The organism is Arthrobacter sp. TMN-49 (assembly GCF_054511095.1).
The window spans coordinates 56,149-113,357 of record NZ_JBTNDH010000004.1 but is presented as its reverse complement, the minus strand read 5'-3'; the positions used below and the strand labels follow the sequence as shown (position 1 = coordinate 113,357).

The window sequence follows — 57,209 nt, the reverse complement described above, 5'->3', positions numbered from 1 at the left end:
CCTAACCGGGCACGTCTTGAAAGCCGTCGAGTTCTCTGCACCTGGCGATTCGATGCTCGGAACATTACTGGAAGGCTCTCTCAATGAGGCCTATGAACTGCTCGAGGCCTACCATGGCCAACGAACCTGGGATCCTTTGAGCTCTAGGCGTTCGGCCATCGAACCACACGAGCAGGACGAGTTTCGTGACCCTGTAGATGCGGTTATCGATGGACTGCGGGAGTACGGCGCCAAGAATAGGCTTGCACGGCCCGACCTGCCTGAACGATGGTGGTCACTGGATCGAGTTCTCTTCAAACGACTCGCCTTACACCTGGTAGCACTTGACACTTCCCGGTCGCCCGACGAAAAGATCTCATGGTTGCTGGAGCGAGCGGCACTCTATGAGTATGACCTCAAACACGAGGTTTACGGAGTCCTTAAAGTGGCGGCAGAAACAGCCACTAGCGATGCTCGTGACAGCTTACTGAAGGCGGCGCAGGCCGGGCCGGCCCTCTCCGAAGCCCTTCCAGATTTCGATCGGCACTTTGACTACTCGACTTACAACTTACTTGTGTGGTTGACCCAGGTAGCTCCAGAGTGGGCAGAAGCTGTCGCAGCGAAAGAAGAGGTGCAGTCCGCCAATACTGACTTTGCCCCACGGGACAACCCTGACTTCGATATGTGGTCGTCAAGCGGAACCTGGGGAGGAAAGCTACCGATGGAACCCGAAGCGTTCATTGCATCTATTGAAGACGACGTTTCGGCTGCTATGGACGACCTGCTTTCCAAGGATTACTCGGAACGGAAGTTCGGCGAACCTGAATGGAGGGACGCTCTTTCCCTTGTGAATCAGGTTGTTGAGTCACGTCCGGAAATTGGTGAAAGTATCTGGTCATTCATTGATGGACGGGTGGAACTTGGGGCCCAGACAAAAGATCTTCGCGGAGCAGTCATCGAAGGCTGGGCAAAAGCTCCTGCGGATGGGATTGGAGACTCCATCGTTGCCCGAGTTGCGACACAGATACCAAGTATTGAATCGGCGCGGTCAATCAGCCGCTTCCTTTTGGAGCAGGCGCGCAAGCGAATCGAAAGTGTTGAAGTTCCAGCTAATGTCGCAATGCGGCGCATGGCTCTCGATCTCTGGACAGCTCATGGACAGTCGTTCACTCACTATGCTGAATTCGACCCCAATTCGTCCGCAGCACTCTATCTCAATTGCTGGCCAGGCGATCTCGCCCAATACTGGTTGGTCGAAGTAGATCGACGGTGGCGAAAGGATCGTGACAACTGGTCCGGCCTTAGCCTAGAAGAACACGAAGCACTGAACCAGCTACTCGACGGGCCGCCGCACGCACTCCACGCGACGCAACCTGCATTGGCCAGCCAATTGTTCTTCTTATTTGGGGCGGACCCTGTCTTTGCGACCGAACGTGTGATCCCACTATTTGGCGAAGAAGAAACAGCCGCGCTGGTTTGGAACTCCTACCTATACGGCCCTCGATACAACGACAAGATGCTAGAAGCTGGCATGTTAGACGCCACGATCGAGGAGTGGAAGCGGCTAAGCGAATTGAGCGGCGGTACACACCAGAATCAATTTTTCTCCCTAGTCACTTCAATCATATCTTTTGCCGGTATTACCCCGGAGTCGAGGCAAAAAATGCTCGATGAAAGCGTGCTTGCCGCCGGTGGTGAGTTTGAAGCGGAGTTTGCCCAGGCTGTTGTACGTTTCATCCGCGCGGATGCAAAAGTCGGCTCCAAATTGTGGAACACGTGGCTTCGCGACCACCTAAGTGCGCGCATGAATGGAGTACCACGAACCCTAGCCAATGAGGTCTTTATTTGTTGGGTGGAAATCGTTCCATATCTCGGCGACGAGATTCCAGAGGCGACTAAGCTGCTTGCCAATAGAGGCATCGGCCTTGGTTTACGGCCCGTCCAACGGGACATTCCAGAAAGCGCACTGTCTGCTCACGCTGAAATTCTCGCACTGCACTATGCAGAACGAATACGAAACTCGGCACCGAGTCACTACGTTGTCACTCACCAAGTGAAGAAACTGATAGGTATTCTGCGGAGCAAACTTGGCGATGACGGAGTGGAAGTCCTCATTCAAGCGGCAACTGAGAGAGGAATCATCAGCAGTAGCGGTGAGTGAGGGTCCGACCAAGATTTGGTTGACACCTGGTCAGAGCAATGGCGCCTCCGCGTTTCTTGAGTTCAGAACACGTTCTGAGTTAGAGTTAGTGCATGAGCACACTAACCCCATCCCGAACGACTTTTCAGTCATCTGAGCTGAGTCGTGCATCTGCCGATGTGTTTGCAGCTGCGGTGGATCACCCCGTTCGGGTCACCCGCCGTGACGGTGAGGCGCTGGTGCTGATGTCGGAGAGTGCAGATCAGGCCCGCGCCTCGCTGTTGGAACTTGCCGCTCAGCTTGTTGCCGTGTCGACGAGCACGGATGGAAGCCTGGCATCTCGCATGAGCGACCGCTTCCCGTGGATGCTTGCTCTGGCCCAAGCTGACCAGGAAGCCTGCGCGAACGATATTTTGACTGCCGCTCGGGCCTCCTTCGCAACGAACCAGCCTCACTTGGCCATTGCGGAACTCACGTCGTGGCGTGAAACTGCGACTGCAATCGCGGCGGGTCTTGGCCAGGAGCCTGTGGAATGGCTCGATGACTCTGAAACTGTCGAGCGCCCCTAGAGCATGGCAAAATCCGAAAAGGTTGAGCGGCCGACCAAGAGGAGCGAATACGAGCTTCGGTTCGCATCTGTTCAGGCGAAGCGTGGCTGGACCGATCTGAAAGCTACGACCAGGAACTCCTTGGCTGATGCTTGGGACTTTCTGACCAGAACGCCTCAGTCCACAACACCCGCCAACTACCGCCTACGAGGTGATCTGGGTGTTGTGACCCGAGATGGTTCCACCCATGAGCGATGGCAGCACAAACCAACCCTCAAGGGTGACGCGCGCATCTGGTTCTACGTTAAGGATCACGTGGTCTATCTCGAGCAGGTCCATACGAGTCACCCCAATGAGACTAAATAGCGCCGGCGGCAGTATGAGTGCGGCGCCGCCGACGAGTTTGATGTCGCCATGTATGCCACGGGCGGCCAGCCTGTTGGCGAGTTCATGGAGGAGGGCCAGGATCTGTTCGCCGGTGAGTTCTCCGGCGCTCATGCTGTGGCCAAACTGCGTTCACGGATGAAGACGTTCAAAGCAGCGAGCTCGTGCGGTGTTTCAGACTGGGTGAGTTGCTTCATGGGTTCGCGGATGCTCCGGTAGGACTCGGCCGGCATCCATGCCTCTTTGAGGGGTTGGATGCGTCTGGTCCAAGTTGGAGTTGGTTGGTCGAGGCGGTGTGCGGTGTAGTTGGTGATTCCCGCCAGAGCGGCAGACCATTGTGGATCTTTGAGCTGTGGGCTGCGTTGGAGGAGTGGCCGGCCGGCTTTTAGGGACGCGCTGGCGTAGTCGGCGAGCATCTTGATGGCGAATTCAAAGTCCTTCCGGGCAAGGAGGTCCGTGAAGGTAGCTGCGTAGTCGCGCCGTTCCGGATCATGGTCGCTGCCGCGGGGGATAGGGGTGTTGGTGGATAGAGATAGACCCAGCGAAGCTAGGACTGCCATGGTTTTCCCAAGTTCGGCGCGCTCGTGGCCAGATTCAAGATCAATGAGGAATTTCCGTGAGACGCCGGCCGCGTCAGCCAACGCCTGTTGCGTCCATCCTTGTTCCATCCGTTGGGCGCGGATCAATGCTCCGGCCGCGGCGGGTGTGTCGATGTTGCTATGAAATGTTATGGCGTCATCCCTTCCGCAATCCATCATGTCACCGAACGGTGACAATGTTGCTCGTTGACAATGTCAACACGTTTCCTGTCGGACTGCCGGACTGCGTCGTACTTCCGCAGGAACTCGCTACTTCCCTTTGTTTACGCGGGCTAAAGTCTTGTTCGAATCCCACCTTGGGCACGCTTGACCCCCTGTTTACAGGGAGTTTCGTGTTTAAGCGTTCCCACCGAGTTCCCAGACTGTTCCCCTGAGGGGCAATGTTGTGCAGCATCCTGGGTCCCCGACGCTGCTTTAGCTGTAGGCCATTTCAGCCGGTGTGGACATTGCTACCCTGAGCGGAAAGCAGACGACGCCGGTGCCGCGTGAACTGAGCATCGAGGATATTCAGGCGACGATAGCCGACTTCCGCCACGCCGCCGCCTCGGACATAGCTGCCGGTGCCGACGGTGTGGAGATTCGCGGTACAAACGGGTACCTGCTGCACCAGTTCCTTTCCCCGGACGCGAACCATCGTACCGATGCCTATGGTGGATCGATCGAGAACCGCTCCCGCTTTGTCACTGAGGCTGCCCGTGCTGTGGCGCAGGAGATCGACGCCGACCGTTTCGGCATCCGCCAGTCCCCGTCAATGCCGTTGGGTGGGATCTATGAAGGAGAGGTTGCCGATGTCCGGGCGCAGTATCGTCACCTGGCCGGTGAGTTGGCTGGTCTGAATTTGGCCTATCTGCACCTGCACCATGTGGATGACGTTGAGGTGTTGCAGTCCTTCCGTGCGCTATGGCCGACGGCGGTGCTGGTGGTCCGCTATGGCCGCACCCGCGAGCAGATGGCCGCTGACATCGACGCCGGCTTTGCCGATATTGCTCCTGTGGGTCGGATGGCACTGGCCAACCCCGACGTCGTCGAGCTTCTGCGTGCCCGGACACCGATGAACGAGTTGGACCCTGTCACGATCTATGGTGGCGGCGAATCCAGATACACCGATTACCCCGTCTTGGCGAACGCCTAATATCCCTCGAACCCCAAGAAGTAGGAATATCCATGCCCTCACTTAAGGGAGCACTTGTCTTGGTCACCGGAGCCAGTGGTGGCATCGGCACTCATTTTGTGCATCAAGCCCTTGCCCGTGGCGCGGCCAGGGTCTATGCCTCCGCTCGCAACCCTCGTGCTTGGGATGACGAGCGGATTGTGCCGCTGACCTTGGACGTCACCGATTCGGCGTCGATTCAGGCCGCGGTTGAGGGGGCAGGGGACGTGACGGTGTTGACCAGCAACGCCGGAGCCTCCACGCCCACGCCCGGGATTCTGAGCCACACGGACGACGAAATCCGGGCCAACGTTGAAACGAACTTTCTTGGCCCGCGCATTCGCACCGATCCTCTCGGGCAAGACCGGAGCTGTAATCATCGATATCCACTCGGCGCTGAGCTGGTATGTCGTGGCTGGGATATACAGTGCCACGAAGGCGGCCCTGTGGTCGGCAACGAACTCCCCGCGCTTGGAGCTAGCGCTGGCCGGCGTTCACGTGGTGGGAGTCCACGGTGCCAGCGGCCCTTCGAATCGTCGGCCGCTGAATTGTCCGCACCGCTGCCCTTCGCGGAGACGCCAACCCAAACCTGACAATCGGCCTCGAGCAGTTGCAACGCTTGGCCGGCTGCAGACGCGACGAAGCCGTGACTGCGGTACGTCACAGCTCGGCAATGATGAGTTTCTTCATGTCGAGCATCCGAGCAAAGGCCCCCGGGTGCTGCATGAGCTCGCCCATATTCTGCGGCACGATTTGCCAGCTCACGCCGTAGCGGTCCACCAACCAGCCACATTGTTCGGCCTCGGGCACGCTGGAAAGTGCCTCCCACAACCGATCGATCTCGTCCTGATCTGCGCAGGAAATTTCCAGTGACAGCCCTGGTGTAAACGTGAAATCGTGATCCGTGCCGCCATCCATGCCGGAGAACCACTGTCCGGCAAGTTGGAATTCGGCGAACATGATGCCGTTTGCTTCGTCCGGGTGGGGCATGACCATGCCCGTGCCTGAATCCGGGAGAAGCCCAGTGTAGAGATCGATTGCCTGCCGTGCCTGGGCGACGGGTCCGGTGAAGAGGAACTGTGGAATCACCAGCGGCCGCCGGTCTCCCGCTGGGTCGCTCAACATCAGCTGCCAGTTCACCCCGAAGCGGTCCTCGACCCAGCCGTAGAGCTTGCTGAACGGATATTCGCCTAACTCCATGCGCACCTGGCCGCCTTCTGCGAAGGCATCCCAAATGCTCTGGATGCGGGCGCGTGCCTCATCCTCGCCACCGTCGAACAGGAGCGGATCCATGTTCAGGATGAACGAGATGGCAGGTGTTGGGCGGAACTCATTTCCGGCATTGATAAGGCGGATCTGGTAACCGCTGACCGTCACATCCACGACGAGCGCTTGCCCAGCAAAATCACGTTGGAAGTCCAGCAAGCCTTCTGTCGGATAGTTCACGGTTGTCTCGGCTGACGTCTGCGGAAGCACCGCAGAGTAGAACTCTCCGACCTCCAACGCGTTGCCTTGACACCATACGTTGGGCACGATTCGTTGCATGATTCCTCCTCGAAGTGACTCATTTCAGCATGCCACGGCCGTCCATGGCCTTCAATAGAGATGCGGTCCGTAATGCGCACGAGATCCCTTTGTTTGCAAGGGCTATAGTTTGGTTCGAATCCCACCTTGGGCACGATGTCTGCCTTCGCGACCATCACCGCGTTCTCCACCCCACCCTTGGAAGCAGGATCTTCTGGCTGGCACGTCAACACGGTCAAGAATTCTTCATAGTAACCACAGACCAGGCTCAGGAGTCGAGGGCCGGTGCACGCGGACGTTCCGGGCCGGTTATTTCGAATTCAATTCAGCCAGTGTGGTCTTGGTCGTTCGCTCACACCCGGTGAACCCCAGTGCAAGGAGCTTCTCATGCACGACGTCGCCGCGGATCTTCCCGCAGGACTGCTCGACCCAGGAGACCATCTGCGGCAGGAACGGTTCGGTCATCCGGCCCCGCTGCCGGGCCACCGGCGCCTGCGCGCCTTACTGACGGGCCTCCGCGGACTCGCGAAGACAGATCAACAATTTAGGTCTCCAATTTATTGGCAGTAGCCGCCAGCGTAGCGGAATGCCATTGCACCGATGGGAGCAGGCGCCAGCATCACGCACTTGCCCCGCGCGTTTGCAACGGCCGCTTGGGCTGAAATCGGGACCGCCGAGATGGAACAGGCCGCGAGGCCGATCGGAAGACCCTCTGCGATTTTCCGCAGACCGTGAGGACGCCACCAGTGTCTGGAGCGAGGCTGGTATCGGATCTGTTGAAGCGTACGACAGGGAACGACTGTTCGGGCTGAACTGCGGATCAGTAACAATCGGGTAATCGGACGCGGCTGAGGGTGAAACGCTTTGGATAAGGCGTCCACTTTCGACCGAGTAACTCGACGCTACATTGCAGTGCTATCGACTTGTTAGCTTCTGTACGTCTGGATTGAGACCGCGGAGGCGCGGCAGTAGTAGCTGGCGCTGCCGTACTCCATATCGGCCTTGGAACGTTTTGCGGTCCCGCTTGTTGTGTTCGAATGGATATCCTCGCAGTCACCAATCATCCTTTGCTCGGAATACCCCTCGATCCGAGGTTTATGACGAAATGTGTTGTCCACTTGACTAGTTTCGTGAAATAGCCTTGGCGATCACATGACGGCTTGCCATACTCCAACGTGTGATTGATTTTTATTCAATCACAGGTATTTTCACTCAAAAACTTGCATAGGGGAGTTTCATGAAACGACGTTTACTAGCAGCAGGATTGGCGTTGGGCCTGGCCGGAACTGCCGCGGTGGCTGTTCCAATGGCCGTAGCAGCACCATCCCCGGCCCTCGACACGACTCAGAGCCAGCATCACGGCCACTCCCACGGCAAGTCCTCCCGTCCGTTCCCCGGGGCGGTAAATAGCGCCGAGGCGCTGGCGAAGGGAAATACCTTCCTGGCCAAAGGCGCCGCAGTATCCGGCATTCCGGTTGAAAAACTAAAAGCCGAACTGAAAGAAGATGATTCCCTGTGGCTGAACAAGGTCGGTTCCCCCTTGTACGTCGAGCCGGCAGCCTCCTCCGAAGAACTCGCCCAGGCCCAGGCCCAGCTCCAGGCCCCCGCCGCAGCCGCCCCGGATCCAGCACAGGCCTTCAACCTCAGCTCCAGCCCGGGCTCAGCCCGGATCATTTTCATCGACTTTGACGGCGCCCAGACCACAGGAACACAGTGGAACACAGACTACGGGCAACAAATCATCCAATCCCAGCCCTACGACTCCGACGGTGACCCAGCAACCTTCAGCGTCACTGAACGCCAACAGATCGTAGATACCTGGCAGCGGGTTGTTGAAGACTATTCCGCATTCAACGTCAACGTCACGACCATCGACCCAGGGACAGCGGCGCTGAACCGGACCACTGCGGCGGACCTCAACTTCGGATCGCACCTGGTGGTGTCGCCCTCCAACCATACCGGCCAAGCGATCGGCGGCATAGCTTACGTCGGCACCTTCGATGCGGCGAACAACGGCTACAACCAGCCCGCCTTTGTGTTCACCACCGGGGTCGGCAACACCGGAAAGAACATCGCCGAAGCCGGATCACACGAAGTCGGCCACAACCTCGGGCTCAGCCACGACGGAACCTCAGCCACAAACTACTACACGGGCCACGCAGCGTGGGCTCCCATCATGGGAGTCGGTTACAACCGCCCCGTATCGCAGTGGAGCAAAGGCGAGTACGCGGGCGCAAACCAGAAGCAAGACGACTACGCAGTCATGCAGCAAAACGGCATAGCACTGAAGCCCTCAACACACGGGACATCCCGGGCAACCGCTACTGCACTAACTCCCCAAGGACCGGCCGTTGCCGGAACCATCACCACCCCCGCAGACGCCGCGTACTACAAAGTCACCCTCATCGCAGGCAGCCACAAAATCTCAGCCACACCTGCCGCCGTCGGAGCCAACCTCGACATCAAAATCTCCGTCCTAAATTCCGCAGGTGCCCTGATCGCATCCGCCGATCCCGCAACCCAATACCTCACCTCGTCAAACGCATCAGGACTCGACGCCGAAATCACCCGCAACTATACAGCAGGCACCTACTACATCAAGCTCGAAGGAACCGGACTCGGAAACCCACTCACCACCGGCTACACCGACTACGGCAGCATCGGAAACTTCTCAGTTACGGCTTCCTAAGAACCTGAAACAAGCCTGAGGGCAGAACCGAGGGACGATTCGACAGGGCCTGCCGAATCGTCCCTCGAAACAACACAGCCAAAGCACCGCAGGCTCTTCCGTCAACCTTCCTGATCCACCTACCCGCCTCGCGCCATATGGAGTATCTGGGGTTGAGCAGGAACTGAACAGCCGTTGGCGCTAAGCCATTTCTTTCGCTGGGCTTTGAAGGGGTAAACACCGGTAAAGTAGTTCACCTGCAAGGTGCTCCTGAAACTGTGTAGAAAATGCTGTGTAGTAACTACATTTTCCCACGTCAGAGGCACCTTTCAGACTTTAATGACGCAACTCCGGCACATCGTCATGACATCTCGAGGCTAATGAAGTCGCTGAGTCAATGATATTGGCGAGGTCGAGGGGGCGGCTCCACATGGGCCAGTGCCCTGTGGGGAGGTCGATGATGTCGAGGTGTTCGAGGTTCGCGACTTCGGCAAACATGGGGTGGCCTGCTCGGACCAGCTCCATCACCTGTTCGCTCGAGATCGAGCAGCACACCAGGGTGGTCGGGACGTTGCGGCGAGCCTCGTTCGTGAGACCGACGGGTTGACGAAGCACTGGGCCGGGCTCAGGGACGGCAAGGGCCCGAAAACGCTCGAGGACTTCTGCGCTCAGGCCTTCGAGGCTCGCCTGCTGCGCGAGCATATCGAACGACGGCAGCGGTAACTCATTCAACTCATCCGGGAAGTCGGGGGCGAAGACATTCCCCGCCGCCACAGGGCCGGAGTCGACCCACACCACCCGGTGGACAAGCTCAGGGTGCCGGTCAAGGACGAGGCTGACGGGGGCGTTAGCCCCACTGTGGGCGACGAGAATCGCCGGCTGATTTCCGTGTTGGGAAATGACGCCTAGGATCGCTTCTGCCTGGTCGTCGAGAGTCTTCGTCGCACGTTCAGAATCGTCCGTGTCAAGACCAGGCAGCGTCATTGCGATTGCACGAGAGTGGTCGGTTTTCAGGTGTTCAAGGACTTCATCCCACGCCCAAGCGCCCAGCCAGTGGCCGGCGATGAGAATGATGGTCGGATTGTTCGTAGTAGTTGTCATGTCACAACTCTCGCAGGCCCTACGGACAAAAGTGTGTCACTATTTATGTCATGAATTTGTCGGGATCTGAACTGTGAAGCGAGCCGAACGGCTCCATGCTCTATCCGAGATGTTGCGCCGCAGTGGCGCGCGGGGGGTCTCCGCCGAACGGTTGGCGAGAGAGTTCGAGGTATCCGTGCGCACGGTCAAGAGAGACCTCAATGCGTTAGAGAACAGCGGTGCGCCACTATGGTCGCGCCCAGGTCCGGGCGGTGGCTACGGATTGGCCGTCGGCGCGTCCCTGCCGCCTGTCAGCCTGTCCCCAGCGCAGGCCGTGGCGCTCATGGCAGCCGTGTCCGCTGCACCCGATGCCCCCTACGCCGATCTGGCAGCAGCAGGTATCCAGAAGATCCTGGACGTCCTCGATCCCAGAACCCGAGCAAGAGCCGACGAGCTGGCCCACCGCGTCTGGGTCAACGCGCTTCCCTCCTCTTCGCGCGCAATCAGGTCGGCACTGGAGGAAGCGATGGTCGAGCAGCGAGTAGTCCGTATTCGCTACACTTCGAGAGACGGCACTACGACCACCCGCGACGTCGAACCTGTGCTGTTCGCCTCCACGAACGGCCAGTGGCACCTAGTTGGGTGGTGCCGACTGCGCAACGCAATGCGATGGTTTACCGTGTCGCGCATCGAGCGGGCCAACGTAACCAAGACGGCCTGTAGTGGCCACACTATCCACGAGGTTGGAGTACCCCCGGCGAACGCTAGACCGGTGCACGGTCGGGGCGAGTGAATCACTGAAGTAAGGTGTTCGGTCAATTTCAATAGCGACCACTCCATGCCGGAAACGGTCGTTTAGGGAACACGCGGCCCTAATCGTCACTTGACGCCCTCACAGGACTGAACTTACGACGATTAGACATGAAACAGATTCTCCTAAATTCTGTCTCAGTTCACCATACGGGCGCAAGGCTCGATCCGAGAAGAGTCTGCTAATTAGCAGGCAGATACGACGTCGATAGGGGAGTGTGGGCGACGCAGCTAAAGAAACGTCTTCTCACTGCGCAGGCGACGTCGACTAAGTATCCTTACGCCCGTCCAGTTTGAGGTTTTGAGGCAAATAACCATTATGCCAGATGGGCCCTCGTTGGACTGGATGTGGGGGAGTGGGAAGAGCAAGCTTCAAGGCTTCAGTGCAAGTGCGACCCTAGGTGCATGGACCGGCAAGTATTTCACGGAATGGCCGAGTGTGTAGGGGCAAATCATAACCCCTACACACTCGACCGAGTCAGCCCTAACCCCAGAAGATGTCTTCGGCATGGCCATCCTCGGAGAACAGGTGCACCTCGATGATTTTGCCGTCACGGATTGAGAGTAGGTCGATGCCACCCATATCCATTGAGCCCCGAGTGTGTTTGCCAGTAAATCGAACCGGAACTGCAACAAGCCCACCGTTGACCATCGACGCGCCAATGACGGCGAGCTGGAAACTACCTTCGCTGACTTCCATCATGCCGCCCAGCAACGCGCCAACACCCTCGATGCCGGTGTGGTCACCGGAAAACCTGTTGGCTCCAGGTTGGTGCCAAACCACCTGGGAATCCAACAGGACCATGGCCGCCGGTACGTCTCCACGTCCAAGAGCGTCAAAGTACATGGCAGCAATGGCCGCCGGGGTCAGATCCATCATTGTTTTCTCCCTCGTTAATTTGCGAACATTTCTATGATTACATTTGGTAACCTGTTACCTCAACGTAACTAAAGGAGATTGTCAATGACGAGCCCAGAATGGAACGTTATGGTTGCCACTTGTCCGTCAAGGACGTCGTTGGCGCGGATCGCGAATAAGTGGACAGCAATGGTCGTCATCTCTCTCAGCGGGGGCCCGCTTCGTTTTGGGCACATTCGACAAGCAATCCAAGGGATTAGCGGGAAGGTCTTGACTGACACATTGCGTGACCTTCAGCGTGATGGCATTGTGTCGCGAACGGCCTTCGATGAAATGCCCCCGCGGGTGGAGTATGCGCTGACTGAACTGGGGCGAACTCTGCAGGAGCCACTGACCGCCCTGGGTAGATGGGCCGAGGCTCACATTGAGGAGGTTGAGTGTTCTCGCAACTCCTATGATGCCGACCGACAACTGCCGAATTCGTCTCTTTGAGATGAATTCGGCAGCAGCAACTAGAATTGCAGGTAGCGAAATCCCGCTCGCCAGCGATTGCTGTACGCGCCGTGGCCTGAGGGCGCGATCTTCCCTTCGAAAGAGTTAACACTGGTGGTGCTTGAAACTGCCTCAGTGTCCTAGCGGGCGTCTCCAATTGCCCCTTAGGGTTTCGTGGCGGCGCATTTCCAAAACGACAGTCCCGCCGAACATCCCCGAGCTAGCTGATGCGACCACTCGCGAGAAGTGAATCTGCACAGTATGGGAACGCCATTCCCCAACCTAGGACGCAACGTTACAAGGCTCACTTGCACCGTGGTGGTAACGAGCGCTGAACCTAGATCTGAACCGCTAACGTCAGGCCCGCGACGGACTCGTGGTCGAACTTTGCTAGCTACATCGACGCACTGGCGACTCACTCACGTTCTGATCGTCGCGGCATCCGTTGGTGGACTGTTTAGTTCGCTATGGCCTGGAGGATTTCCTCTGCTGCCCGGCGGCCGGAGCGGATCGCGCCGTCCATATAGCCATTCCAGATTGAGGAGGTCTCCGCGCCCGTCCAGTGGATGCGGTCCACCGGAGCAGCGAGGGCCTTTCCGTACTGCGTCCAGGCGCCAGCGCCAAGCCGTCCGCCGTAGCAGCCACGGGTGAATTCCTCAGCCGTCCAATCCTGCTCAACGATGTCGAATGGCTCCGCTGCCTTCGCTCCGAAGTACTTCACCAGGGTCTCGACCACGAGCCCGAGGCGTTCGTCTTGGTTCATTGAACTGGCGGTGCGGGCATGGGAGCCCTCAAGGAAGCCGACTAACACGCCGCAGGATCCGTCATTCGGACTGTTGTCCAAGACGACGTTGAAAGCGTCGTCGAAACTCCACACACTGCCGCTGAGTCCGTCTTCGCGCCAGAATGGTGTGTCGTATCCGATCTGGAACTTGATGACGGCCCCGGCTGGCATTTGTTGGGTGAGCCCATCGCGTAGCGGGGGAAGGGGTGGGAAATAACGGATCCGACCGGCTAATGTTTGCGGTATAGCAACGATGACGTGCTGTGCTGTGATGCTTCCGCCCTCATACTCGACGACGACGCCGGTCCGGTTCTGGCGGATGGTCCGGACCACGCTATTGAGTCGTACCGCGTCTCCCAGCGCCGTGGCCATCCGCTCAGAGATGAGGTGAGTTCCGCCGAGGACTCGACGCTCTTGGGCACCTCCGGTGGTGCTCATCAGTGAATCCAAGCTGGTCCCGGATTTGACGTAGAAAAGAAAGTGCAGGAGTGAAAGTTCGGGAGACTCGGCAGAGAACAGCGCCGGAACAAGGATGCGGAAAAACCGTCGAGCGAGGCTGTCTTCGGTGTGGGAGACAAGCCAAGAGTCAAGCGTCTGGCGATCCAAGTCCTCGGCACCCTCGGTTTCCCATGGTTCGCCAACCGCCACCATTGAAGCCAAGGCTTCCAGCTGGTCCCAGAGCCGGCCAACCTCCACGGCCGCCTCGGGCGGAAGCCCAAACGTCCTGTCCGAGTGGCGAACAATGTTGCCGTCGAACACAGTCAGGGCTTCGCCCTGGTCGAAGCTGCGGAACGTCTCAAGTCCCAGGTCCTCGATGAGCTCAAGGGTTACATTCTGCGTAGGGCCGACCCATTGGCCGCCCATCTCCACAGGAACTCCGTTGCTAAGAAAGCCCCCCATGTTTCGACCCGCTACCCGGTTACGGGCCTCAAGTACGATCGTTGTCTTGCCTGCCGCTACCAACTTTCGAGCCGCGCTGAGGCCGGCTAGACCCCCACCCACCACAAGTGCGTCTACATCAAACATCCCAAGATCCTCCAAGAACTAACTCAGTCATGAAACTAAAGATGAGGGCACGATCGGCCTCTCCGTTGTGAAACTTATCCAGTTGATGTGTTTGCTCTGAGACTGGGGCCGTACAGATACAGCACCAGCCTCAGAGCAAAGACATTGGATCGATCAGACTACCGGTACGAACGCGGCCTGACCCTGCATAGCCGAGGATCCCAAGTCGCCCTTGGGCAAAGCAGTCCCTGCCTCGACGGCCTGCGCCCAGTCTTTCGTGGTGGCAACGGCGGCAAAGTTGGAATGCAGGAGCACCAGCAAGGTCTCGTGCAGCTGCTGTGCCCCGACCTGTCCCGCCTCGTTCGCCAAGTGGATCGCGCCACTGGCATCGGAAAGTACCTCAACTGCGAAGCCTAGCGGTTCGGCAGCTGCTGCGGTGGCCAGGTCGCAGTTGTTGGTCATGTAACCGACTAGGGAGATGGAGTCGATCTCGTTTGCCCGTAGCCAGGCCTCGAAATCGGTGCCGGCAAAAAAACGCTGGCGTAACTCTTGACGAGGTGCTTCCAGGAATCCTTGCGGCGGGAGGCAATCGCCGGGTGCAGTTGCCATCCCTCGGAATCCTCGGCGAAGACCGGGGCCCCGGCCGGGTACTGGTGTTGGACCACGGCAATGGGCATCCCCTGCTTTTCGGCAAGGTCAATGGCCTTGGTGATGTTCGCTAGGGACTCGTTGCGGTCCGGGTACTGGATCTCTAGCGGTCCCCCTTCTGCAAAGTACTCGTTTTGCACGTCAATGATGACGAGTGCGCGGCGCAATCCGGCCATGGTGGGCTCCCATTCGTTGTTATTTGCTTGGTTATCCCAGCGTGACAGCGTCCAAGAGTGTAGCGTGAGTGTCGTATATGCACATCTTCGATGGAAATGGGCCAACATGAAAATTGCCATCCACGCATTTAGTGGAATGACCATGTTCCATCTGGCGACCCCGCTGCTCGTGTTCGGTGAGGTTGCTCGGCTGGGCCTCGCTGACGACTGGGAGGTGAAAGTGTTTACCGAGGACGGACTGCCGGTGCGCAGCGCTGAAGGCTACGTGATTAGCGAGGTGTTCGGGTCGAAGGTTACCGACGACGCTGACCTGGTGGTGTTCCCGACGTGGTTGTCACAGCTTCCAGATCCTTCCGAGGACTTGCTTAGGCTCGTTCGGCGGTCGCATATGCGTGGAGCCACGATTGCGGGCCTGTGCCTGGGCGCATATCCAGTGGCGCGCAGCGGCGTCCTCGATGGCCGCACTGCCGTGACGCACTGGGATGCAGCCCAGGCCGTGGCGGTCAAGGCGCATGCTGTGGAGTTCAACGACTCCGCACTCTATATCGACCACGGTGACGTGCTCACCTCGGCCGGCACAGCGTCCGCCTTGGATGCTTGCCTGCACATTGTGCGAACACGTCTAGGTTCGGTGGCCGCGGCGGCCGTGGCGCGTCACATCGTCATCGCCCCGCACCGTGAAGGCGATCAGGCACAGTACATTGCCCGGCCACTTCAGGATCCTGACCTTGATGGACCCCTGGGTCGAACCATTCAGTGGGCGCTAGCGAACCTGGACCAGGACCTCGAGGTGGAGGCCATGGCGGCACACGCCACCATGAGCAAGCGAAACTTCACGCGCAGGTTCAAGGACGTTGCCGGCCTGTCCCCGGCGCGCTGGGTGCTCGGTCGTCGGCTCGATGATGCTCGCCAATTACTGGAGACCACAAACTGGAGTATCGCCCGGATTGCCGATTCTTGCGGCTTCGGCAGCGCAGTGACCTTCCGTCAGAATTTCATCGCTGCCTACTCCACGACCCCGACGTCGTACCGGACCCGCTTCGCGAGCCGATAGGCTCCGGTCATCCGGCGGGAGACTTGTCCTGCTTGCGTGCATAGGAGCGATTTGCCCGCTGCCTGGCGCCGCAGCGTTCGGAGCACCACTGCCTCCTTGCGTGCGTTCGAACCATGAACCGATCACACGGTGCCGATGCGCAGCGCGCGATGCGATGTGCATCCGGGCCGGTCAACAACGCGGCGGCGTCCTCGGCGATTTGCGCCATGGCGTGATCGACGAGTTGGGTTGTTGGGTGGTTGGGAACCCGGAGCAGCCCTTCGTTGGGGTCGTATTGCAGCAACGCCGCGCTGGGCACTGCGGTGAGGGCACGGTTGATGCCGGACAATGACCCAGCGTTCGGTGCAATGCCTTCGGTGCGCGACTCCAGTACCCTGCGGAGGTTGTCTCTCAGGTCCGTGAGCTGAAGTTGGCAATAGGCCAGCAAGCCTGCGCCTTGGGGTGCGAGGTCGTGGCTGATGAGCCATGCGGTGGCGTTTTCCGGGGTGTTGAGCTCATCGACCCGCTGCCCACCCGGGAGCGTGACGATGCTGTTGGCCAACGCCAGGCACGGATGCTCGGCGGTGCCTGGAGCGGGAGGTATAGGGACCTTTGTCATAGTACTCACGGTATCAGTTGCGCTTTGGCGTGATAAACCTCTACAGTTGAATTATCACGTCAAAAACAACTTTATCCCGTGATAAGTGAGGTAGTTCATGAGCAAGCCAAGTCTTTCCGGCACCGCCCCCTTTGTAATGTCGGTACTCGACAATGCGCTCACCGGAGTCGGTGTTTCAGCCCAGGAGTCCTACGATGAAGTCATCTCGTTGGCGCAGCTCGCTGACCGGCGAGGTTACCAGCGGTTCTGGATGTCCGAACATCATGCCATGCCCGGCGCGTCGATCCCATCGCCACAGCTCATGATGGCCAGGCTCACCGGCGAGACCGCCCGCATCAGGCTAGGTGCGGGCGGGATCATGCTGCCCAACCATGTGCCCCTGGTGATCGCGGAGCAGATCGGCATGCTCGAGGCGCTGGCCCCGGGACGGATCGATCTCGGCCTGGGGCGGGCACCGGGCACTGATGGAGCAACCGCTGCGGCCCTGCGCCGTCACCACGCGGCAAACGATGAATTTCCCGAGCAAGTCGCAGATCTGCTCGGGTTCTTAGGAAATAGTTTCCCTGAAGATCACCCCTACAAAGGAGTGCCCGCCGTGCCGGGTCCCTGGCAGGCCGAGCAAAACCGGGTTCCGCAACCGGAGGTTGGCGCTGATATCTGGATTCTGGGGTCATCGACCTACTCTGCACAACTGGCCGCCCGACTTGGCCGGCCGTACGCTTTCGCGCTGCAGTTTGGCAGTGCCGACATCCTCAATGCCATGCGGATCTACCGCGAGAACTTCCGCCCTTCGAGCTTCCTGGAGGAACCATACAGCTTGGTGAGCGTGGGGGTTGTTGCCGACGAGAACCGAGTCGAGGCGCGGCGCCAGTCGGCTTCCGCCGCCATGGCAATGCTGAGAATGTTCCAGCGCAAGTCCTTCGCACTGCTGCCTCCCGAGGAAGTGGAAGCCTTCCAGGGCACCGCCCAGGAGCGGCAGGTTATTGAGGAATACACCGATCGGGCACTTCATGGAACCGCCGCCGAGGTGGCAGAGGGCTTGGAGGAGCTCCACGGACAAACTGGTGTCGACGAGGTGATGCTAGTTGTTCAGGGATATTCGCGCCGTGCCCAAGCGCGCACAGTGGAACTGATCGCAGACCATTACAGCATGCCGACCAACTAACGGGGATTCGCCGAATCGGGTGTCTGGCGGGAGAGCAAGACCCGGCGTATGACCGGGGCGATCCAGAGGCCATTAAGCATGAGAACCAGCACGCAGAGCAGTTTGACGCGCGTGGGCGTGCTAGCCAGATCTGGTTGGATAAAGGCACCCGAAGCCAAGAGCAAGGCCAGCCCGACCCAAATCAAGGGGCTTTGCTGCCGCCTCAAGGAGCCCCGGTTCGTGGATCTTGCGCTTTCCCACAAGACATAGGAAACCGATCCAGTCAATCACCAGAATGGTCACGAATGAAAAAACAAGGGCTAGGATGTGCACGGCCAGCCGATCCGGTGCGTTACCGGTCCGAAGTCGCCGTGGTGACCCACCAAAATCGAGGCTATCCACCCGGATGCGCAAAGACCACTGAGCAGGATAAGCCGGATGAGGTCCTCTCGTTGCTGCTCGCGGGGGAGCGTAGCCGTGGCGGGTTGTACCGCAGGCACCGAAGAACAGGCTCGTCGAGGTCCTGGCGCTAAAGTAGTGGCGAGCGTTCCGGGCCCGGTCTACTGGTAGCCACGGGTACCACGGTTTGGACTTCGTTCATGGGTGGTCTTTGGGAAAGTAGCGAGTAGAACGTTTGATGGGTGCCAGACAGTGTGCCGGGGGGCCGGGTGGCGCTTCGGGTCCAGATGGGCCCCGGGTCACCGGACGGGCGCGCCCCGGTCGGAGCGCCGGATCCGGATCCGGCGCTCCGCGATGTTCATAGCCTTGGTGGCCACGGCGCCGTAGGCGATGCCGACCAGCAACGAGGCAGCAACGGCCAGCGCCTTGGAGGTCTGGTCGAGCAGCGGATAGACCATCCAGTGCGAGACGTAGATGAACAGGGTGGCCCCGGCCAACACTGCGGTGAACCGATGAAGGATCCGAGGTACGGGGAGGGCAGGAATCCAGATCAGCGCCAGCAGGCCGACCAACAACGTGGCGTTGCGGAAGGAATTTTCGAACAGGCCCGGGACCGCCAACAGGGCCACCGCCGACACCGTGGCACGGTGCCACCACCTCCGGGATGCTGCGGCCGCCCAGCCCAGGGCGAAAATCCAGAGCACCGGCCCCTGACCCGGAAACGGCAGGTTCACGATCCCGAAGCGCACCGATAAATCCAGGCCCGCGATGGCGAGCGGGAACGACCAAGGCCACCGGCGGCAGGCCCGGTCAACGGCTGGAATCGCCAGCAGCGCGGCAAGGCCCAACAGGATGTAGACCAGCACCTCCACGAACCAGAAGCGCGCATAGCTGGTCCAGCCCGGCGGCCCCAGGATCGCGTTGAGCAGGAATACATTCGGCCAGCCAAGGGTGTCGCTCACGGCGAACGCGATCCAGATGACCACGAGGCTCGGGGCGATGATGCGCGCTACAGTGCGCAGGTGCCTGCGCAGCCGGGCCCGGCGCGTGCCCGCAAGCTGGAAGCGCGCAAAATTGTAGCCCGCCAGCCCCATCAGCACGTGTGCGGTGCCCTGCCACGAAAAGAGACCGACGTGGGTGGACACGATGAAGATGATTGCCACCGCGCGCAGCACGATGCCGGTTTCCAGCGGGGGCGCCAGTCGGCGCAACACCTGGACGGGCCAGCGCGCCACGGAGCCTGAACGGGTTTCCGCCGGTTTCCGGGCCAAGAACGTCAATTCACTGACCGGCATCAGGTGCCATCCGCCGGGTAGCTTTCCCAGGATCTGTTCCAGGCGAACCGAGGCGGCAACGTAGGACAGCGAATCACCGCCCAGGGACACGAAGGTGTCGTTCTCGCCGATGTCCTCACGCTCGAGAGCCTGGGCGAAGGCCATCCTGACCGTGTCCTCCACGCCGCCGGCATCCAACGCGGCATGGTCGCCAGCGTCGACGGAGGTCGATGCCCGCTCGGCTCCCAGCGCCAGTACCGCAGGATAATCCGGTTTTCCGTTGTCCAGTCGAGGAACCTGCCCCACGCGCACAAGCCTCACCGAACCTCGGGGTAACCCGAGATCCTGCTCCAGCGCCTTGCCCAGCAGGGGCAGGTCACCATCACCCTCAACGGCGGCCACGATCCCTTCGTCGGTGCCGGCGGCGGCGGCAGCCGGGACGCCCAGTTCGGACAGCAGTCGTTCCACCTGGCCGAGGTCCAGGCGCAGGCCGAGGACCTTCACGAAACGGCTTCGCCGACCCACGATCTCGTACAGTCCCTCGGAGGTACGCCGGGCAAGATCCCCTGTGTGCAATTCGCCCACGACGCGACCGAGTTCCAGGTCCGCTGGTGCTTCGGCATAGCCGAGCATCACGTTGGGCCCCGAGTAGACCAGCTCCGCTTCGTCCAGTCCGGGGACCGGTTCCAGCCGGAAGCTGCCGCCGGGGATCGGCACCCCGATGGACCCGGGATTCGCGGCGGCAAGGTCCGGAGGCAGATAGGCCATCCGTGCGGTCGCCTCGGTTTGCCCATACATGACGAAGAGGTCCCAGCCGCGTCGCTGGCCCAGATGGGTGTACGCCCGCACCCTTGCCGGGTCGAGCCGGCCGCCAGCCTGGGTGATGTAGCGCAGGTTTGGCAGGTCCATCTCGGCGAACCCGACGCGATCAAGCAAGTCAAAAGTGTATGGCACGGCGGCAAACGACGTCACCTTCCGTGCCCGGAGAAGCTCCCAGAAGCACGGGTCCACCACGGAGGTGTCGGTCAGTGCGATTGAGGCCCCGGCCGCGAGATGGCTGTTGACCACCGACAACCCGTAACAATACGACAGCGGCAACGTCGTGGCAGCGGTGTCCTCAGGACGCAAGTCCAGGTACTCGGCAATTGCCTCCGCGTTGGCCTGCAGCCCCTCGGCGGAGAGTCGCACAAGTTTTGGCGAACCGGTGGATCCCGAGGTACTCAGGAGCAGGGCAAGCTCGGGATGCAGCCGATGGCGGGTCCCTTCGCGGCGTATCTCAAACCCACGGCCGTTCCCCGCGGACCTGACGACAACGTCAGGGTCGTAGGCGGCTATCAGCGCCTCGGCGGCCTCGCCCTTGCCCGGGGGTAGGATGAGCAGCGGATGCCCGGCTGCCAGGGCGGCCAAGTAGACCACCACCGAGGACAGGGTGTTCTCGGCCTCGAGTGCAACGAGCCGGCGCACGGTCCCCAAGGAGCGGGCTACGCTGTCAACGCGATCGGCGAGATCCCGGTAGCTCAGCGTGCGGCCATCGACGTGTATAGCGGCACGGTCTCCGAAGCGCGCCAATTCGGCGGCGAAGTAGACGGCGCAGAGTTCTGGCTGGAGTGTCATCGACCAAGAGACTAGTAGGCTTGGCTAACCTAATTCAAATGGATTATTTCACTAGCGCTACAGTCGCGTCTATTTTCGGGCCTATCGGCATTTTTTGATCGGACTTTAGTCGCGAATCCTGTTAATCATGACGGGTCAACCTCTTGACCTTCCCCCATGATGGAAGGTGCAGACTCGGGTACAGAACCAACTCACGGGGAAGTTGCGGGCCCTGTGTGGACACGCTGCAACGAGACTTTCGGAGGGAGTATATCTGAAGCAACAACTGATTTCGATTTGGCCGTCATCGGCTCCGGTGGCGGGGCGTTCGCGGCGGCGATCCGGGCGGCCAACTTCGGTAAACGGGTGCTTATGGTTGAGCGTTCCACCGTCGGCGCGACGTGCGTGAATACCGGTTGCGTTCCGTCCAAGGCGATGCTGGCCGCTGCCGAGGCCCGCCACATCGCCTTGGATTCGAGCCGGTTCCCGGGTTGTTGGCGCTAGGTGCGTGGGTCAGTAGTCGGGAACGGCAATGACCTGGTTGGTCCTTAAAACGCCGGTGGATGAGCCGGGATTCCGTGCCGGTGCTGGGATAATTGGGGGTATGGATACTTCTTCTTCCCAGCCGTCCGATGGTCTTTTTGATGCTGGGCTGATCGAGCGGGTGGAGGCCCCGGCAGATGGCCGGATCGATCTGAACGGTGGGCAGCGGAAGCGGTTCAAGGATTTTGAACCCGATGCGGTGATGTTGGTGCCGCCGTCTTTGGAGGAGTGGCTGCCTGAGGGGCATCTGGCCCGGTTCATTGCCGAGTTGGTGGAGAACGAACTGGATTTGGATCGGTTCTATAAGTCGTATGTGAAGGCGAAGGGTCAGCCTCCGTATGATCCGCGGTTGATGTTGCGGGTCCTGCTCTACGGGTACTGCACCGGGGTCCGTTCCTCCCGTGCGATTGAGCGGGCCTGTACCGACATGGTCTCGTTCAGGTGGTTGTCGGCGCAGCAGGCCCCGGACTTCCGCTCCATCGGACGCTTCCGCGAACGCCACCTGGCCGCTTTCGCGAACGTGTTTTTGCAGGCGCTGGAACTGTGCCAGGCCGCGGGGATGGTGAAGCTGGGGAAGGTTGCCCTGGACGGGACGAAGGTACGGGCCAACGCTTCCAAACACAAGGCGATGTCCTACGCCCGCATGACCGAGAAGCAGAAGGTTTTGGCCCAGGAAATCAGTGAGCTGATGGAGGAAGCCAAGACCATCGATGCCAATGAAGACGCGAAGTTCGGGCCGGGCAAGCGCGGGGATGAGCTGCCGGTGGAACTGGCCAACCGACAGGCGCGGGCTGCAGCGATGGCCATCGCCCGGGCCTCCATCGAGGCCGAAGCTGCGGCGAAGGCACGCACCGAAGCCGAGTCGAAAGCAGCCAACCGCGGGAACGATGATGATGACATCACCACTGCCGGGAACAAGGCCGCTGCAGAGGCGGTGCCCAAGCCCACGGCGCAACGGAACTTCACCGATCCAGATGCGCGGATCATGAAGCGCGCCGACGGCTCGTTTTCCTACAACTACAACGGCCAAGCCGCCGTTGACGCATACCGGCAGGTCATTGTCGCCGCGGAGATGAGCCAGGGCGCCAACGACTACGGGCAACTGGCCCCGATGGTCGCCCAAACCCGCCAGAACCTGGGGCAAATGCCCAAACAGTGGTTGGCAGATACCGGGTACTGCTCGAAAGCGAACCTCGAACACACCCGGGACATGGAACTAGAACATGGCACGGAGTTCTTCATTTCCACCGGGCGTATGAAGCACTCGGCCCCGATCCCTGAATCGCCGCGGGGCCGGATCCCGGCCAACACGACCGTGGTGGGGCGGATGGCCCGAAAACTGAAAACCAAGCCCGGGAAGAAAGCCTACGCCCGACGCAAAGTCATCGTGGAACCAGTCTTCGGACAGATCCACACCCGGCAAGGCAAGCATTTGCTGCTCCGCGGACTGGAGAAAGCACAGCTTGAGTGGAAACTGCTCGCTGCCTGCCACAACCTCATGAAACTACGCAGCTACCGGGCAGAACCGGCAACATAACGGCAAGGGCGTGGCGGGTCCCGCGCTGCAGCAGGCCCCACACCGCCCCGGGAGGATCCATAACGGGGATCCAAGCCCTTTTCATCACTCCCGGCCGGCAGTTGGACCAAAACGCTCAAATCCAACAAAAATTCCCGCCGACACCAACCCACCCTTCAAAACGCTACTGACCCACACACCTAGTGGCCGAGTATGACGTCGAGTCGTGGTTCACATTCACACTCAGAGATGGCGGCCATATTAGCGACGGCACGCCGTTGGCTAAGGTTGCCGAACTCTATGACCCCCATACCCACGTGGCAGCCACCGGTGTGAACTGTGTGCCCTTGGACTTAGTCTCACCCTCTTTGGAGGCATTGCGCCTAACAACCCGTAAGCCACTGATAGCGTATCCAAATTCGGGCGAATGCTATGACCCGGTCGGCACGACGTGGGGTCCGGCCCCGTGCAGTAGACGGCGTGGAGGATTCCATTGGCGAACAGGCCCCAAACTTTGCTGAACGGGCGGCCTCCTGGCGCGACAGTGGTGCCCAACTCGTTGGAGGCTGTTGCCGAACGACACCGCCTGATATTGCTGCGGTGGCAGGCCTGTCAGAGAATCGTTAGGGATTTTTCTGAACTCACCGTGGTGCCTCATCTAATGTGCTCGCGAAAGTGTCATGCTGCGTGGGGTGATTGGGAGTAGGTCTTGGCGCCGGCCAGCCGGATGATTCGTTGCTGGATCTCGTTGATCCGATTCGTCAGCCCGGCCAGGTCAAGGCTGGCGTAGAGTTCGTCCAGGTGGTGGCGTTGGGGTTCGAGCCAGCACAGGCGAACGTCAAATACGCACAACGCTGATCGTCTTTGCAGGAGGGGGAGCTCCGGTTGCTCCCTCCTGCTTCTCCAACCAACTTCAAGGAAGCGACAACTGTGATTGACATCTTCTCTCCCAAGTTCGCCACGAGTGTGTGGGCCCGTCAATCCGCGGAACTCACTGCAGACATACCCTTCACCGAAGCGCAGGTACGAGTTGCACTATTGGCCTACACACAGCGTCCTGAAGAGCTTAAAGCTTTGAACCGCCATTCCGAGGCGGTCTCTGCCATCAACGGAATGCGCACCCCGCAAGCACGGCCTGAATTTCTTGTCCAGGAACACGACACATCACTCTCCGACTACGCGGCAAGAGTCGACGCTCTCGTCGGGAGTGACGAGTGGAGTGTCGCCTACTTCGGCCTCTTCGCCGCAAGTACAACGATGTGGGACACCGCGAAGGGGTTCGCCGATGGACTCGCCCTTACGCTGGGGCACCGTCCCGGCGGGCGCGTCGACATAGACTGTTTCGTCGGCCGCTACTCGTCGACCCACACCGGCGTGCATGTCGACTACGCGCATAACTTCGCGTTCACGCTCCGTGACGGGAAAACGATGTTCACTTGGCCCGGTGACCGCAGCGACCTGCAGGGGCTGAAGTCACCGGACTACGACGAACACAAGGCCTCGGGTACCGCGCTGGCCAACAACTCGGACCGTGTCGCGTACTTCCCTCAGGAGTATATGCACGTTGCGGAGAGTAAGGATGACGTCTCCATCAACGTCAACGTAGCCTTCTGGGATGCAGGCAATGACTCGAAGACGAATGCCGACTACCTCCGGTCGTTCCTTCGCACCCCCTCGCGCACCCGACACGATGTGCGCTCCTCTGGTGCGGTGGCACTCGGCGCTGATGATGACTTCCTTCTCAGCACGACGCGATCCCTTCTCGACGACGGTACCCTGCGGCGGCGGATGGCAATCGCGCAGCTCATCTCCGACACCAGTTCGCGTCTGGGTGTGGGGCGCCCGTTGATAGACGTCGCCGAGGTTGAGGAGCGTGTAACACTTACAGGCATCAGTACACTGCAATGGATCCCGATGCATGGCTTGGATGAGGTACTCGTTGCGGCCAATGGCCACGTTGCGGCCTTTCCGTATTCCCGTGACGTCGACGATTTTCTGACCCGGCTGGCGGACGGGGAGACCATCGATATAGCGAGGTTACAGGGACGGAGTAAGGCTGAGTCGGACAACGAACTCCTCAGGGTCATTATGTCGCTTGCACGATGGGGTGCGCTCTGAGTCGCAAAGAGCAGTCGACTGCCGTTGTTGGGGTGGGTGCCGCCCTGTTCTTCGGTAGTTTCGGGGACGAAGCAGCTCAGATTGTGTTCGCGCTGCGCCTTGCTGACGGCTCATCGGCCGCGGCGGTGCAGGTATCTGCACTGCTGGCTGCAGGGTTGATCGGTGGGATCGTTGCCGGGGCTCTCGCGCCACGAGCAGTGGTTCTGCTCGGCACCCGACGGCTAATTGCTCTTGTCTTCTTCGCCGAGGCCGGACTTATCGCTTGCGCTTCGTTCGCCAACACACTGCCTTGGTACCTGGGGATATCCGCGGCTCTGGGATGTCTCGGTTCTGTGCTCTGGTCTGCGGTCATGATCGCACTGCCGGCACTCGATCTCCCCGGAGCGAGCATTGAGATAGGTAACCGGGTCGTGCAGACCGTACGTAACCTAGGCTACGTCGTCGGGCCGCTCCTTGGCAGCGCGCTCTTCGCATGGTCGTCTGGGGTCCAGGGGCTTTTGGTCCTGGCGTTGGCAATGCTTGCTGCAGCCATCGGAGCAGCCCTCATATTGCCGTCGCTCATGGGTTCATCAGTAGGCAAGGTTTCTTCGCCAAATACGCGCAAGAGTGCAGACGTGGTGGGGCTTTTGCAGACTCAGGGCGTCCTTCGAGCGCTCATGCCACTTATCGTCACGGTGCTCGTCACATCAGCGCTGAACGTGCTGTTGATAGTCCGAATCCGCTCCGAACTTGGCTACAGTGCGGGCGTCTACGGCATCGTGGTTGCAGCGCTCAGCGTCGGACTCGTTGCCGGACCCGCATTGTTCGCCGGTTTCGCCGGTCGACTTGGCCCAGCGGCGGGGGCCTCCGTTGCCGCCGCGTCGATCGGCCTCGGAGTCATCGCCATTGGTACTGCGAACACACCCTGGCAACTCGGCTTAGCAGCAGCCCTGATCGGTATCGCCAACGGCGTACAAAACACGCTGATGTCCACATTCATTATGCAGCGCGTCGATGCCGAACACCGACCGTTCCGGATGCCCGCCTATGTCCTCATCTTGCAGTGCACCGTGTTCGCAGGGTTCATCGGTGCGGCGTTTATTGACGTGGCAGCCGCGGGAAGTGCATTGGTCGCGGCTGGCGTCACCGCAATCATCGTCGTATTGATCAAGGCTTAGCCAACCGCCCCAGCAAACAAAAAAATATCAAGGAAGGTATTCCCACGTGACAACCACTGGAACAAGCCGCTTCGAAAGCGCTGAAATCGACCTCACTACAATCGAGCTGGTCAGCAGTATCCCGAGGCAATGGTGTCCTCCATGTGTGCCATGGTCACAACCGACTTTGCTCGCTTGCGTAGAAAACTCGTCGACGATGGGTATCTCAACTGCATTGATAGCGTTTACCAACGAACCTGACTGTGACAACCCAGCCTCACCCACTTAGCCGTTCTTGCTGCGATTGTTCTCTGGAAGACCGTCCACCTCGACCGCACCATCACCACCTTGGATCAAGTAGGCAACACTGCCAACCCCGACCCATTGCGGTTTCTATCACCCTTGGGATGGGAACACATCAACCTCACCGGCGATTACCCCTAGCCACGCACCAGCAAGATAAAACCAGGCAAATACAGGCCACTAAGGCGCTCGATAAAACCTCAACGTCGGATATTCAACTTTTTATCAAGCCACCCCTATTCGGAGACTAGATCAAGCCTGGACGTGGCGTAATGGGACACAAGGGTTTGCCGGGTCATGTTAATGAGAGAGCGGAGGCGATCGGGTTCCGCGATCGAGGGGAGAAGGAAAAACCACATTTCGGCGACCCGCTGAATCAGATCCGTGCGACTCGTGAGCGTGTCGGAGACCATTTGTACTCCGATGAATGATGCCACTACGTACCGTGCCAGATCCTGCACATTGACCCCTGACCGGATATCACCCTCCTTGACGGCCGCGCGAAACAATCTTTGGAGTACGTCCATCACCTCCAGATAGGGTCCGGTGACGCGTGGAGCGAACGGTGACTCTTCCATTCTCAGTCGGTGGGCAGCACCGGCAATCGGGTCTTCGACGAGCTGCCGTGCGATCACAGCCGAAAGTTCCACGACAGCCCCTGCACTGCTGGGTGAATCCGCCCTTGCCGCTTCGGCTGCGAATCCGAAAGTCCGTGTGTACTCCGCGACTACCGCATGAGCAAGGTCGGCCTTTGTCCGGAAATGGAACTGCATGGCACCCTTCGTCACGCCGGCCTCATGAATGATGTCCGACGTCGTTGCCCTCGCGTAGCCTTCGCGGTTAAACACAACGCCCCCGGCACGAATGAGTGCCTTCCTTGTCGACTGCGCCCGCATCTGGACCATCGTCCGGCCCCTTTTCCTGGTCAGGTCAACCCGTTCCTACTCTGACTAAAAAGTATACGTGGATTGTTTTCATTGACCCGCGGACGGAGCCCCCACAGGCTTGACTCGCGCCGCACTATGCGTCGCTGCCGCCTGAAACCTGCCATTGCACCCGTGAGGACCCACATGAAGAACCCGATTTTTACCCGCTCCGGAATAGGCACCTGCTTTGGAGGCATGCTCCTCATCGGCGGCCTCGAAGCACTATACGGCCCGTCACTGATCCGACTCATCGTCCGCTTCGATACGTCACCCGCCATGGCGGGTCTCATTGTCAGCGCCCACTTCGCCGCGGGACTGCTGGGCGTTCTCATCAGTCAGTGGTCCCACTCCAGGATCGGCAACAGGGTTCTTCTCTCTGCCGGATATTTGCTCCTCATCGCCGGCAGCCTGGCATTCGCTTGGGCGCCTTCTCTCACTTTGGCTGTCACCGCCTCGGCCATCGCTGGTCTTGGTTTCGGGGCTTTGGACTACGCATTCAGCCATTTGTTCGCCGTCGCTTTTAGCCCCCATTCAGGAAGAATGCTCAACCTCTTGCATGGATTCTTCGGGGTAGGTGCAATCGTGGCCCCGCTGGCCGTAGTCCTCCTTGGCCCTGAGAACTACCCGGCGTACTTCACCGCCTTCGCTGCACTGGCCCTGGTAACAACACTTGGCCTGCGGGGCATACGCTCCCACCCGACTCAAGGTGCGACCACTAACCCGGGGACCGAACCGGTACCGCGGCCCGCAGTCGCCGCGATTCATCCACGTACGCCAATGTTCGCAGCCGCCTTTGCCGCCATGATCGCGGTATTCGTTCTTCACGTCGCTGTCGGCAGCGGAATCGGGACCTGGGAAGCGGCCTATCTCAACCTCCGGGGACACATCATTGATCAGGCGGCCGTCGCTACCTCGCTGTTCTGGTTCAGCATGACCATAAGCCGCTTCGTGCTCGCCGCCGTCATCAAACGCCTTCAGCCCGGAACAGTTGTCACTCTCAGCTGCCTCCTGATGACCACCGGCGCTCTGACCGCTCTCGTTCCGGGCGCGGCTGTTCTAGGCTTCACCATGGTGGGGTTCGCCATCGGTCCGGTTTTCCCGACCGCCTTGGCCTGGGCTACACAAATCTATGGTGGCCGCTCTTGGACAAGCGGGTTCCTGATCGCAATCTCGATGGTCGGTGGGATCATATTTCCACCGGCCCTGGGGTTCACCGTCACGATCGATGCGGCGCCGGGACTATTCCCGATCGGCCTCTCAGTTCTCTCGATCCTTTGCGTGGCGGCTTGTGTCAGCCTCACATGGATGAGGCGCAAAAGCGTCCGAATGAACGCACATCTTGCGCTCACGCAACGCTAAAGCCCGGGCGGTCGTTGCGGGGGAGTTGATGTCCTATTTTCGGAACCTTGAGCGGGTTATAAAAGGGCAAACTAAGAAGTGGCGAGCTGATGAATCAAGGGAAAGCCATATGGGACAACTGGTACTACTGGAATGCAGCACGACGTTCTTGGAGGGTTCAGCAGCAGCGGCACCTAGATGTTCTGGCGTAAACCTTGCTCGGCGTCTTGCAAGTGGTGTTCGACCTCATGAAGGACGAAGGATGCAAAGGATTCCACTGTAAATGCCTTGCCGTCACCGCGGAATCCTGAACGATTCCAGCTGCTGACCGGAACGTCTTCAAACGTACGAGCAGCAAGTTCCAACTGACGATCAAGATCCGTGGAGATGGCAAGCCTGTCAGCGTTCAAGTAGTTGTTGAAAACGGCTTGTTCGTCTTGATCCCAGTTTGAAAAAACAGGCGCGATTTCCCGCAGCATCAGCTCTACTCGCTCACATGCGAGCCTGCACATGTCGCGGGCGTGAGCCGCATACTCGAGTGGCGACCAAACCTGAGGTAGGGGACGCTGCGGGGCGCTTGGATTACTGAGTACTTCACGCCAAGCGAGGGCTGTACGCCGAAGGCGGCTCCCGGTCTCCAGACAGGAATGAGGTGAATAGCCGCATTCGGTGCAGCCTTCTTCGGTTACATTTGACCAGTCTTTTGTCTCTTTAGGAATCTCATTCAGAACGATCATGGGCTGAGATTAGCGCGGGCCCCCTGCGTGTCAGGGTTGGGTAAGGCCAGCGCGCCGGAAGCCGCTGATGTGGAACAAGCGTTCCTCGCTGAGGTCCCACGTGCCATGATCCTCGAGAGCCAACCGACGCTGGGATTTACAAAGTGCGTGGGCTGGATTCTGAATATCGAAGGCACGGCCACCGGCGAGGTAGCGCCCCTTCTCCACTAGATTGGTGACACGAGCTGGGTTCCACCGACAAAAATCAGTAAGCACCCCGTATCGTTGACGCCCGGATGCGGCGGTGCTGTCACGTTCATGAGCGGCGGCCCGGCCCAAGATGTCAGGGGTTGCGAACGATCGTCAGCTGTCCGACATAGACTGGGCTCATGAGTGAACACCTTGCCGGGCCCGACGTCAGGACAGCATGGAGCGGCGCCTCCTTTGCCGCCGTCGAACATACAGTCGAATGGGTGGACACAGACGCGGCAGGGCACCAACATAACTCCGCCATCATGCGCTGGGTCGAATCAGCAGAGGCCAAACTCTTCCGCAAACTGGAGCTACCGGACTACTTTCCGTCGGCGCCGCGCGTTCACCAGTCGATCAACTTCCGGGCCAGGCTCTGGTTCGGCCAACGCATCACCACCACGCTGTGGGTGCACGCGGTCGGCACCACGTCCATGACGTTCCGCTTCAAGGTCATCGCCCAGCCGCTGGGGGAGTACGACGGCGGTCTGGCTGCCGATGGCACACTCGTCACCGCCTACGTCCCCCAGGGAGCAGCGGCCTCCGCGCCCTGGCCCGAACATTTTCGTGCAGTTATTGAGCCAGCGTCATGACGGACACCGCACATCCGCCGATCCGGCACCAACAACTCATCGTCACGATCTTTGGTTTGTACAGCCGCGACACGGGACACGCCCTGCCGGTCTCGGTCCTGATCGACATGCTCGGTGACCTTGGCTACGACGCCCCCGGGGTACGCTCGGCCGTCTCACGTTTGAAAGCCAAGGGAATCCTGAAAAGCGTCAAGGCGAACAACGTCGCCAAGTATGAGGTCTCCGGCACCGTCTCTGAGATCTTTCGCGAAGGCGACGAGCTGATCTTTACCCCGACGGGTACCCGCGCGGGACCCGACGGTACCCCGTCGACCCAGACGTGGGTGCTGGCCATCTTCTCCGTCCCCGAATCCATGCGCAACCGACGCCACCAGCTCCGGACGGTGCTGGCAGGATTTGGTTTCGGATCTATGGCCTCCGGGGTGTGGATTGCACCCTTCTCTGCCTTGGAACGGACCAAGAAGCGCCTTGCGGCTCTGGAGCTTGACCAGTTTGTCGACTTTTTCCACGGTGACCACGTGGCCGGTGGTGACATGCGCGCCAAAGTGGCCCAATGGTGGGACCTGGCTGTCCTGGATGAACAATTCTCGGAGTTCCTGAGCCTGTACGGCGATGCCGCAGCACACTGGACGGAGCGGCTCGGCGACGATCCCATCGCGGCACTTGCAGACTCAAACGTTGACCTGTGCAGGGACGCGTTCCGCTACTACCTGCCCATGCTGACCATTTGGCGGCGTTTCCCTTACCAGGATCCCAACTTGGCGCCGGAATACTTGCCAAAGGACTGGCGGGGACCGGCCGCGCGGGCGGCATTCCTTGAGGTTCACCGCCTGATTGCGCCGCTGGCCGCCGCCCACGCCCAGCGGCTGATGGCCTAAGCACTACTGGATGACAGCAACACCCTGAATCTCAATCAGGGCTTCCTTCTGCCATAACCGGGTGACACCAATCCCTGCCATTGCAGGGTATTCCGAGCCCGCCATGTCACGCCAGGCCTTGCCGATCTCACGCCCGTTGGCCATGTAGTCATCCACATCCGTGAGGTAAATGGTGACGCTGACAAGGTCCTGCGGCTGACCGCCGGCCTCCCTGAGTGTGGTCAAGACATTGCTGAACGCCTGCTTGAACTGCGCCACAATGCCGCCTTGAACAATCCTCATCTCCTGATCCAGCGCCGTTTGCCCCCCGAGGTAGACGGTGTTTCCTGCAAGGATTCCGTGGGCGTAGCCGGAGGGCTTGGGCAGTGAGGCGGGGTTGACGGTGATGTTCGGCATCGTGATTCCTTCGGTTGGGGCGGGCGAAAAAGAAATTCGTGCAAAAGCTGTGACTGAAGTCTCCTGCGGTGCTACATTGAGTATATGTGACGGTCGTAAGAAAGTCGACATATTATGACTTGAAAGGAACCTCTCCATGAAACTTGCCACGCTACGCACTGGTGAGCACAGCACGACGGCGGCACTAGCGTTGGGCTTTGACGGGTACCTCCCACTGCCCGCAAGAAACGTCGGGGAGTTGTTGGCCGCCCCGCAGTGGCGGGCCCAGGTTGCGGCAGCCGTTGCGGCCGGCGGCAATGCTGCCATCCCTGCCCACGAGGCTGAACTGGCGGCGCTGCTGCCGACGGCCGGCAAGGTTATTTGCTGTGGTCTGAACTATGCCGACCACATCCAGGAGATGGGCCGTGAACTCCCCGCGTTCCCCACGCTCTTCGCCAAGTACGCTGACACGTTGATAGGCGCCACCGACCCCCTTGAGGTGCACGGCAGTACCAAAGTCGACTGGGAAGCCGAGCTCGCCGTCGTCGTCGGGGCGCCGTTGACCCGGGCAGGAGAAGACGAAGCAGCAGCGGCCATTGCCGGCTACACCGTGGCCAACGATGTCTCCATGCGTGACTGGCAAAACCGCACCATGCAGTGGTTCCAGGGCAAGGCATTCGACGCCACCACACCCCTGGGCCCGGTCCTGGTTACCGCGGACGAATTCGCCCCCGATCATGGCTTTGAGGTGCGCTGCGAGGTGAACGGGGAGCTAGTGCAGCAGGGCAATACCAGCACGCTCGTGTTCGGCCCGGCTCGGCTGCTTTCCTACATTTCACAATTCACCACCTTGCGCCCCGGCGACGTGGTGCTGACCGGCACGCCCGGGGGAGTGGGCATGGGCATGAACCCCCCACGCTTCCTCAAGGACGGCGACATCCTGCGTACCGAGATTGACGGCATTGGACTGCTCGAGAACCGGGTCCGGATCCGCCAACTCACCGACGCCAAGCTCTAAACCCACAGCAAGCACCAAGCACTATTTAGGAGTGAAATTCATGAGTGAAACCGTTATGTACCGCACCGAAGGTGACAACTCCGGCTACGCAAACGCTGCCGGCGTCGTGGTGCCTGTTGTCACCCGCGCAGGTGAAGAGGACACGAACACCGCCCAATCAGGGGACTGCATTCGTGTTTCCGGCGTGTCAATCCAGCACACCCCGGCCACCAAGATCTGGTTCGGCCAGGTGTCCAACACGCCCGGCTACCGTTCTCTGCCGCACCATCACGGCGAAGCGGAGACCGGCGGGTACGTGCTGCGCGGGCACGGACGCATCTACTTTGGTGAGGACTACCGTGACTTCATTGATATGAAAACCGGCGACTGGGTGTTCGTGCCGCCGTTCATGCCCCACGTTGAGGCCAACATGTCTGTCACCGAGGAACTGGTATGGCTCACCGCCCGCACACCGGAAAACCTGGTGATCAATCTTGCCGATGTCGCCGATGAAAGCCTCGCCGACTACAGGAGAGCATAGAAGCAATGAACACTGAATCCGTGATCATCGAGGCAGACACCTCGGAAACGTTCCTCAAAGCCATCGAGCTCACCCCCGTGGAGCCTCAGGAACACGACCTGGCCTTCGAAGCCAACACCCAGTACGTGCCGTGGCCCAAATCCTACGGCGGCGACATGGTGGCTCAATCCGCGGCCGCCATGATGCGCTCTGTTGAGGCTGACCGCGGCTTGCATTCGATGCACAGCTACTTCATGCGGCCGGTCGACATTGGTGCCGCTGTCCGCTACGAAGTGGAGATCCTGCGTGACGGGCGCGGCTACTCCACCCGCAGTGTCCGTGGATACCAGAACGGAAAAGCAGTCTTCGCCGCCATGGGTTCCTTCCACGTCCCCGAAACCGGGCCCGAATATCAGCCCACCATGCCAGCGGCGGTGGACCCCGAGTCGTTGCGCAGCGCCGCGCAGGTGCTCGAGGGCATCCCCGGCCCGGCCGCCGACTACTGGTCGCACGGACGCAGCTTCGACATGCGCCACATTCCGGGCCCTGTGTACCTCGAGGTCGCCGGCAACACCGCCCCGACAGTCCCCACACAGGCCGTCTGGGTCAAGGCCTTCGATCGTCTACCCGATGACGCAAACCTCCACCGCGCGGCCCTGGCGTACGTCTGCGACTACACCATCTTGGAGCCGCTGCTGCGTGTTAACGGGCTCACCTGGTCCTCACCGGGACTTGCCACGGCCAGCCTGGACCACTCCATCTGGTTCCACCGCGACGGCCGCGCCGACGACTGGGTGCTCTACGCCCAAGAGGCACTCTCGGGTCAGCACAACCGCGGCCTGGCCATGGGCCGATTCTTCTCCCGCGACGGACACCTCTTGGCAACCGTCGCCCAGGAAGGCATGGTGCGCCCGTGACGACGCCCCACCTCCTGCCCACACACATCGCCCCACCATCGAAAGGAACGGCCATGACTTTAGGCGCATCGGCCCACGTGGACACGTTCACCCGTGACCATCTTCCGCCGGCCGAATCATGGCCAACCTTCGAATTCACCCTGCCCGAACTGCAGTACCCGGCCACGTTGAACGCGGCCACGGTCCTGATCGACGACGCCGTCGCACAGTTTGGTGCCGACAGGGCAGCCCTGCATACCCCCGATGGCACCACCTGGAGCTACAGCACCTTGCTCACGCACGCCAACCAGATTGCCCAGGTGCTGACGGAGGACTTTGGTATTGTCCCCGGCAACCGGGTGCTGTTGCGCGGGCCCAACAACCCCTGGATAGTGGCAGCCTGGTTGGGTGTGCTGAAGACCGGCGCAGTGGTGGTCACCACCATGCCCATGCTGCGCACGGCCGAAATCTCCACGCTGATCGACCTCACCCAGCCGCGTGTCGCCATCACCGACCACCGCTTTGCCGAGGACATGCGCGCCGCAGCCGGCGAGGATTTACCCGTCATCAGCTATGGCGCGGACGACGACGAGGACCTCACCGCCCGCTGTGCCACCAAGAGCGGGCGGTTCGCCAACGTCGCAACGGCCGCTGACGACGTCGCACTCCTGGGACCAACCTCCGGCACCACGGGTGCACCAAAAGTGACCATGCACTTCCATCGGGACATCCTGGCCAACGCCGACACCTTCGCCAGGTACCTACTCAAGCCCACCCCGGAGGACGTCTTTGCCGGCTCACCTCCGCTGGCCTTCACCTTTGGCCTGGGCGGGCTGGTAGTGTTCCCGCTCCGTTTCGGTGCCTCGTCATTGCTGACCGAACGGGCAGCACCCGTCGAACTGGCCGAGGCTGCGGCCGCCGCCAACGTCTCTATCTTGTTCACGGCGCCCACCGCCTACAGGGCCATTTTGAAGGCCGGCCGCGGGGACCTCCTGCGTCGGCTGCGAATCGCCGTTTCCGCGGGGGAACACCTGCCCAAGGAAACCTGGCACCACATCTTTACCGAAACCGGGCTGAAAGTCATCGACGGCATCGGTGCCACCGAAATGCTGCACGTGTTCATTTCGGCGGCGGGAGAGGACATCCGCCCGGGAGCCACCGGGTTGGCGGTGCCCGGCTACCGGGCCATCATCTTGGATGCGTACGGTGCCGAGGCTGCGCCCAACGAGGCCGGGCGGCTGGCCGTGATTGGCCCCACCGGGTGCCGCTACCTCGATGACCCGCGGCAGGCCAACTACGTCCATGACGGCTGGAATGTCACCGGGGACACGTTCCTGCGCGACGACGACGGCTACTTCATCTACCAAGCCCGCTCCGACAACATGATCGTCTCCTCCGGCTACAACATTGGTGCCCCCGAGGTGGAGGCCGCCATCAATGAGCATCCCGATGTGGTGGAGAACGCCGTGGTGGCCCGGCCCGATGAGGAACGCGGCTCAGTGGTCTGTGCGTTCGTCGTCCTGCGCGAAGGAGTTGCCGGGGACAACACCAAACGCAAGGAAATCCAGGACTTCGTCAAGGCAAGTATTGCCCCGTACAAGTACCCCCGCGATGTGCGGTTCGTCCCCGAACTTCCGCACAACCCCAGCGGCAAACTGCAACACTTCCGCCTGCGCGAAGCCATCGCTCGGGAGCGCGAGGCCCAAGACGCTGCCCCCGGCCAAGACCCCATTTCCGGGCTGGCCACCGCAACCAGCACCAACTCCCGATAGGACGCAAAAATCATGAAGATAGCAATTGTTGGCGGCGGCCCCGGCGGCCTGTACTTCGCGGCCCTGATGAAGCAGCTGGACCCCGCACACCAGATCACCGTGTGGGAACGCAACGCAGCCAGTGACACGTTCGGCTTTGGCGTGGTCTTCTCCGATGAGACCCTCGGCGGAATCGGCAATGCGGACCCCGTGGTGGCCGACTACATGAGCCGCCGCTTCGCCCGCTGGAGCGACATCGACATCCACTTCAAGGATCAGATGAACACCGTTGGCGGGCAGGGCTTTGCCGCCATGAGCCGCAAGGAACTGCTGGAGCTGCTGCAGCGGCGCACCCTGGAACTCGGCGTGGACGTCCGCTTCAGCACCATGGCACCGGCCGCGGAGGACCTGGCCGAAAACTTCGATCTGGTGTTGGCCGCAGACGGCATCAACTCCGCGATCCGAACCAAATACGCCGACACGTTCAAACCGACCCTCGATGTGCGCGGCAACAAATACATGTGGCTGGGCACCGACAAGGTCTTTGAGGCCTTCAAGTTCTTCGTCAAGGAGACGCAATGGGGTCTCATGCAGATCCACGGCTACCCCTACTCCGATGAGGGCTCAACCTTCATCGCCGAGATGTCGCACGATGTGTGGGAGGCGGCCGGCTTCGACGAGACAGCAGCTGACGTCTTTGCCCCCGGCGCCTCCGATGAGAAGGCCGTGGCGAAAATCCGCGCCATCTTCGCCGACGAACTCGGCGGACACCAGGTGCTCACCAACAATTCCAAGTGGCTGAACTTCACCACTGTGCGCAACGAAAACTGGTGCAACAACAACATTGTGCTCCTCGGCGACGCCGCCCACACGGCACACTTCTCCATCGGCTCGGGCACCAAGCTGGCCATGGAAGACGCGCTGGCGCTGGCCGCCTGCCTGCACGAGCACGCGGACGTCTCCGGTGCTCTTGCTGCCTACGAAGCCGAACGCAGGCCCGTCGTTGAATCCACCCAGCGTGCAGCACAGGCCTCGCTTGAATGGTTTGAGAACATTGGCCAGTACAAGAATCAGGACCCCGCCCAGTTCTGCTTCAACCTGCTGACCCGCAGCCGCCGGATCACCTATGACAATTTGAAGCTGCGTGACCCCGAATTCGCCACTCACGTGGATGCGGGCTTCGCCGCCGCTCAAGGCTTGGCGCAGGTGGCTCCCGCCATGTTCCAGCCCTACCGGATCGGCAACCTTGAGCTGAAAAACAGGATCGTCGTCTCACCGATGGATATGTATTCTGCCGCCGACGGTGTGCCCGGCAATTTCCATCTGGTCCACCTCGGCAGCAAGGCCATGGGTGGTGCCGGTCTGGTGATGACCGAGATGGTGTGTGTCTCGGCGCAGGGGCGCATCACCCCGGGTTGCAGCGGGCTGTACAACGATGCCCAGGGTGAGAGTTGGCGTGAAATCGTGGACTTCATCCACACGGCCTCCACCGCAAAGATCGGCGCCCAAATTGGCCACTCCGGCCGCAAGGGCTCCACCAAGCTCATGTGGGAGGGCATCGACCAACCCCTGGATGAGGGGAACTGGGAGGTTACCGGCCCGTCCGCCATCGCGTACGGCCCCGGCAACCAGATCCCGCGTGAAATCACTCGAGCGGAAATGGATGAGGTTCGCGAGCAATTCGTGGCGGCAACAGCCCGCGCGGACGCCGCCGGCTTCGACCTGCTGGAACTGCATGCCGCGCACGGCTACCTGCTCTCCTCCTTCCTGTCCCCGCTGGCCAACAAGCGCACCGACGAATACGGCGGTTCCCTGGTGAACCGGCTGCGCTACCCGCTGGAGGTGCTTGACGCCATCCGCGCCGCCTGGCCAGCCCACAAGCCGCTGACAGTACGCATCTCCGCCACCGATTGGTGCGAGGGTGGCAACACTGTGGAGGACGCCGTCGTCATTGCCCGCGCCTTTGTGACTCACGGTGCGGCCGGTATTGACGTCTCCACCGGTCAGGTCGCCAAGGAAGAGAAGCCGGCCTACGGGCGCAGCTACCAGACCCCGTTCGCGGACAGGATCCGTCAGGAAGTGGCTGTACCGGCGGGCATCGCCGTGATAGCCGTCGGTGCCATTTCCACCTACGACGACGTCAACTCGATCCTGCTGGCGGGGCGTGCCGACCTGTGCGCCGTCGGTCGGTCCCATCTGTACGACCCGCACTGGACGTTGCACGCGGCAGCGGAACAGGGCTTTAAGGGTGACTCGGCCGCGTGGGTGCAGCCGTTCCAGGCTGGCAACCGGAAGCCGCCCAGCGCCCGGACCGACGCCGTTCGCCCACGTCTTTCGCTGCTACAGGAACCAGAGCTCGACGGCGCGCCGGTGCACGTGCGCTGGACACCCAACGCTGCGGCGGGGGAGGGTACCTTTCAGGCCGACGTGCTGGTGGCCGCGGAGGCGAAGGGCAACTGACGGTGAACAATCCGAGTCTTGCCGTTCCTACGCAGGAGAAACTACTGTACGGGGCGTCGGAACAGCAGTTCGTTGAGCTGTGGGCTCCGCAGGCCCAAAGGCCACTTGGCTTCGCTATTCTGATACACGGCGGGTAGTGGCGGGCCAAGTGGGACGCTTCCCTCATGCACCCGTTGGCCGCTGATCTGGTGGCCCGTGGCTGGGCGGTAGCGAACATCGAGTATCGGCGTGTGGGCAATGGCGGCGGCTGGACGACAACGCTTCAGGACATAGGGGTAGCCATTCAGCGCGCCAAGGCGGCCCGTCCGCAATGGTGCTCCACTGGCCCTGTCATCAGTATTGGTCATTCGGCCGGCGGTCAGCTCGCGTTGCTGACCGCGGACTACGCCGATGCCGTCGTTGGACTCGCACCGGTGACCGACGTGCAGCGAGTTGACGCCGAGGGACTCGCCGACAACGCCGCACTCGGTTTCATGGGCGCACACTACGCTGACATGCCTGGCGCCTATGATGCGGCGTCACCAATCGTGCAGCTGCCCCTCGAACGACCGCTGCTCATTGTTCACGGGGATGTGGATGACAGGGTTCCCGAAGCTCACTCGGCGAGTTTTGCCAAGGCAGCAGCGGTTGCCGGCGACGCCATCGACTATAGGGTGTTTTCCGGGCTGAGCCACATGGATCAGATCGATCCGCAGGCGCAGCATTGGGCTGATTGCGTCGCGTGGATGGCTAGCGTGCCGGCCCTTCGCTGATGGTTGTGATCCTCCGAAACCAGCTAGAGCTGCTCAAAGATCAGGGTTGTTTGGGTGCTGACAAATGCCTGGTTGCTGCCAAGGTTGAGAGCAACAAAATCGCGCAGATGTGCCGTGCTGGCGCAGGCCACATGGAGGAGCAGATCATGGTCGCCACCTAGCACAAACACGTTCAAAGTCTCCGGCAGATCGCGCAGCGTGCGGGCAAGGTCAAGCATGCTTTTTCGGGCGAGGGCATGGACGTTGATGGAGATCATCGCTCCGACGTCAAGGCCAAGACTGCTCAAATTGATATCCGCGTGGAAGCCGCGAATGATGCCCGCCTCACGCAACGCCTTGACCCTGTTTAAGCACGTAGAGGGTGCCAGATTGGTGCGACTTGCCAGCAGATTGTTGGGTGTGCGGGCATCTGCGGAGAGTTCACGCAGGATGATCATGTCCGCCTCGTCCAACCGAATCGGATTCAGTTGACTCCGGTGATCGCGCACGGCTAGTGAATTGAGCATTGGATTTATCACCACTATTGATTGATTGTTCAGAGTATCTTGTCGATAGTTGTTGATTATTCTATCTTGTGAGGTAGAGCACAAGCTGTTGCCAGTGCTGGAAAAGTCCACCAGGAGTAAAGATGTCCACGAATAACACCGCAGCGCGAACCGAACGTCAGGACTGTGTCGCCGCCGACGCGGCCGATTCCCTGGCCCGATTCCGGGAGCGGTTTATCCTGCCCGAGGGAGTCATCTACCTCGACGGCAATTCCCTGGGCCCGCGTCCGGTGGGGGCCTTGGAGCGCGTCCAGGACGTCGTCACCAAGGAATGGGGAGTCGGGCTGATTCGCAGTTGGAATACCGCTGGCTGGTTCGATCTCCCCGGCCGGCTGGGGGACAAGCTGGCTCGGTTGATGGGTGGGGGCAAGGGCGAAACCGTGGTGACAGATACGACAAGCCTGAACCTGTTCAAGGCGCTTGCCTCGGCGATCCGTATTCAGCAGGTGGACCACCCCGAGAAGCGTGTCATTGTCACTGAACGCGACAATTTCCCCTCCGACGTCTACATTGCCGAGGGAATCACTGACTTCCTGAACTCCATGGCTCAGGAGTCGGGTATTCGCTATGAAGTGCGCCTGATCGATGACGAGCTGCCCCTCAGTGAGGCCCTGGATGAGTCGACGGCCGTGATTGCGCTCTCACACGTCAACTACAGGACCGGAGCCATGTGGGACATGGCCGAGGTGACAACACAAGCCCACGAGGTGGGAGCTTTGGCGATCTGGGACCTGGCGCATGCGGCCGGTGCCGTCACCGTCGACCTGGTCGGGGCCGACGCCGACTATGCCGTGGGTTGTACGTATAAGTACCTCAATGGTGGGCCAGGATCACCGGCGTTCATTTGGGTCAATGCCCGCCATCAGGACCGTTTCTGGCAGCCACTGGCGGGCTGGTGGTCCCACGCCAATCCCTTCGCCATGTCCGACGCCTATACGCCGGCAAAGGACATCAACCGGTTTCTCTGCGGTACCCAGCCGATCACGGCCATGGCCATGGTGGAAACCGGCCTGGACATCATGCTTGAGGTCGATCCTGACGCTTTGCGTAGCAAATCCCTTGAGCTGACAGACCTGTTCATCACTCTCGTCGAGCAGCGCTGCGCCGACCATCCATTGGAACTGATTACCCCGCGCGACCACGCCATCAGGGGCAGTCACGTGAGCTTCCGCCACCCGGACGGCTACGCCGTCATGAGCGCACTGATCGCCCGCGGCGTCATCGGCGACTACCGCGAGCCTGAGGTGTTGCGCTTTGGCATCACCCCGCTGTATCTCAGCCATACAGATATTTGGGATGCTGTTGAAATCCTGCGCGACATCCTGGACACCCACGCCTGGGACGCCCCGGAATTCCGGCAACGCAACGCCGTCACCTAAGCGCCCGCGGCCCGGCCCGCCGTCGTCAGCGTTTTGCATTTCCCCGTTCACCCGCTCGAAGCGCCATGCCCGGCAGCTTCGATGCCCCCTTCAAGGAGACAACGATGTCAGATACCTTTGATCAGATTAAAGAGCGCGAAAAAGGGCTTAGACGCGAACTAACTAGTCCCCAGCTGACCATGATTGCCCTCGGTGGGGCCATTGGCACCGGACTGTTCCTGGGTAGCAAGTTCGCCATCTCCTTTGCCGGACCCAGCGTCCTGCTTAGCTACGTGATTGGCGGCCTCATTGCCGTAGCGCTGATGGGTGCGCTGGCCGAGATGACTGTTGCGCACAGCACAACAGGATCCTTCGGCGCCTTTGCCGAGCACTACATTTCCCCGCTGGCCGGTTTTTTGACGAAGTATTTGTACTGGTCCTGCATTGTGCTGGCCGTCGGCACCGAGGTCACGGCCATCGGCGACTATATGAAGCTGTGGTTCCCCACCGTGCCGCCTGTCCTGTGGATCTTGCTGTTCTCGGCCGTGCTGATAGGCGTGAACATGTTCAACGTCAAGGCCTTCGGCACCCTCGAGTACTGGTTCTCCACGATCAAGGTCTTCGCGATCCTCGCGTTCATCCTTGTTGCAGCGATTCTCGTCTTTGGCACGAAGAACGAAGCCTATGGTGTGCACAACTACACCGCCGAGGGCGGGCTCTTCCCGAACGGGATTAGCGGCATGTGGTTTGCAGTTGTCGTGGCGATCTTTAGTTACTTGTCGATCGAAATGATTGCCGTCGCCGCAGGTGAGGCGAAGGACCCAGGAACGTCGGTGAAGAAGGCCTTCAAGGTGACGGTCTTCAGGCTTTTCCTGTTTTACATTCTTACGCTCGCCCTGATCCTGGCGATCGCGCCCGTCAGCAAGATCCTGGCCGGAGATAGTCCGTTTGTCACCGTTATGCAGGTTATCGGGATTCCGTTCGCTGATTCCTTGATCAACATTGTGGTGATCATTGCCGCCTTGTCGGCCATGAACTCCCAGCTCTACATCTCCACCCGCATGATGTTCAGCCTGGCAAGGGCCGGCCAGGCACCGGCCATTCTGGGCAAGCTGCGCAAAAATGGTGCCCCGGTCAACGCGCTGTTGCTCTGCACCGGAGGTATTGCCGTGGCAACGGGCGTCTATGTACTGAATCCGGTGGATGGGTTCACGTTCATGATGGCACTGTCCATGTTCGGCGCAATGGCCACATGGTTCATGATCTTTGTGACTCATCTGGCATTCCGCCGGGCCACCAAGCGCGATGGGACTGTCCTGTCCTACCAACTGCGGTTCTACCCGCTGGCATCTGTTCTTGGCGCTGTGATGATGGTGGCCCTGCTGATCACCACGCTCTTCATCGATGCTTTCTCGATGACACTGATCTTTGGTGTCCCGTTTGTCCTGCTCGTCATTGCGGTCTACTTTGTGATGAAGAAGCGCCGGGGGAGCATCCCTGTCACCGAAGTGGCAAGGGTTGCCGAGCCGAGTGAGCTCCGGCAGTGACCGCCCGCCCCCTCAATGAGGGGGCGGGCCAGATTCGTCAGCGAAGCGCGAAGATGGTGCGGTGCCAGTCCTTTTCCACTTGCCCGGTGATGTCAAACATGACGTGTTTGAGCTGGGTGTACTCCTCGAAGGAGTAGGCGGACATGTCCTTGCCGAAACCGGACTGCTTAAAACCGCCGTGGGGCATCTCCGAGACAATCGGTGCGTGGTCATTGACCCACACGCAGCCAGCGTTGATTTCCCGGGTTGCGCGCAGAGCCCTGTGCAGGTTGCTGGTCCACGCGGATGCCGCCAACCCGTAGACGGTGTCGTTGGCCAGGCGGATGGCCTCGTCGTCGTCGTCGAACGGCAACACCACCAGAACCGGGCCAAACACTTCATCCTTGACGATCTCGCTGTCGGGAGCGGCGTCAGTGATGAGTGTTGCCGGGTAGAACGCGCCCCGGCCCAGGACACCTTCGGTGGGGACTTCGCCGCCGGCGACCACCTTGGCGTAGCTGCGGGCCCGGTCAACCATGCCGGCCACGTGCTCGCGGTGTTTGAATGAAACCAAAGATCCCAGGTCCGCTCCGTCGTCGTCCGGCAAGCCGAGGCGGATATCGCGGAAACGCGTCGCGAGCCTGTCCACGAATTCTTGGTAGATGGAACGGTGCACGATTGCCCGCGTGGCGGCCGTGCAGTCCTGGCCCGAGTTGATGAGGGACCCGGCAACAGCGCCGTGGACTGCGACGTCCACGTCCGCGTCCTCGAAGACCACCAGGGGTGCCTTGCCGCCGAGCTCAAGATGAACTCGCTTGGTGTTGTCGGCCGCGGCCTCCATGACGGTGCGGCCAACAGCTGTGGAGCCAGTGAAGGAGACCATGTCCACGTCGTCGTGGCGCATCAGTGCCGCGCCCACTATGGAGCCGGTGCCCACCAGGACATTGACGACGCCGGGCGGAAGTCCGGCGTCGCTGAGCGCTTGGGCGAACATGACGGAGGTCAGGGGCGTGATCTCGGCCGGCTTGAGGATGATGGTGTTGCCCGCCGCGATGGCGGGCAGAATCTTCCATGCCGCCATCTGCAGGGGATAGTTCCAGGGTGCAATTGAGCCCACCACTCCGATGGGTTCGCGTCGAACGCTGGAGGTGTGGTCGGGGGAGTACTCGGCTGTTGCCTTGCCTTCAAGGTGGCGGGCAGCACCTGCAAAGAACTCGACGTTGTCGATGGTGCCCGGGACATCAAAGTTCCGTGTTAGCCTCAAGGGTTTGCCGGTCTGGCTACTCTCCACGAGGGCGAACTCCTCGGCCCGCTCGGTCAGGATCGATGCGAAGCGGTGCAGTATCGCTGAACGTTCGCTCGGTGCTGTGCGGGCCCAGCCGGCGAAGGCTGCGCGGGCCGCCGCCACGGCACTGTCGACGTCGTCCGTGCTGGCAAGGTCCACGGTGGCCACAACCTCGCCAGTGGCGGGATTGAGCACGTCGTGGGTGAGGGGGGAAGTGCCCTGCTGGGCACGCCCGTTGATGAACTGGTACATGGTGCTCCCTGAGGATGAATGGATGTGGGTCACGTGAGGAAGTACGTGACGAGGCTTGTTACCGGGCCCCTCTTTAGCCGAGGTCCGGTGCCTTGGTGCCTTCGCGCTCAGCCGAATCGAGAATAGCGCGGAGTCCTGCGGCGAATATGTTGATTCCGTCAAGGCTCAGTAGCCGCTGACGGTATTCCTCGATCAAAGGGAATCCGGAGACCGAAGCGACACCAACAGCCTGGATCCAGGGTTCGTGGCCATCGGAGTTCGGTTTGGCCAGAACTTCCTGGGCAATCCCGGAACCGTGTCCCAGCGTGTAGCTTTCCAGTGCTCCGTAGTACTGCACGAGCTGGTCCCCGGACAGGCCGGCATCACTGAGGCAACCAAGGACGAATTCGATCGTATGCAACTCGCCCTGGCCAAAAGTGTCGGTGGCAAAGGCATCGCAGCCAATCGACGGATATTTGATGAACACCTCGATCAACGAGTTGAGGTAAAGCTCCAGACGGGTCCGCCAAGCCAGTGGTTCCGTTGGTGAGGTTGCTGCTGCAAGTGCCATGGAGAAGAGTCTGTCCAGTGCCGCTCGCAAAATGGCATCACGGTTACGAAAATGGCGGTACATGGCGGTGGGGTCCACATCGAGTGCCTCACCGAGGCTTTTGAACGTGAACCGAGACTGGGGTTCGTCTTGTGCAAGTTCCAACACGGCGTCGATGATCGTGTCTGCATCGAGGCGCACTCGTCGGTCCGTGAGCTGATCCTTGACCCGCTCGGGCATGGTCCTGGCCACGTATCACCGCCTTTCCTGAAGTCCTTCGACTCCGTTGTGTCCCACGGTACACGAACCCGCACGCCAATTGTCAACGCAACTGTCACTGCCATTGTCAACGTCATTGACATCGTTATTTTTGGCCCGTATTGTGATGCAGGACACAAATCTTGCTCGAGGAAGGGAACCGATGGTCTGCGCTGAGACGATTTTTGAAAACGGTTGGATATACACCGGTGAGGATGAAATTCCGATCCAAGCCACCGTGGCCGTTGGGGGTGGACGCGTCCTGGCCGTAGGGGACGGTGCTGACGTGTCCGCACTGGCCACCGCTTCCACGAATCGGGTGGATCTGGGTGGACGTCTTCTCATCCCCGGATTTCAGGACGCCCACGTCCATCCCATCATGGCCGGTGTGGAGCACCTGCTGTGCGACCTCACCGAGACCACCACGGCCGAGCAGGCGGTGGAGGTGGTGCGGCAGTACGCCGATTCACATCCCAACGAACAGTGGATCCTCGGCGCCGGCTGGTCGATGGACTGTTTCCCCGGTGGGACGCCCACCCGACAAATGCTTGACGCCGTGGTCCCCGTCCGTCCCGTGCTGCTCCACAACCGGGACCACCACGGGGCGTGGGCCAACACGAAAGCCTTTGAGCTGGCCGGGATTCTCGCCGAGACGCCTGACCCCGACAGTGGCCGGATCGAACGTGAGGCGGACGGCCACCCCGCGGGCACCGTCCATGAAGGTGCGATGGGCCTGTTTGACCACGTACATCCAGGCGTCGATCCGGAACTGGTCTATCAGGGGCTGCTGTGGGCGCAGGACCACATGCTCTCCCATGGGATAACGGCCTGGCAGGATGCCTATGTGGGTGCCTCCACGGGTGGCTTCGGGGACACCTTGGAGATATACCTGAAGGCTGTCGACGCCGACGACCTAAAAGTTCGTGTCCGAGCCGCCCAATGGTGGGATCGTGCAATGGGCCGCGAACAGCTGGCTGAAATCCTGGCCCGACGTGACCGCGTCGCCGCCGCCTGCGATCCGCTTCGGTTGTCCGCGGCAACTGTCAAGGTCATGGTTGATGGGGTGGCGGAGAACTACACGGCCGCCATGCACGCTCCGTACCGTGATAGCCACGGACACCATACCGACAACCACGGCATCGAGTTCTTTGACCCGGAGGAGTTGCGCGGATTCGTCACAGAGCTCGACGCCAACGAGTTTCAGGTCCACTTCCACGCGCTGGGTGACCGCGCAGTGACGAACGCCCTTGACGCCGTCGAGCAGGCGCGCACAGTCAATGGCGCCCGTGACAATCGCCATCATCTTGCCCATCTTCAGGTGGTCCGTCCGGTCGATGTGCCGCGCTTCGCGGCCCTTGACGCGGCAGCAAACCTGCAGGCTCTCTGGGCCTGCCACGAAGACCAACTGGATGAGCTGACTCTGCCCTTCATGGACGCTGAGGCCGAAAATCGCCACTACCCCTTTGGTGAACTCGCCGCGGCAGGGGCTCAGCTGGTCGCCGGAAGTGATTGGGCTGTTTCCTCGCCCAACCCCCTCCTGGCCATCCATGTGGCCGTGAACCGGGTCGAGCCCGGTGGCACGCTGCCACCGCTGGGACCGGACAAGCACAAGCTCTCCCTCAAACAGATCCTCGATGCCTACACCCAAGGCACCGCATGGATCAACCACCTCGATGCGGACACCGGCATCATCCGCCCCGGGGCACTCGCTGACCTGGCGATCCTTGACCGGAACCTCTTCGAGGTCCCCGTGGCGGACTTGCACAAGGCCCAAGTGGACGAAACCTGGATTGCCGGCGAGCGCGTCTTTGCCCGGCTGGATATCTAGAGGAACTGAGACGTCTTCATGATTCGAGGAGGAAAGTCCATGATTCGAAATCGCACACCGCTTGGGCGGCTGGGAGCTGTTATAGCGGGTTGTTCGGCCATTGGCCTGCTGCTCACCGGCTGCGGCGGTCCCGTTGATGGTGACGCCGACGGCGGTTCCGCCAAGTTCACCCTGAGCAGTACGACGCCCAAACCCAGTAAAGACATTGACTCTTTCAGCTGGGCACTCTACGCCGAGCCGTACTCGCTCGACTACGCCTATGCCTTCGACTACCCGGACAACCAGGTGGTGGCAAACATGTGTGAGTCACTGTTCCGCTGGAATCCTGACCTGACATCGTCGCCCGGGCTGGCCACCAAGTTTGAGCACCCCGATGACTTGACCTGGGTGTACACCATTCGGCAGGGGGTGAAGTTCCATGACGGCAGCCTCATGACCGCCGATGACGTGGTGGCCTCGCTTAAGCGCCATCTCGATGCGGAGGTTGGTTCGTTCTGGGCTTCGGCCTTTGAGCGCGTAGCCGGTATCCAGAAGACAGGTGACTACGAGGTGACAGTGACCACCACAGTCCCGGACTACACCTTCAACTCATCCCTGGTGGGGGCGCCGGGTGTTGTGGAGTCGGCGAAGACCCTCGCGGCAGCCGGCAGGGACTATGGCAACGCTGCCACTGGCGTGAATTGCACCGGCCCCTTTCAATTCGACCATTGGGATGCGGGGGAGAGCATCACGCTCAAGCGCTTCGACGGCTACTGGGACCCGGACTTGAAGGCCAAGTCGGCCGAGATGACCTTCAAGATCCTTCCCGACGCCAATGCGCGGGTCACGGCGCTGCAGACCGGGGAGATCGACGGCAGCTGGCAGGTTCCCTCCAATGCTCTGGACATTCTCAAGGCCAACACGGATGCCGGAAACGTCTACTTCGGCAACGACACTTCTGTCATGAGCCTGGTGACATCAAATCTCAAGGGCGTCTTCAGCGATGTTCGGGTCCGCAAGGCCCTCATGATGGCGTTGAACCGTGAGGCACTCCTACAGGCGGCTGAACAGGGATATGCGATGACAACCGATTCGCTGACCACCCGAAATGTGTGGAACGGTGTCAAGCCAGCCACTGTCGACCCGGCCTTTGATTCGCTCCAAACGCTGGACTACGACCTGGAGCAGGCCAAACGCCTCATCAAGGAGGCAGGCGCCACCGGCAAGAAGTTCGTCTATGCGACGGCGCCCATCACCGCGGCGTTTGACGTCACCTCCCGTGCCGTGGCCTCGGCGGCGGAGGAAATCGGGCTGGTGCCGGAGATCCAGACCATGTCCAATGACAAATACACAACGTTGTTTTCCGACCCGGAGGCCAGGGCGGGGATCGATATGTTCCAGACGTCCTGGTACCTCTCCAGTAGCGAACCAACAGAAATGTATTCCGTGCTGCGCACCGGCGACTTCAGTAACTATGGCGGCTGGTCCAACCCCGAATTCGACAGGCTCGTGAACACCTCGATCAGCACCAAGGACGTAGAAGAGCGGGGCAGGCTCACGGCCGAGGCGGCCAAAATCGCCAGCCAGGAAGTGGTGTGGTCACCCCTGTATGAAACAGTCACCTCGCTGTGGCTCGGCAAGCGCATAACAGGCGTAGTGCCATCGATCAACTACATGTACTACCCCTGGGCAGCAACGATTGGAGGTCGGTAGCCGTGGCTGCGACGCAACTGGCGGTTCCCCCCGCCCCACCCAAGGCCGGACCGAGAAAGCCCCTGACGGCGGGTCCGCTGGTCTATGTGCTCCGCAAGGTCGCAACCCTGCTGGTCACCTTGTTCTTTGCCTCCCTGATCGTGTTCTTCTCCCGTTTCGTCCTCCCGGGGGACCCGGCGCGTTTCCTGCTGCGCGGCCGGAGCCCGAACCCCGAGGCCCTCGCGGAAATCACCCGGACGTTCGGTTTGGACAAGCCACCCATTGAGCAATATCTCGCGTGGGTTGGGGGCATCCTCCACGGCGATTGGGGCAGGTCCATGACCTACCGCCAAAGTGTGGGGGAGGTGCTGCTGAACCGTCTGCCCGTGACACTGGAACTGGTGGCCCTAGCCGGCGTCTTCATCACCATCCTTGGCCTGCTTGCCGGCATTCTGGCAAGCCTGAACAAGGGCGGCTGGGACCGTTTCATTCTCATCAGCGTCACGGCCGCCGGCGCCATCCCCCCATTCGTTGCCGCCATCGCCCTGACAGCACTCTTCGCCGTCCAGCTGGGGTGGTTTCCATCCTTTGGCAGCGGCACGGGCGGGCTGGACCGGCTCTGGCACCTGACCCTGCCAGCCTTGGCGCTCGGTGTGACCTTCATAGCCTTCATGGCCAGGGTGACGCGATCCTCAATGAACGAGCAGCTCACACGTGAACACGTGGAGGTGGCGACCAGCCGCGGCCTCAAACGCCGCGACGTGGTGCTCCGGCACGTGCTCCGCAACGCACTGGGCCCCATTTTGACAGTCAGTGGCGTTCTGATCGCAGGCCTGCTGGTCTCCAGCGCCATCGTCGAACAGACCTTTGGTTTGGCCGGTATCGGCCAGTTACTAGTCCAGTCCATTGACCGCCTCGACTTTGCCGTGGTCCAGGCGATCGTCATGATCGTGGTCATTGCCTTCGTGGTGGCCAACACCATCGTCGACCTCGTCCAGCCCCTCATCGACCCGCGGATCGCCGCAGGAACGGAGTCCCGATGACCCTCACAGCAACGCTTCCCCTGCCGGGTGTCCGGCGCTTCGGCAGCCACGTGTCCGTGACGGTGTGGGTGGCCGTGGTCGTCACAGTCGTCGTCGTGCTGCTCTCAGTCCTTGCCCCGGTCCTGGCCCCCTACGATCCGGACTTCGTGGACCTCTCCAGCGTACTGAGCGGTCCCAGCACCACCCACTGGCTCGGCACGGACGCCTCGGGGCGCGACCTGCTCAGCCGCCTGATGTACGGCGGGCGCACCTCGCTGGTGGGCCCGCTGGTGGTGGTGGTGGTGTCCACCATCCTGGGCCTGCTGCTGGGTCTGGCGGCCGGCTGGAGCGACGGCTGGACCGGGAAGATCCTGAGCCGCATCTTCGATCTGCTTTTCGCCTTCCCGGCACTGCTGCTGTCCATGCTGGCCATTGCCATCTTCGGCAAGGGTCTGCTCGCACCGATCCTGGCCATGACCATCAGCTACATCCCCTACGTGGCGCGATTGACGCAACAACTGGTGCTTGCCGAACGGACCAGGCCGTACGTCCAGGCGTACCGGGTGCTCGGATTCCGCACACCCTGGGTGGTGCTGGGGCGGGTCATGCCGAACCTGGTGCCCACCGTTGGCGCCCAATCAACCCTGAATTTCGGCTACGTGCTGGCCGACCTCGCGGCGCTGTCATTCATCGGCCTTGGGATCCAGCCGCCAACCTCCGACTGGGGAGCCATGATCCAGGAGGCGCGCGGTGCACTCCTGGGCGGCCACGTCCTACCGGCCCTCTTGCCCGCGCTCGTCGTCGTCCTTGTTGTCGTATCCATCAACGTCATCGGTGAGGAACTCTCCGACCGGATTGGAGGCAAGCTTTCATGAGCAAGCTCCTGGAAATTGAACAGTTTTCTCTGCATTTCCCCGGCCGGGGCCCGCTTCTCAATAACGTCTCCCTGCACGTGGACGACGGCGAGGCCGTCGCCCTGGTGGGGGAGTCGGGTTCCGGAAAATCCCTGACTACCCGGGCCGCCTTGGGGCTTTTCCCGGAAACATCCCAGCTCACCGGTTCCGTAAAGGTCCTGGGACTGGACACCACCACGGCTTCGGCAGCCAAGCTGCTGCAACTGCGCCGCAACCAGGCATCCATGATTTTCCAGGACCCGCGGGCAGGCATCAACCCGGTGCGAACGGTGGGGGACTTCCTGACTGAAACACTGGTGCGGTGGCGTGGCCTCAGCCGGGAGGAAGCAACCGAGCGGGCCGTGGCCCAACTGGACCAGGTGGGCTTGCGCAGAACCAAGGAGATGATGCGCCAGTACCCCCACCAGCTGTCCGGGGGCATGCTGCAACGTGTCATGATTGCGGCGGCGCTGCTCGATTCGCCCGAGCTGCTCTTGTGCGACGAGCCCACCACTGCACTGGATGTCACCACCCAGGCCGGGATCGTGGAACTGCTGCGCGAACAGCAGCAGACCAGGGGCATGGGCATGCTCTTCATCACCCACGACCTTAACCTCGCCGCCTCCCTGTGCGATCGGGTCTATGTCCTGCGTAAGGGCCAAGTGATGGAACAAGGGGCAGTCCGGGAAGTATTCATGAGTCCACAGGCGGACTACACGCGCCAACTGGTCGGTGCCACGCCCCGCATCGAGACCGACAAGGTGCCGACGGCGCCCCCAGCAGATGGTGCGGCGCCACTACTCTCAGCAACTGGCCTGTCCAAACACTATCGGCTTCCGGGAGGGGAGGTCCTGACAGCGTTGCACGAGGCCAGCTTCGCCCTGGCACCTGGCGGTTCGCTGGGTGTGGTGGGCGAGTCCGGATCGGGCAAGTCCACCCTGGCACGGATGATCGTTGCGCTGGAGACGGCCGATGAAGGCGAACTCGCCATCAACGGCCGTGTCCGTGGGCAGCGACCCCTAAAAGCTCGTGAGCGCAAACTCCTGGCCAAGGACGTCCAGATTGTCTTCCAAGACCCCTACCTTTCCCTGGACCCGAGGATCACTGTGGGCAAGGCTGTGGCCGATGTGTTCCGGCTCCATCAGGGGCAGGGGCGGGCGGCCTCGCTGCAGAGCGCCAGGGAACTCTTGGACAGGGTAGGCATTGGTGAAGATCGCTTCGATTCCAAACCCCGGGCGCTTTCGGGAGGCCAGCGGCAGCGGGTGGCGATTGCCAAGGCGCTCGCCGCCAGACCCAAGCTGCTGGTTCTGGATGAGGCCACCAGTGCCTTGGATGTTTCGGTTCAGGCACAGGTGCTGGAGCTCGTCGAAGAAGTACGTGAGCAGCTTGGTCTGGCAATTCTCTTCGTGACCCACGATCTCGCCGTCGTTTCACGGCTGTGCACTGACCTCCTTGTGCTCCAGCAGGGACAGATCGTGGAACAAGGATCCACGGCGAGGATCCTCTCGGAGCCCAACCACGACTACACCCGTACGCTCATCGACTCGAGGCCCCGCGCCCTCTGGGAAGAACAGCCCGCATAGTTTGGGCATTCACGCCCCGGCACAGTTGCCGTCAACCGAAGTCGCCATAGGCGCCACATATGAGGAGAATTTCAGTGCATACCACCGTTTTTGAGCGGAACATTCCCAGTACGGCCGCTGTCGAGGAGTCGCTGGCGGACACAGTCCACAGGCCCTTCTGGACCGACGATCTGGGCGCCGCTGAAGTCCGCTACCCCCAGCTGCGCGGAGAATTGCAGGCGGACCTGGTGGTGGTGGGGGCGGGCTACACGGGACTATGGACGGCGCTGCGGGCCAAGGAACGCAACCCGGAGCTGAACATTGTGGTGGTCGAGGCTCATCGAGTCGGCTGGGCCGCGTCCGGACGCAACGGCGGGTTCTGTGCTGCCAGCCTGACCCATGGCTATGAGAATGGAAAGAACCGCTGGCCCAAGGAACTTGACCAGCTGGAGCGGATGGGGTTGGAAAACCTTGACGGGATCCAGGCCACCGTGGAGCGCTATCAGATTGACTGCGACTTCGAACGCACTGGCGAGCTCAACGTAGCCGTGGAACAGCACCACGTCGAATGGCTCCTAGAAGATGAGTCGGGCGGTGTCTTCCTCGACAAAGATGCCGTGCGCGCGGCGGTGAATTCGCCCACCTACCTGGCCGGCCGGTGGGACAAGGACGGGGTGGCGCTGATCCACCCCGCCAAATTGGCTGCCGGTCTGGCGAAAACTGTGACAAAGCTGGGGGTGCAGATCTTTGAGGAGTCCCGAGCCACGGGGCTGGAAGATCTGCCCGACGGCGTCCGTGTCCGCACCGAATCGGGCAGCATCGTGGCCAAACAGGCCGCCCTGGCAACGAACGTCTTTCCGTCCCTGCTGAAACGCAATAGCTTCATGACGGTGCCCGTCTATGACTATGCCTTGATGACCGAGCCGCTCACTGACCAACAGCTCGCCGCGATCGGCTGGACTGAACGCCAAGGCATGGCCGATATGGCCAACCAATTCCACTACTACCGGTTGAGTCGGGACAACCGCATCCTCTTTGGCGGCTATGACGCCATCTACTACGCCGGGCGTCAGGTGAATCAGGAATACGAGAACAGGGAGGAGACGTTCAGGAAGCTGGCCAGCCACTTCTTCACCACGTTCCCACAACTGGAGGGCGTGCGGTTCAGCCACAAATGGGGAGGCGCCATCGACTCCAGCACCCAGTTCTGTCCCTTCTATGGCACGGCACGAAAGGGCCGGGTGGCATACGCTGCCGGCTTCACTGGCCTAGGTGTTGGGTCCACCCGCTTTGCCGCCGATGTCATGTTGGATCTGCTCGCCGGGCAGGACACTGAGCGGACGCGCCTTGAAATGGTGCGTAAACGCCCGCTCCCGTTCCCGCCGGAGCCATTCGCCGCGGTGGGCATCAACCTGACCCGTTGGTCAATGGACCGGGCCGACCACAACGTCGGGAAACGGAACCTTATCCTGAAGACTCTTGACGCCGTGGGGTTGGGCTTCGACTCATAGCCGCCCCAGCCAACCCCCACAGAGGAGACCCGGTACCCATGACGGACCCATCGCCACAGCGCACAGCAGCACTCAGCCTTCCTCTGGACCATGAACCGCTGCCCCCTGGGCAAGTTGTTCAAGGAGACCCCAGCACAGCGATTCTTGAACTTGAGGGCCTGGCAGGGTGCGCCGTGGGCGTCTGGGAAATGACCCCAGGCACAGCCATCGACACCGAGACCGAGGAAGTCTTCGTCGTCGTGGGTGGAAAAGCCAACATCGTGTTCCGTGACGGTGGCGGTTCCATGGACATCGCAACCGGCGATGTGGTGCGGCTGCGCGCGGGGCAACGAACATCGTGGACAGTCACCGAGACGCTGCGCAAGGTCTATTTCGCCCCCAATGAGCCGTAACTGCTGTGCGCCGCGGGGCCACGGCGGCTGAAGGCTCGGCGGACCCGGCGCCTATAGTCCGCGCAGGCGGTGCAGCATGAGGGCCACATGAAGAGAGGTCCTTGATTCCGGGTCCGCGAGATCCACGGCCAACAGATCCTCCAACCTGGCCAGCCGGGCATAGAGAGTGGGGCGGCTCAGGTAGCTCTCCCGGGCCATGGCCGCCTTGTTGCCCCCGGACTCCAAAAACGTGCCCAACAGCTCCACATAGCCGTGGCTGCCTTCCGCTTCGGCCGCCAGCACGGCCCCCAGCTCCGATTCCACGAACTGTTGAACGCGCGGATCGTTGCGGATCAAGGCCAGCAAACCGCGGAGCCTGATGTCCGTGGCCCGGTAGTACGGTAGGCGTGGGTCACGCAAGGTGGCGGCCGTTTCGGCAACGTGAGCAGCCTGGTCGATTCCCGCGGCCGCCTCGAGCAGTGAGGAACGGTTTCCGCCCACGCCGATGATCCAGCGTGGGCCGGAGCCACCTGTGTGGGCCTCCAACGCGCCGGCCAATCGCCGGAGGGTGGCTTCCTCATGCTGCTTCGCCGGGAGTGCCAGGATCATGCCCACGCAACCAGATTGGATACTGGCCGCCAGTCCGCTGTTGGAGGTGGATTTCAGCTCCCTGGCCAGCAGTTCCAAAAGCGCCCGTTCCTGGTGCTGACCTGCCAGTGGATCTGCGGTTGCCGAGGCTGTGCCGGGCAGTTCGGTCCGGAAAACCAGTGGGACGTAGGAGGGTGCACGCTTCAGTCCTAACGCGCCGGCGCGTGCCAGGGCCTCTGCCTCACTGAGTCCATGAGGCTGACGCAGGGCATTGAGGAGACCGGCCTGGGCCCGCTCGGAGAGTCCGCGCTGGTCCCGTTCGGCCAGGCGGTTGATGGCGAGGGTCTGCGCGGCACGTTCCAGGACCATGGCCGCCATGTCATCGTCCGCTGCGATGTGAGGTGGCACCGGAACTACAAGCCGGCCCCACAATTGGCGTTGCACGCCCACCGGCACCTGGAGCCACAGTTCGGGGCCCGCCCGCACAGTCTTGGCGGGGGATGGTGTGGTGCGGGACCTGCGCTCCCAATCACGCAGCAATTCGGTGGTGGCTAGGTGCTGGCCGGAGTAGGCCAGGACCAGGTGACCCAGGTCTTCGAGCACCACCGGCGCCCCGATCATCGTTGCAGCCTGCTCAACGACCTGCTGCGTCCCGGCACTCTCCAGGCTGAGCAGGGTGAACGCTTCGTGGACGTCGCGGGACCGTTCCACCCGTTCCAGCTGATCGGCCACAATGGTCCGGTGCACGGCCTCGGTGAGCTCGACGAATTTGATCCGTTTCCGCAGCACCACGACCGGCAGCGTGGAGCCCGCTACTGCCATGTGCAAGGCTGCCAGTGTGCGCTCCCGCGGACCAACCAGTTCCACAATGAGGCCCGCAGCGCCTGCCTGCTCCAGCGATCGGATGTACTGCTTCGCGTGGCCGGACCGGTTTTCCAGCTCGAGGCCAGTTGTCAGCACCAGCTCCCCGCCCGACAGTAGATCCGTCAGGTCCAGGAGTTCACTCACATGGACCCAGCGCACAGTCTTCTCCATGCCGTCCACACCGCCCAGAATGGTTGGCTCGGCGCCGCGAAGGATGTCCAGCTCAAGAATGCTGCGGATAGTAGGAAGCATTTACATAGTGTAATGGTACTAAACCATTTCTTTACAGCTTGGGTCTATTGGTGTTGCGCCGGGCAGGGCACTATGGATCCATAGTGCAAGCAATCACACCACGGGAGAAGCATTGAAAACTACACAACATTGGATCAACGGCGGCCACGTCCCGGCCGGGCAGCGCATCTCCGAGGTCATGAACCCGGCCACGGGCAAGGTGGCCAGGCTGGTGGCCTTGGCCAGCGTCGAGGAAGGCAATGCCGCAGTTGCTGCGGCCAAGGCAGCCTTCCCGCGGTGGCGCGATACATCCCTGGCCCGCCGCACACAGATCCTGTTTGCCTTCCGTGAACTCCTCAATGCCCGCAAGGGTGAGCTTGCCGCGATCATCACCGCCGAACATGGCAAGGTCCTCGACGATGCCCTCGGCGAGGTGTCCCGCGGCCAAGAGGTGGTCGAGTTTGCCTGCGGCATCCCGCACCTGATCAAGGGCGCCTACACGGAGAACGCCTCAACCAACGTTGACGTCCACTCCATCCGTCAGGCGCTGGGACCCGTGGCGATCATCAGTCCGTTTAACTTCCCGGCAATGGTGCCCATGTGGTTCTTCCCGCTGGCCATCGCAGCCGGCAACACGGTGGTCCTCAAGCCCAGCGAAAAGGTCCCCACAGCGGCCAACTGGATTGCCGAGCTGTGGCAGCAGGCCGGCCTGCCCGACGGCGTCTTCAACGTTTTGCACGGCGACAAGGTGGCCGTGGACACGCTGCTCACGCACCCGGACATCAAGGCTGTCTCCTTTGTGGGCTCCACCCCGATTGCGAAATACGTCTACGAGACGGCCACCGCAAACGGCAAGCGCGTCCAAGCCCTGGGCGGTGCCAAGAACCACATGATCGTACTGCCCGACGCCGATCTAGACCTCGCCGCCGATGCCGCCATCAACGCCGGATTCGGCTCCGCTGGTGAGCGGTGCATGGCCATTTCTGCACTGGTGGCCGTTGGTGGCATTGCTGACGCGCTGGTGGCGAAGATTGCCCAGCGTGCCCGGGAACTGCGCACCGGCGACGGTACGCGTGGCTGCGACATGGGCCCGCTGGTCACCTCCGCGCACCGGGACAAGGTGGCAGGCTATGTGGACGTCGGCGAGGCGGCGGGCGCAACGCTCGTGGTTGACGGGCGGACAGTGAACCCGGACGCCGAGGGCGAGGGCTTCTTCGTCGGCCCCACGCTCTTTGACCACGTCACCACTGACATGTCCATCTACCGGGATGAGATCTTTGGCCCGGTCCTCTCTGTGGTCCGTGTGGACAGCTATGACCAGGCCCTGGAGCTGATCAACGCCAACCCGTACGGCAACGGCACAGCGATCTTCACCAACGACGGCGGTGCGGCTCGCCGTTTCGAGAACGAGGTCGAGGTGGGCATGGTGGGCATCAACGTCCCGGTTCCCGTCCCGATGGCCTACTACTCCTTCGGCGGTTGGAAGAACTCGCTGTTCGGTGACACCCATGCACACGGCTCCGAGGGTGTCGGCTTCTTCACCCGCGGCAAGGCTGTCACCACCCGCTGGCTGGAACCCAGCCACGGCGGCATCAACCTCGGCTTCCCGCAGAACGCCTGACCCGGCCGCCAATAGAACTTTAAGGAGCATTCCATGACATCCACGACAGCCCAGGAAACCCTGGGGCAGGAGACTGCCGACGCCGCGTTGCGCGCTTACGAACTTGACCGCAAGCACGTCTTCCACTCCTGGTCCGCCCAGGATCTGCTGGACCCGATGGTCATCACTGCCGCGCAGGGTTCCCATGTGTGGGACGGCCAGGGAAAGCGGTACCTTGACTTCTCCTCGCAACTGGTCAACACCAACATCGGCCACCAGCACCCCAAAGTGGTGGCGGCCATCGCGGCGCAGGCCACAACCCTGTGCACCATTGCCCCTG

52 protein-coding genes and 3 pseudogenes (2 of these 55 only partly in view) are annotated in these 57,209 nt (G+C 61.1%); 37 read left to right on the top strand and 18 right to left on the bottom strand.

Annotation, left to right across the window (positions count from 1 at the left end):
* On the top strand, positions 1-2,140 hold the 3' portion of the coding sequence (locus tag ACX80E_RS03465; RefSeq protein WP_459300510.1) for an SIR2 family protein. 1,415 nt of this gene lie to the left of the window's left edge; 2,140 of the gene's 3,555 nt are visible here — the last part of the coding sequence; its start codon lies beyond the left edge, outside the window; it ends in the stop codon at positions 2,138-2,140.
* A gap of 92 nt (positions 2,141-2,232) precedes the next feature.
* The gene (locus ACX80E_RS03460) at positions 2,233-2,688 is read left to right on the top strand and encodes a prevent-host-death protein (protein WP_459300509.1); all 456 of its coding nucleotides are present in this window, start codon (positions 2,233-2,235) and stop codon (positions 2,686-2,688) included.
* A 183-nt stretch (positions 2,689-2,871) separates the two neighbouring features.
* Here the strand turns inward: ACX80E_RS03460 and ACX80E_RS03455 are convergent, their stop codons facing one another.
* Positions 2,872-3,165 (bottom strand): hypothetical protein, encoded by a 294-nt coding sequence (locus ACX80E_RS03455; RefSeq protein WP_459300508.1) that lies wholly within the window; start codon positions 3,163-3,165, stop codon positions 2,872-2,874.
* Complete coding sequence (locus ACX80E_RS03450) at positions 3,162-3,809, bottom strand: helix-turn-helix transcriptional regulator (RefSeq protein WP_459300507.1); 648 nt, start codon at positions 3,807-3,809, stop codon at positions 3,162-3,164. Before ACX80E_RS03450 ends, ACX80E_RS03455 begins: the two co-directional genes overlap by 4 nt.
* A gap of 280 nt (positions 3,810-4,089) precedes the next feature.
* Here ACX80E_RS03450 and ACX80E_RS03445 point away from each other — a divergent pair, with 280 nt between their 5' ends.
* Together ACX80E_RS03445 and ACX80E_RS03440 are read left to right on the top strand one after the other, a co-directional pair.
* Positions 4,090-4,782 (top strand): oxidoreductase, encoded by a 693-nt coding sequence (locus ACX80E_RS03445; RefSeq protein WP_459300506.1) that lies wholly within the window; start codon positions 4,090-4,092, stop codon positions 4,780-4,782.
* Between the two features lie 32 nt (positions 4,783-4,814).
* Positions 4,815-5,393 (top strand): SDR family NAD(P)-dependent oxidoreductase, encoded by a 579-nt coding sequence (locus ACX80E_RS03440; protein WP_459300505.1) that lies wholly within the window; start codon positions 4,815-4,817, stop codon positions 5,391-5,393.
* A gap of 67 nt (positions 5,394-5,460) precedes the next feature.
* On the opposite strand, the gene ACX80E_RS03435 is transcribed toward ACX80E_RS03440, so the two are convergent.
* Positions 5,461-6,345, bottom strand: coding sequence for a VOC family protein (locus tag ACX80E_RS03435; RefSeq protein WP_459300504.1), 885 nt, complete (start codon positions 6,343-6,345; stop codon positions 5,461-5,463).
* 1,216 nt (positions 6,346-7,561) lie between these two features.
* Between ACX80E_RS03435 and ACX80E_RS03430 the strand changes: the two genes are divergently transcribed.
* Entirely contained in the window at positions 7,562-9,013 is a 1,452-nt protein-coding gene (locus ACX80E_RS03430; protein WP_459300503.1) for a zinc-dependent metalloprotease family protein, read from the top strand.
* A 315-nt stretch (positions 9,014-9,328) separates the two neighbouring features.
* On the opposite strand, the gene ACX80E_RS03425 is transcribed toward ACX80E_RS03430, so the two are convergent.
* On the bottom strand, positions 9,329-10,093 hold the full coding sequence (locus tag ACX80E_RS03425; protein WP_459300502.1) for an alpha/beta fold hydrolase: 765 nt from the start codon (positions 10,091-10,093) through the stop codon (positions 9,329-9,331).
* Positions 10,094-10,166: 73 nt separating this feature from the next.
* Between ACX80E_RS03425 and ACX80E_RS03420 the strand changes: the two genes are divergently transcribed.
* The gene (locus ACX80E_RS03420) at positions 10,167-10,865 is read left to right on the top strand and encodes a helix-turn-helix transcriptional regulator (RefSeq protein WP_459300501.1); all 699 of its coding nucleotides are present in this window, start codon (positions 10,167-10,169) and stop codon (positions 10,863-10,865) included.
* 501 nt (positions 10,866-11,366) lie between these two features.
* Here the strand turns inward: ACX80E_RS03420 and ACX80E_RS03415 are convergent.
* Positions 11,367-11,762 carry a nuclear transport factor 2 family protein gene (locus ACX80E_RS03415; protein ID WP_459300500.1) on the bottom strand — a complete coding sequence of 132 codons (396 nt, stop codon included), beginning with the start codon at positions 11,760-11,762 and terminating at the stop codon, positions 11,367-11,369.
* A gap of 84 nt (positions 11,763-11,846) precedes the next feature.
* On the opposite strand from ACX80E_RS03415, the gene ACX80E_RS03410 reads away from it, so the two are divergent.
* Complete coding sequence (locus ACX80E_RS03410) at positions 11,847-12,233, top strand: winged helix-turn-helix transcriptional regulator (protein WP_459300499.1); 387 nt, start codon at positions 11,847-11,849, stop codon at positions 12,231-12,233.
* Positions 12,234-12,690: 457 nt separating this feature from the next.
* Here ACX80E_RS03410 and ACX80E_RS03405 read toward each other — a convergent pair whose 3' ends face one another.
* The 3 genes from ACX80E_RS03405 to ACX80E_RS03395 all read right to left on the bottom strand — a co-directional run bounded on the left by ACX80E_RS03405 (position 12,691) and on the right by ACX80E_RS03395 (position 14,846).
* Entirely contained in the window at positions 12,691-14,043 is a 1,353-nt protein-coding gene (locus ACX80E_RS03405; protein WP_459300498.1) for a flavin monoamine oxidase family protein, read from the bottom strand.
* Positions 14,044-14,196: 153 nt separating this feature from the next.
* Complete coding sequence (locus ACX80E_RS03400) at positions 14,197-14,502, bottom strand: hypothetical protein (protein WP_459300523.1); 306 nt, start codon at positions 14,500-14,502, stop codon at positions 14,197-14,199.
* A complete protein-coding gene (locus ACX80E_RS03395) occupies positions 14,493-14,846 on the bottom strand; it encodes an isochorismatase family protein (protein WP_459300497.1) in 354 nt (117 codons plus the stop codon). The genes ACX80E_RS03400 and ACX80E_RS03395 overlap by 10 nt, the downstream gene beginning before the upstream one ends.
* Before the next feature lie 106 nt (positions 14,847-14,952).
* Between ACX80E_RS03395 and ACX80E_RS03390 the strand changes: the two genes are divergently transcribed.
* Positions 14,953-15,900, top strand: coding sequence for a GlxA family transcriptional regulator (locus ACX80E_RS03390; protein WP_459300496.1), 948 nt, complete (start codon positions 14,953-14,955; stop codon positions 15,898-15,900).
* Positions 15,901-15,907: 7 nt separating this feature from the next.
* On the opposite strand, the gene ACX80E_RS03385 is transcribed toward ACX80E_RS03390, so the two are convergent.
* Positions 15,908-16,498: a CGNR zinc finger domain-containing protein gene (locus ACX80E_RS03385; protein WP_459300495.1), complete on the bottom strand. Its 591-nt coding sequence runs from the start codon at positions 16,496-16,498 to the stop codon at positions 15,908-15,910.
* A gap of 97 nt (positions 16,499-16,595) precedes the next feature.
* Between ACX80E_RS03385 and ACX80E_RS03380 the strand changes: the two genes are divergently transcribed.
* Positions 16,596-17,663 carry an LLM class flavin-dependent oxidoreductase gene (locus ACX80E_RS03380; RefSeq protein ID WP_459300494.1) on the top strand — a complete coding sequence of 356 codons (1,068 nt, stop codon included), beginning with the start codon at positions 16,596-16,598 and terminating at the stop codon, positions 17,661-17,663.
* 677 nt (positions 17,664-18,340) lie between these two features.
* Here ACX80E_RS03380 and ACX80E_RS03375 read toward each other — a convergent pair.
* Positions 18,341-20,929: an AMP-binding protein gene (locus ACX80E_RS03375; RefSeq protein WP_459300493.1), complete on the bottom strand. Its 2,589-nt coding sequence runs from the start codon at positions 20,927-20,929 to the stop codon at positions 18,341-18,343.
* A 249-nt stretch (positions 20,930-21,178) separates the two neighbouring features.
* Here ACX80E_RS03375 and ACX80E_RS03370 point away from each other — a divergent pair.
* The 4 genes and pseudogenes from ACX80E_RS03370 to ACX80E_RS03355 form a co-directional block, all read left to right on the top strand.
* A pseudogene (locus ACX80E_RS03370) lies at positions 21,179-21,400 on the top strand (FAD-dependent oxidoreductase); the annotation flags it as partial.
* Between the two features lie 253 nt (positions 21,401-21,653).
* Positions 21,654-22,988, top strand: a complete 1,335-nt coding sequence (locus ACX80E_RS03365) for an IS1182 family transposase (protein WP_459300522.1) — start codon at positions 21,654-21,656, stop codon at positions 22,986-22,988.
* Between the two features lie 182 nt (positions 22,989-23,170).
* A complete protein-coding gene (locus ACX80E_RS03360) occupies positions 23,171-23,488 on the top strand; it encodes a homocysteine S-methyltransferase family protein (RefSeq protein WP_459300492.1) in 318 nt (105 codons plus the stop codon).
* Complete coding sequence (locus ACX80E_RS03355) at positions 23,400-23,594, top strand: homocysteine S-methyltransferase family protein (protein WP_459300491.1); 195 nt, start codon at positions 23,400-23,402, stop codon at positions 23,592-23,594. Before ACX80E_RS03360 ends, ACX80E_RS03355 begins: the two co-directional genes overlap by 89 nt.
* A 51-nt stretch (positions 23,595-23,645) precedes the next feature.
* On the opposite strand, the gene ACX80E_RS03350 is transcribed toward ACX80E_RS03355, so the two are convergent.
* Entirely contained in the window at positions 23,646-23,819 is a 174-nt protein-coding gene (locus ACX80E_RS03350; RefSeq protein ID WP_459300490.1) for a hypothetical protein, read from the bottom strand.
* Between the two features lie 78 nt (positions 23,820-23,897).
* On the opposite strand from ACX80E_RS03350, the gene ACX80E_RS03345 reads away from it, so the two are divergent.
* The 4 genes and pseudogenes from ACX80E_RS03345 to ACX80E_RS03330 form a co-directional block, all read left to right on the top strand.
* Positions 23,898-25,085, top strand: coding sequence for a hypothetical protein (locus ACX80E_RS03345; protein ID WP_459300489.1), 1,188 nt, complete (start codon positions 23,898-23,900; stop codon positions 25,083-25,085).
* A 32-nt stretch (positions 25,086-25,117) separates the two neighbouring features.
* Positions 25,118-26,242: an MFS transporter gene (locus ACX80E_RS03340; protein ID WP_459300488.1), complete on the top strand. Its 1,125-nt coding sequence runs from the start codon at positions 25,118-25,120 to the stop codon at positions 26,240-26,242.
* Positions 26,243-26,359: 117 nt separating this feature from the next.
* Positions 26,360-26,482: pseudogene (locus ACX80E_RS03335) on the top strand (DUF2087 domain-containing protein); the annotation flags it as partial.
* 36 nt (positions 26,483-26,518) lie between these two features.
* A pseudogene (locus ACX80E_RS03330) lies at positions 26,519-26,725 on the top strand (Tn3 family transposase); the annotation flags it as partial.
* 35 nt (positions 26,726-26,760) lie between these two features.
* Here the strand turns inward: ACX80E_RS03330 and ACX80E_RS03325 are convergent.
* Positions 26,761-27,429, bottom strand: coding sequence for a ScbR family autoregulator-binding transcription factor (locus tag ACX80E_RS03325; RefSeq protein ID WP_459300487.1), 669 nt, complete (start codon positions 27,427-27,429; stop codon positions 26,761-26,763).
* 165 nt (positions 27,430-27,594) lie between these two features.
* On the opposite strand from ACX80E_RS03325, the gene ACX80E_RS03320 reads away from it, so the two are divergent.
* Complete coding sequence (locus ACX80E_RS03320; protein WP_459300486.1) at positions 27,595-28,809, top strand: MFS transporter; 1,215 nt, start codon at positions 27,595-27,597, stop codon at positions 28,807-28,809.
* 173 nt (positions 28,810-28,982) lie between these two features.
* Here the strand turns inward: ACX80E_RS03320 and ACX80E_RS03315 are convergent, their stop codons facing one another.
* Positions 28,983-29,525 carry a DinB family protein gene (locus ACX80E_RS03315; RefSeq protein WP_459300485.1) on the bottom strand — a complete coding sequence of 181 codons (543 nt, stop codon included), beginning with the start codon at positions 29,523-29,525 and terminating at the stop codon, positions 28,983-28,985.
* Positions 29,526-29,893: 368 nt separating this feature from the next.
* Between ACX80E_RS03315 and ACX80E_RS03310 the strand changes: the two genes are divergently transcribed.
* A complete protein-coding gene (locus tag ACX80E_RS03310) occupies positions 29,894-30,346 on the top strand; it encodes an acyl-CoA thioesterase (protein ID WP_459300484.1) in 453 nt (150 codons plus the stop codon).
* Positions 30,343-31,224 carry a PaaX family transcriptional regulator gene (locus tag ACX80E_RS03305; protein ID WP_459300483.1) on the top strand — a complete coding sequence of 294 codons (882 nt, stop codon included), beginning with the start codon at positions 30,343-30,345 and terminating at the stop codon, positions 31,222-31,224. Before ACX80E_RS03310 ends, ACX80E_RS03305 begins: the two co-directional genes overlap by 4 nt.
* A 3-nt stretch (positions 31,225-31,227) precedes the next feature.
* On the opposite strand, the gene ACX80E_RS03300 is transcribed toward ACX80E_RS03305, so the two are convergent.
* Positions 31,228-31,620: a RidA family protein gene (locus ACX80E_RS03300; RefSeq protein WP_459300482.1), complete on the bottom strand. Its 393-nt coding sequence runs from the start codon at positions 31,618-31,620 to the stop codon at positions 31,228-31,230.
* Positions 31,621-31,756: 136 nt separating this feature from the next.
* Here ACX80E_RS03300 and ACX80E_RS03295 point away from each other — a divergent pair, with 136 nt between their 5' ends.
* The 6 genes from ACX80E_RS03295 to ACX80E_RS03270 all read left to right on the top strand — a co-directional run bounded on the left by ACX80E_RS03295 (position 31,757) and on the right by ACX80E_RS03270 (position 38,975).
* The gene (locus ACX80E_RS03295) at positions 31,757-32,617 is read left to right on the top strand and encodes a fumarylacetoacetate hydrolase family protein (RefSeq protein WP_459300481.1); all 861 of its coding nucleotides are present in this window, start codon (positions 31,757-31,759) and stop codon (positions 32,615-32,617) included.
* 40 nt (positions 32,618-32,657) lie between these two features.
* Positions 32,658-33,137, top strand: coding sequence for a cupin domain-containing protein (locus ACX80E_RS03290; protein WP_459300480.1), 480 nt, complete (start codon positions 32,658-32,660; stop codon positions 33,135-33,137).
* Between the two features lie 5 nt (positions 33,138-33,142).
* Positions 33,143-34,033, top strand: coding sequence for an acyl-CoA thioesterase (locus ACX80E_RS03285; protein ID WP_459300479.1), 891 nt, complete (start codon positions 33,143-33,145; stop codon positions 34,031-34,033).
* A gap of 53 nt (positions 34,034-34,086) precedes the next feature.
* Positions 34,087-35,784: an AMP-binding protein gene (locus ACX80E_RS03280; RefSeq protein ID WP_459300478.1), complete on the top strand. Its 1,698-nt coding sequence runs from the start codon at positions 34,087-34,089 to the stop codon at positions 35,782-35,784.
* Between the two features lie 12 nt (positions 35,785-35,796).
* Complete coding sequence (locus ACX80E_RS03275; RefSeq protein ID WP_459300477.1) at positions 35,797-38,223, top strand: bifunctional salicylyl-CoA 5-hydroxylase/oxidoreductase; 2,427 nt, start codon at positions 35,797-35,799, stop codon at positions 38,221-38,223.
* Between the two features lie 164 nt (positions 38,224-38,387).
* Positions 38,388-38,975 carry an alpha/beta hydrolase family protein gene (locus ACX80E_RS03270; RefSeq protein WP_459300476.1) on the top strand — a complete coding sequence of 196 codons (588 nt, stop codon included), beginning with the start codon at positions 38,388-38,390 and terminating at the stop codon, positions 38,973-38,975.
* 23 nt (positions 38,976-38,998) lie between these two features.
* On the opposite strand, the gene ACX80E_RS03265 is transcribed toward ACX80E_RS03270, so the two are convergent.
* Positions 38,999-39,481 (bottom strand): Lrp/AsnC family transcriptional regulator, encoded by a 483-nt coding sequence (locus ACX80E_RS03265; RefSeq protein WP_459300475.1) that lies wholly within the window; start codon positions 39,479-39,481, stop codon positions 38,999-39,001.
* A 122-nt stretch (positions 39,482-39,603) separates the two neighbouring features.
* Here ACX80E_RS03265 and kynU point away from each other — a divergent pair, with 122 nt between their 5' ends.
* Positions 39,604-40,899: a kynureninase gene (gene kynU, locus ACX80E_RS03260; protein WP_459300474.1), complete on the top strand. Its 1,296-nt coding sequence runs from the start codon at positions 39,604-39,606 to the stop codon at positions 40,897-40,899.
* Positions 40,900-41,003: 104 nt separating this feature from the next.
* On the top strand, positions 41,004-42,425 hold the full coding sequence (locus tag ACX80E_RS03255) for an amino acid permease (protein WP_459300473.1): 1,422 nt from the start codon (positions 41,004-41,006) through the stop codon (positions 42,423-42,425).
* Positions 42,426-42,462: 37 nt separating this feature from the next.
* Here the strand turns inward: ACX80E_RS03255 and ACX80E_RS03250 are convergent, their stop codons facing one another.
* Together ACX80E_RS03250 and ACX80E_RS03245 are read right to left on the bottom strand one after the other, a co-directional pair.
* Positions 42,463-43,941 carry a gamma-aminobutyraldehyde dehydrogenase gene (locus ACX80E_RS03250; RefSeq protein ID WP_459300472.1) on the bottom strand — a complete coding sequence of 493 codons (1,479 nt, stop codon included), beginning with the start codon at positions 43,939-43,941 and terminating at the stop codon, positions 42,463-42,465.
* A gap of 73 nt (positions 43,942-44,014) precedes the next feature.
* A complete protein-coding gene (locus tag ACX80E_RS03245; RefSeq protein WP_459300471.1) occupies positions 44,015-44,722 on the bottom strand; it encodes a TetR/AcrR family transcriptional regulator in 708 nt (235 codons plus the stop codon).
* Positions 44,723-44,891: 169 nt separating this feature from the next.
* Between ACX80E_RS03245 and ACX80E_RS03240 the strand changes: the two genes are divergently transcribed.
* The 7 genes from ACX80E_RS03240 to ACX80E_RS03210 all read left to right on the top strand — a co-directional run bounded on the left by ACX80E_RS03240 (position 44,892) and on the right by ACX80E_RS03210 (position 53,607).
* Positions 44,892-46,556 carry an amidohydrolase gene (locus tag ACX80E_RS03240; protein ID WP_459300470.1) on the top strand — a complete coding sequence of 555 codons (1,665 nt, stop codon included), beginning with the start codon at positions 44,892-44,894 and terminating at the stop codon, positions 46,554-46,556.
* A 39-nt stretch (positions 46,557-46,595) separates the two neighbouring features.
* Entirely contained in the window at positions 46,596-48,248 is a 1,653-nt protein-coding gene (locus ACX80E_RS03235; RefSeq protein WP_459300469.1) for an ABC transporter substrate-binding protein, read from the top strand.
* A 77-nt stretch (positions 48,249-48,325) separates the two neighbouring features.
* Entirely contained in the window at positions 48,326-49,270 is a 945-nt protein-coding gene (locus ACX80E_RS03230; RefSeq protein ID WP_459300521.1) for an ABC transporter permease, read from the top strand.
* On the top strand, positions 49,267-50,124 hold the full coding sequence (locus ACX80E_RS03225) for an ABC transporter permease (protein ID WP_459300468.1): 858 nt from the start codon (positions 49,267-49,269) through the stop codon (positions 50,122-50,124). Before ACX80E_RS03230 ends, ACX80E_RS03225 begins: the two co-directional genes overlap by 4 nt.
* The gene (locus ACX80E_RS03220) at positions 50,121-51,725 is read left to right on the top strand and encodes a dipeptide ABC transporter ATP-binding protein (RefSeq protein WP_459300467.1); all 1,605 of its coding nucleotides are present in this window, start codon (positions 50,121-50,123) and stop codon (positions 51,723-51,725) included. Before ACX80E_RS03225 ends, ACX80E_RS03220 begins: the two co-directional genes overlap by 4 nt.
* Before the next feature lie 74 nt (positions 51,726-51,799).
* Positions 51,800-53,215, top strand: coding sequence for an NAD(P)/FAD-dependent oxidoreductase (locus tag ACX80E_RS03215; protein ID WP_459300466.1), 1,416 nt, complete (start codon positions 51,800-51,802; stop codon positions 53,213-53,215).
* Positions 53,216-53,253: 38 nt separating this feature from the next.
* Positions 53,254-53,607 (top strand): cupin domain-containing protein, encoded by a 354-nt coding sequence (locus ACX80E_RS03210; protein ID WP_459300465.1) that lies wholly within the window; start codon positions 53,254-53,256, stop codon positions 53,605-53,607.
* A 51-nt stretch (positions 53,608-53,658) separates the two neighbouring features.
* On the opposite strand, the gene ACX80E_RS03205 is transcribed toward ACX80E_RS03210, so the two are convergent.
* Positions 53,659-55,290, bottom strand: coding sequence for a PucR family transcriptional regulator (locus tag ACX80E_RS03205; RefSeq protein WP_459300464.1), 1,632 nt, complete (start codon positions 55,288-55,290; stop codon positions 53,659-53,661).
* Positions 55,291-55,402: 112 nt separating this feature from the next.
* Here ACX80E_RS03205 and ACX80E_RS03200 point away from each other — a divergent pair, with 112 nt between their 5' ends.
* Positions 55,403-56,890 carry a CoA-acylating methylmalonate-semialdehyde dehydrogenase gene (locus ACX80E_RS03200; RefSeq protein WP_459300463.1) on the top strand — a complete coding sequence of 496 codons (1,488 nt, stop codon included), beginning with the start codon at positions 55,403-55,405 and terminating at the stop codon, positions 56,888-56,890.
* Positions 56,891-56,923: 33 nt separating this feature from the next.
* Positions 56,924-57,209, top strand: partial view of an aminotransferase class III-fold pyridoxal phosphate-dependent enzyme gene (locus tag ACX80E_RS03195; RefSeq protein ID WP_459300462.1) — the beginning only. 1,085 nt of this gene lie beyond the right edge of the window; only the first 286 of its 1,371 coding nucleotides appear in the window; its start codon is at positions 56,924-56,926; its stop codon lies beyond the right edge, outside the window.

Bases quoted from the DNA above. Each gene is read 5' to 3' on its own strand.
- ACX80E_RS03460 (WP_459300509.1), top strand. From the start codon at position 2,233: ATGAGCACACTAACCCCATCCCGAACGACTTTTCAGTCATCTGAGCTG.
- ACX80E_RS03455 (WP_459300508.1), bottom strand. From the start codon at position 3,165: ATGAGCGCCGGAGAACTCACCGGCGAACAGATCCTGGCCCTCCTCCAT.
- ACX80E_RS03450 (WP_459300507.1), bottom strand. From the start codon at position 3,809: ATGATGGATTGCGGAAGGGATGACGCCATAACATTTCATAGCAACATC.
- ACX80E_RS03440 (WP_459300505.1), top strand. From the start codon at position 4,815: ATGCCCTCACTTAAGGGAGCACTTGTCTTGGTCACCGGAGCCAGTGGT.
- ACX80E_RS03435 (WP_459300504.1), bottom strand. From the start codon at position 6,345: ATGCAACGAATCGTGCCCAACGTATGGTGTCAAGGCAACGCGTTGGAG.
- ACX80E_RS03430 (WP_459300503.1), top strand. From the start codon at position 7,562: ATGAAACGACGTTTACTAGCAGCAGGATTGGCGTTGGGCCTGGCCGGA.
- ACX80E_RS03425 (WP_459300502.1), bottom strand. From the start codon at position 10,093: ATGACAACTACTACGAACAATCCGACCATCATTCTCATCGCCGGCCAC.
- ACX80E_RS03415 (WP_459300500.1), bottom strand. From the start codon at position 11,762: ATGATGGATCTGACCCCGGCGGCCATTGCTGCCATGTACTTTGACGCT.
- ACX80E_RS03410 (WP_459300499.1), top strand. From the start codon at position 11,847: ATGACGAGCCCAGAATGGAACGTTATGGTTGCCACTTGTCCGTCAAGG.
- ACX80E_RS03405 (WP_459300498.1), bottom strand. From the start codon at position 14,043: ATGTTTGATGTAGACGCACTTGTGGTGGGTGGGGGTCTAGCCGGCCTC.
- ACX80E_RS03395 (WP_459300497.1), bottom strand. From the start codon at position 14,846: ATGGCCGGATTGCGCCGCGCACTCGTCATCATTGACGTGCAAAACGAG.
- ACX80E_RS03390 (WP_459300496.1), top strand. From the start codon at position 14,953: ATGAAAATTGCCATCCACGCATTTAGTGGAATGACCATGTTCCATCTG.
- ACX80E_RS03385 (WP_459300495.1), bottom strand. From the start codon at position 16,498: ATGACAAAGGTCCCTATACCTCCCGCTCCAGGCACCGCCGAGCATCCG.
- ACX80E_RS03380 (WP_459300494.1), top strand. From the start codon at position 16,596: ATGAGCAAGCCAAGTCTTTCCGGCACCGCCCCCTTTGTAATGTCGGTA.
- ACX80E_RS03375 (WP_459300493.1), bottom strand. From the start codon at position 20,929: ATGACACTCCAGCCAGAACTCTGCGCCGTCTACTTCGCCGCCGAATTG.
- ACX80E_RS03365 (WP_459300522.1), top strand. From the start codon at position 21,654: ATGTTGGTGCCGCCGTCTTTGGAGGAGTGGCTGCCTGAGGGGCATCTG.
- ACX80E_RS03355 (WP_459300491.1), top strand. From the start codon at position 23,400: ATGACCCGGTCGGCACGACGTGGGGTCCGGCCCCGTGCAGTAGACGGC.
- ACX80E_RS03325 (WP_459300487.1), bottom strand. From the start codon at position 27,429: ATGGTCCAGATGCGGGCGCAGTCGACAAGGAAGGCACTCATTCGTGCC.
- ACX80E_RS03320 (WP_459300486.1), top strand. From the start codon at position 27,595: ATGAAGAACCCGATTTTTACCCGCTCCGGAATAGGCACCTGCTTTGGA.
- ACX80E_RS03315 (WP_459300485.1), bottom strand. From the start codon at position 29,525: ATGATCGTTCTGAATGAGATTCCTAAAGAGACAAAAGACTGGTCAAAT.
- ACX80E_RS03310 (WP_459300484.1), top strand. From the start codon at position 29,894: ATGAGTGAACACCTTGCCGGGCCCGACGTCAGGACAGCATGGAGCGGC.
- ACX80E_RS03305 (WP_459300483.1), top strand. From the start codon at position 30,343: ATGACGGACACCGCACATCCGCCGATCCGGCACCAACAACTCATCGTC.
- ACX80E_RS03300 (WP_459300482.1), bottom strand. From the start codon at position 31,620: ATGCCGAACATCACCGTCAACCCCGCCTCACTGCCCAAGCCCTCCGGC.
- ACX80E_RS03295 (WP_459300481.1), top strand. From the start codon at position 31,757: ATGAAACTTGCCACGCTACGCACTGGTGAGCACAGCACGACGGCGGCA.
- ACX80E_RS03290 (WP_459300480.1), top strand. From the start codon at position 32,658: ATGAGTGAAACCGTTATGTACCGCACCGAAGGTGACAACTCCGGCTAC.
- ACX80E_RS03285 (WP_459300479.1), top strand. From the start codon at position 33,143: ATGAACACTGAATCCGTGATCATCGAGGCAGACACCTCGGAAACGTTC.
- ACX80E_RS03280 (WP_459300478.1), top strand. From the start codon at position 34,087: ATGACTTTAGGCGCATCGGCCCACGTGGACACGTTCACCCGTGACCAT.
- ACX80E_RS03275 (WP_459300477.1), top strand. From the start codon at position 35,797: ATGAAGATAGCAATTGTTGGCGGCGGCCCCGGCGGCCTGTACTTCGCG.
- ACX80E_RS03270 (WP_459300476.1), top strand. From the start codon at position 38,388: ATGCACCCGTTGGCCGCTGATCTGGTGGCCCGTGGCTGGGCGGTAGCG.
- ACX80E_RS03265 (WP_459300475.1), bottom strand. From the start codon at position 39,481: ATGCTCAATTCACTAGCCGTGCGCGATCACCGGAGTCAACTGAATCCG.
- kynU (WP_459300474.1), top strand. From the start codon at position 39,604: ATGTCCACGAATAACACCGCAGCGCGAACCGAACGTCAGGACTGTGTC.
- ACX80E_RS03255 (WP_459300473.1), top strand. From the start codon at position 41,004: ATGTCAGATACCTTTGATCAGATTAAAGAGCGCGAAAAAGGGCTTAGA.
- ACX80E_RS03250 (WP_459300472.1), bottom strand. From the start codon at position 43,941: ATGTACCAGTTCATCAACGGGCGTGCCCAGCAGGGCACTTCCCCCCTC.
- ACX80E_RS03240 (WP_459300470.1), top strand. From the start codon at position 44,892: ATGGTCTGCGCTGAGACGATTTTTGAAAACGGTTGGATATACACCGGT.
- ACX80E_RS03235 (WP_459300469.1), top strand. From the start codon at position 46,596: ATGATTCGAAATCGCACACCGCTTGGGCGGCTGGGAGCTGTTATAGCG.
- ACX80E_RS03225 (WP_459300468.1), top strand. From the start codon at position 49,267: ATGACCCTCACAGCAACGCTTCCCCTGCCGGGTGTCCGGCGCTTCGGC.
- ACX80E_RS03220 (WP_459300467.1), top strand. From the start codon at position 50,121: ATGAGCAAGCTCCTGGAAATTGAACAGTTTTCTCTGCATTTCCCCGGC.
- ACX80E_RS03210 (WP_459300465.1), top strand. From the start codon at position 53,254: ATGACGGACCCATCGCCACAGCGCACAGCAGCACTCAGCCTTCCTCTG.
- ACX80E_RS03205 (WP_459300464.1), bottom strand. From the start codon at position 55,290: ATGCTTCCTACTATCCGCAGCATTCTTGAGCTGGACATCCTTCGCGGC.